52 protein-coding genes (1 of these 52 running past the window's edge) are annotated in these 57,671 nt (G+C 59.6%); 42 read left to right on the top strand and 10 right to left on the bottom strand.

Annotated features, from left to right (window positions below):
• The 3 genes in view from ACR0DJ_RS10095 to ACR0DJ_RS10085 are tightly spaced (at most 16 nt apart) and all read right to left on the bottom strand, a layout consistent with a single transcriptional unit that may run on beyond the window.
• On the bottom strand, nt 1-801 hold the 5' portion of the coding sequence (locus ACR0DJ_RS10095) for an AAA family ATPase (RefSeq protein ID WP_480684819.1). Its footprint begins 9 nt before the window's first position; 801 of the gene's 810 nt are visible here — the first part of the coding sequence; its start codon is at nt 799-801; its stop codon lies beyond the left edge, outside the window.
• A gap of 5 nt (nt 802-806) precedes the next feature.
• Nucleotides 807-2,174 carry a cbb3-type cytochrome c oxidase subunit I gene (locus ACR0DJ_RS10090; RefSeq protein WP_152460361.1) on the bottom strand — a complete coding sequence of 456 codons (1,368 nt, stop codon included), beginning with the start codon at nt 2,172-2,174 and terminating at the stop codon, nt 807-809.
• 16 nt (nt 2,175-2,190) lie between these two features.
• Nucleotides 2,191-2,640 (bottom strand): c-type cytochrome, encoded by a 450-nt coding sequence (locus ACR0DJ_RS10085; RefSeq protein ID WP_152460362.1) that lies wholly within the window; start codon nt 2,638-2,640, stop codon nt 2,191-2,193.
• A 325-nt stretch (nt 2,641-2,965) separates the two neighbouring features.
• On the opposite strand from ACR0DJ_RS10085, the gene ACR0DJ_RS10080 reads away from it, so the two are divergent.
• Nucleotides 2,966-4,078, top strand: coding sequence for a Hint domain-containing protein (locus tag ACR0DJ_RS10080; protein WP_480684818.1), 1,113 nt, complete (start codon nt 2,966-2,968; stop codon nt 4,076-4,078).
• A gap of 18 nt (nt 4,079-4,096) precedes the next feature.
• Here the strand turns inward: ACR0DJ_RS10080 and ACR0DJ_RS10075 are convergent, their stop codons facing one another.
• Nucleotides 4,097-5,293 (bottom strand): NnrS family protein, encoded by a 1,197-nt coding sequence (locus ACR0DJ_RS10075; protein ID WP_480684817.1) that lies wholly within the window; start codon nt 5,291-5,293, stop codon nt 4,097-4,099.
• Between the two features lie 245 nt (nt 5,294-5,538).
• Here ACR0DJ_RS10075 and ACR0DJ_RS10070 point away from each other — a divergent pair, with 245 nt between their 5' ends.
• From ACR0DJ_RS10070 to ACR0DJ_RS09935, 28 genes are all read left to right on the top strand, one after another.
• Nucleotides 5,539-7,215 carry a nitrite reductase gene (locus tag ACR0DJ_RS10070; protein ID WP_257601365.1) on the top strand — a complete coding sequence of 559 codons (1,677 nt, stop codon included), beginning with the start codon at nt 5,539-5,541 and terminating at the stop codon, nt 7,213-7,215.
• 124 nt (nt 7,216-7,339) lie between these two features.
• Nucleotides 7,340-9,124: a NapC/NirT family cytochrome c gene (locus ACR0DJ_RS10065; protein ID WP_425079540.1), complete on the top strand. Its 1,785-nt coding sequence runs from the start codon at nt 7,340-7,342 to the stop codon at nt 9,122-9,124.
• 55 nt (nt 9,125-9,179) lie between these two features.
• Entirely contained in the window at nt 9,180-9,581 is a 402-nt protein-coding gene (locus tag ACR0DJ_RS10060; protein ID WP_170345477.1) for a cupredoxin domain-containing protein, read from the top strand.
• Between the two features lie 198 nt (nt 9,582-9,779).
• A complete protein-coding gene (gene cobA / locus ACR0DJ_RS10055; RefSeq protein ID WP_170345478.1) occupies nt 9,780-10,541 on the top strand; it encodes a uroporphyrinogen-III C-methyltransferase in 762 nt (253 codons plus the stop codon).
• The gene (locus tag ACR0DJ_RS10050) at nt 10,534-10,917 is read left to right on the top strand and encodes a c-type cytochrome (RefSeq protein WP_306980750.1); all 384 of its coding nucleotides are present in this window, start codon (nt 10,534-10,536) and stop codon (nt 10,915-10,917) included. The genes cobA and ACR0DJ_RS10050 overlap by 8 nt, the downstream gene beginning before the upstream one ends.
• Nucleotides 10,914-12,059 (top strand): cytochrome D1 domain-containing protein, encoded by a 1,146-nt coding sequence (locus tag ACR0DJ_RS10045; protein WP_170345480.1) that lies wholly within the window; start codon nt 10,914-10,916, stop codon nt 12,057-12,059. The genes ACR0DJ_RS10050 and ACR0DJ_RS10045 overlap by 4 nt, the downstream gene beginning before the upstream one ends.
• 3 nt (nt 12,060-12,062) lie before the next feature.
• Nucleotides 12,063-13,052 (top strand): siroheme decarboxylase subunit beta, encoded by a 990-nt coding sequence (gene ahbB / locus ACR0DJ_RS10040; RefSeq protein WP_480684814.1) that lies wholly within the window; start codon nt 12,063-12,065, stop codon nt 13,050-13,052.
• The gene (locus ACR0DJ_RS10035) at nt 13,049-13,498 is read left to right on the top strand and encodes an Lrp/AsnC family transcriptional regulator (RefSeq protein ID WP_170345482.1); all 450 of its coding nucleotides are present in this window, start codon (nt 13,049-13,051) and stop codon (nt 13,496-13,498) included. Before ahbB (ACR0DJ_RS10040) ends, ACR0DJ_RS10035 begins: the two co-directional genes overlap by 4 nt.
• Nucleotides 13,495-13,977, top strand: coding sequence for a siroheme decarboxylase subunit beta (ahbB, locus tag ACR0DJ_RS10030; protein ID WP_425079536.1), 483 nt, complete (start codon nt 13,495-13,497; stop codon nt 13,975-13,977). Before ACR0DJ_RS10035 ends, ahbB (ACR0DJ_RS10030) begins: the two co-directional genes overlap by 4 nt.
• A gap of 3 nt (nt 13,978-13,980) precedes the next feature.
• Nucleotides 13,981-15,195, top strand: a complete 1,215-nt coding sequence (gene nirJ, locus ACR0DJ_RS10025; protein WP_170345484.1) for a heme d1 biosynthesis radical SAM protein NirJ — start codon at nt 13,981-13,983, stop codon at nt 15,193-15,195.
• Nucleotides 15,196-15,271: 76 nt separating this feature from the next.
• The gene (locus ACR0DJ_RS10020; RefSeq protein WP_480684811.1) at nt 15,272-16,795 is read left to right on the top strand and encodes a cytochrome D1 domain-containing protein; all 1,524 of its coding nucleotides are present in this window, start codon (nt 15,272-15,274) and stop codon (nt 16,793-16,795) included.
• The gene (locus ACR0DJ_RS10015) at nt 16,752-17,015 is read left to right on the top strand and encodes a hypothetical protein (protein ID WP_170345486.1); all 264 of its coding nucleotides are present in this window, start codon (nt 16,752-16,754) and stop codon (nt 17,013-17,015) included. Before ACR0DJ_RS10020 ends, ACR0DJ_RS10015 begins: the two co-directional genes overlap by 44 nt.
• An 89-nt stretch (nt 17,016-17,104) precedes the next feature.
• Nucleotides 17,105-17,569 (top strand): DUF2946 family protein, encoded by a 465-nt coding sequence (locus ACR0DJ_RS10010; protein WP_480684810.1) that lies wholly within the window; start codon nt 17,105-17,107, stop codon nt 17,567-17,569.
• A gap of 44 nt (nt 17,570-17,613) precedes the next feature.
• On the top strand, nt 17,614-19,737 hold the full coding sequence (locus tag ACR0DJ_RS10005; protein ID WP_480685232.1) for a 4Fe-4S binding protein: 2,124 nt from the start codon (nt 17,614-17,616) through the stop codon (nt 19,735-19,737).
• Between the two features lie 14 nt (nt 19,738-19,751).
• Nucleotides 19,752-21,659: a TAT-dependent nitrous-oxide reductase gene (gene nosZ, locus ACR0DJ_RS10000; protein WP_480684809.1), complete on the top strand. Its 1,908-nt coding sequence runs from the start codon at nt 19,752-19,754 to the stop codon at nt 21,657-21,659.
• Between the two features lie 3 nt (nt 21,660-21,662).
• Nucleotides 21,663-22,919, top strand: coding sequence for a nitrous oxide reductase family maturation protein NosD (locus ACR0DJ_RS09995; protein ID WP_480684808.1), 1,257 nt, complete (start codon nt 21,663-21,665; stop codon nt 22,917-22,919).
• On the top strand, nt 22,909-23,802 hold the full coding sequence (locus ACR0DJ_RS09990) for an ABC transporter ATP-binding protein (RefSeq protein ID WP_170345490.1): 894 nt from the start codon (nt 22,909-22,911) through the stop codon (nt 23,800-23,802). Before ACR0DJ_RS09995 ends, ACR0DJ_RS09990 begins: the two co-directional genes overlap by 11 nt.
• Nucleotides 23,799-24,620 (top strand): ABC transporter permease, encoded by an 822-nt coding sequence (locus ACR0DJ_RS09985; protein WP_170345491.1) that lies wholly within the window; start codon nt 23,799-23,801, stop codon nt 24,618-24,620. The genes ACR0DJ_RS09990 and ACR0DJ_RS09985 overlap by 4 nt, the downstream gene beginning before the upstream one ends.
• The gene (locus ACR0DJ_RS09980; protein WP_170345492.1) at nt 24,617-25,132 is read left to right on the top strand and encodes a nitrous oxide reductase accessory protein NosL; all 516 of its coding nucleotides are present in this window, start codon (nt 24,617-24,619) and stop codon (nt 25,130-25,132) included. The genes ACR0DJ_RS09985 and ACR0DJ_RS09980 overlap by 4 nt, the downstream gene beginning before the upstream one ends.
• Entirely contained in the window at nt 25,129-26,025 is an 897-nt protein-coding gene (locus ACR0DJ_RS09975; RefSeq protein ID WP_480684807.1) for an FAD:protein FMN transferase, read from the top strand. Before ACR0DJ_RS09980 ends, ACR0DJ_RS09975 begins: the two co-directional genes overlap by 4 nt.
• A gap of 131 nt (nt 26,026-26,156) precedes the next feature.
• Nucleotides 26,157-26,672 carry a ferredoxin-type protein NapF gene (gene napF, locus ACR0DJ_RS09970; RefSeq protein WP_480684806.1) on the top strand — a complete coding sequence of 172 codons (516 nt, stop codon included), beginning with the start codon at nt 26,157-26,159 and terminating at the stop codon, nt 26,670-26,672.
• Nucleotides 26,669-26,962 carry a chaperone NapD gene (locus ACR0DJ_RS09965; protein WP_170345495.1) on the top strand — a complete coding sequence of 98 codons (294 nt, stop codon included), beginning with the start codon at nt 26,669-26,671 and terminating at the stop codon, nt 26,960-26,962. Before napF ends, ACR0DJ_RS09965 begins: the two co-directional genes overlap by 4 nt.
• Nucleotides 26,959-29,451 carry a nitrate reductase catalytic subunit NapA gene (gene napA / locus ACR0DJ_RS09960; protein ID WP_425079529.1) on the top strand — a complete coding sequence of 831 codons (2,493 nt, stop codon included), beginning with the start codon at nt 26,959-26,961 and terminating at the stop codon, nt 29,449-29,451. The genes ACR0DJ_RS09965 and napA overlap by 4 nt, the downstream gene beginning before the upstream one ends.
• Nucleotides 29,452-29,478: 27 nt before the next feature.
• Nucleotides 29,479-30,297: a ferredoxin-type protein NapG gene (gene napG, locus ACR0DJ_RS09955; RefSeq protein ID WP_257601354.1), complete on the top strand. Its 819-nt coding sequence runs from the start codon at nt 29,479-29,481 to the stop codon at nt 30,295-30,297.
• A complete protein-coding gene (napH, locus tag ACR0DJ_RS09950) occupies nt 30,294-31,211 on the top strand; it encodes a quinol dehydrogenase ferredoxin subunit NapH (protein ID WP_480684804.1) in 918 nt (305 codons plus the stop codon). Before napG ends, napH begins: the two co-directional genes overlap by 4 nt.
• Before the next feature lie 12 nt (nt 31,212-31,223).
• A complete protein-coding gene (locus ACR0DJ_RS09945; protein WP_480684803.1) occupies nt 31,224-31,661 on the top strand; it encodes a nitrate reductase cytochrome c-type subunit in 438 nt (145 codons plus the stop codon).
• Nucleotides 31,662-31,690: 29 nt separating this feature from the next.
• Entirely contained in the window at nt 31,691-32,383 is a 693-nt protein-coding gene (locus tag ACR0DJ_RS09940; protein ID WP_170345500.1) for a NapC/NirT family cytochrome c, read from the top strand.
• A 13-nt stretch (nt 32,384-32,396) separates the two neighbouring features.
• Entirely contained in the window at nt 32,397-32,654 is a 258-nt protein-coding gene (locus tag ACR0DJ_RS09935) for a hypothetical protein (protein WP_425079527.1), read from the top strand.
• 69 nt (nt 32,655-32,723) lie between these two features.
• Here the strand turns inward: ACR0DJ_RS09935 and ACR0DJ_RS09930 are convergent, their stop codons facing one another.
• A complete protein-coding gene (locus ACR0DJ_RS09930; protein WP_425079526.1) occupies nt 32,724-33,506 on the bottom strand; it encodes a DeoR/GlpR family DNA-binding transcription regulator in 783 nt (260 codons plus the stop codon).
• A 150-nt stretch (nt 33,507-33,656) separates the two neighbouring features.
• Between ACR0DJ_RS09930 and ACR0DJ_RS09925 the strand changes: the two genes are divergently transcribed.
• From ACR0DJ_RS09925 to ACR0DJ_RS09895, 7 genes are all read left to right on the top strand, one after another.
• Nucleotides 33,657-36,080: a GcvT family protein gene (locus tag ACR0DJ_RS09925; protein WP_480684801.1), complete on the top strand. Its 2,424-nt coding sequence runs from the start codon at nt 33,657-33,659 to the stop codon at nt 36,078-36,080.
• An 11-nt stretch (nt 36,081-36,091) separates the two neighbouring features.
• Nucleotides 36,092-37,024 (top strand): phosphotransferase, encoded by a 933-nt coding sequence (locus ACR0DJ_RS09920; RefSeq protein WP_480684800.1) that lies wholly within the window; start codon nt 36,092-36,094, stop codon nt 37,022-37,024.
• Between the two features lie 538 nt (nt 37,025-37,562).
• Nucleotides 37,563-40,763, top strand: coding sequence for an adenylate/guanylate cyclase domain-containing protein (locus tag ACR0DJ_RS09915; protein ID WP_480684798.1), 3,201 nt, complete (start codon nt 37,563-37,565; stop codon nt 40,761-40,763).
• Between the two features lie 52 nt (nt 40,764-40,815).
• Complete coding sequence (locus ACR0DJ_RS09910; RefSeq protein ID WP_170345506.1) at nt 40,816-41,697, top strand: encapsulin; 882 nt, start codon at nt 40,816-40,818, stop codon at nt 41,695-41,697.
• 14 nt (nt 41,698-41,711) lie between these two features.
• A complete protein-coding gene (locus tag ACR0DJ_RS09905) occupies nt 41,712-42,536 on the top strand; it encodes a DUF3237 domain-containing protein (RefSeq protein WP_257601347.1) in 825 nt (274 codons plus the stop codon).
• Nucleotides 42,529-44,652, top strand: coding sequence for a hydroxysqualene dehydroxylase (locus ACR0DJ_RS09900; protein WP_480684797.1), 2,124 nt, complete (start codon nt 42,529-42,531; stop codon nt 44,650-44,652). Before ACR0DJ_RS09905 ends, ACR0DJ_RS09900 begins: the two co-directional genes overlap by 8 nt.
• Before the next feature lie 4 nt (nt 44,653-44,656).
• Complete coding sequence (locus ACR0DJ_RS09895) at nt 44,657-45,727, top strand: polyprenyl synthetase family protein (RefSeq protein WP_425079521.1); 1,071 nt, start codon at nt 44,657-44,659, stop codon at nt 45,725-45,727.
• On the opposite strand, the gene ACR0DJ_RS09890 is transcribed toward ACR0DJ_RS09895, so the two are convergent.
• The 4 genes from ACR0DJ_RS09890 to ACR0DJ_RS09875 form a co-directional block, all read right to left on the bottom strand.
• Nucleotides 45,718-46,188: a hypothetical protein gene (locus ACR0DJ_RS09890; RefSeq protein ID WP_480684796.1), complete on the bottom strand. Its 471-nt coding sequence runs from the start codon at nt 46,186-46,188 to the stop codon at nt 45,718-45,720. The two genes, ACR0DJ_RS09895 and ACR0DJ_RS09890, sit on opposite strands and share 10 nt — an antisense overlap.
• Nucleotides 46,189-46,250: 62 nt before the next feature.
• Nucleotides 46,251-47,030 carry a carnitinyl-CoA dehydratase gene (locus ACR0DJ_RS09885; RefSeq protein WP_170345511.1) on the bottom strand — a complete coding sequence of 260 codons (780 nt, stop codon included), beginning with the start codon at nt 47,028-47,030 and terminating at the stop codon, nt 46,251-46,253.
• Nucleotides 47,031-47,033: 3 nt separating this feature from the next.
• Entirely contained in the window at nt 47,034-49,049 is a 2,016-nt protein-coding gene (locus ACR0DJ_RS09880) for an acetate--CoA ligase family protein (protein WP_480684795.1), read from the bottom strand.
• A 2-nt stretch (nt 49,050-49,051) separates the two neighbouring features.
• Nucleotides 49,052-50,212 carry an acyl-CoA dehydrogenase family protein gene (locus tag ACR0DJ_RS09875; RefSeq protein ID WP_480684794.1) on the bottom strand — a complete coding sequence of 387 codons (1,161 nt, stop codon included), beginning with the start codon at nt 50,210-50,212 and terminating at the stop codon, nt 49,052-49,054.
• A gap of 158 nt (nt 50,213-50,370) precedes the next feature.
• Between ACR0DJ_RS09875 and ACR0DJ_RS09870 the strand changes: the two genes are divergently transcribed.
• Entirely contained in the window at nt 50,371-51,231 is an 861-nt protein-coding gene (locus ACR0DJ_RS09870; RefSeq protein ID WP_480686251.1) for a GlxA family transcriptional regulator, read from the top strand.
• Between the two features lie 65 nt (nt 51,232-51,296).
• On the opposite strand, the gene ACR0DJ_RS09865 is transcribed toward ACR0DJ_RS09870, so the two are convergent.
• Nucleotides 51,297-51,899, bottom strand: a complete 603-nt coding sequence (locus ACR0DJ_RS09865) for a helix-turn-helix domain-containing protein (protein WP_257601341.1) — start codon at nt 51,897-51,899, stop codon at nt 51,297-51,299.
• Between the two features lie 146 nt (nt 51,900-52,045).
• Here ACR0DJ_RS09865 and glyA point away from each other — a divergent pair, with 146 nt between their 5' ends.
• The 5 genes from glyA (at nt 52,046) to ACR0DJ_RS09840 (ending at nt 57,552) form a co-directional block, all read left to right on the top strand.
• Nucleotides 52,046-53,299: a serine hydroxymethyltransferase gene (gene glyA / locus ACR0DJ_RS09860; protein ID WP_480684793.1), complete on the top strand. Its 1,254-nt coding sequence runs from the start codon at nt 52,046-52,048 to the stop codon at nt 53,297-53,299.
• Nucleotides 53,300-53,310: 11 nt separating this feature from the next.
• Nucleotides 53,311-54,693, top strand: coding sequence for a dihydrolipoyl dehydrogenase (gene lpdA, locus ACR0DJ_RS09855; RefSeq protein ID WP_480684791.1), 1,383 nt, complete (start codon nt 53,311-53,313; stop codon nt 54,691-54,693).
• A gap of 14 nt (nt 54,694-54,707) precedes the next feature.
• A complete protein-coding gene (lipA, locus tag ACR0DJ_RS09850; protein ID WP_480684790.1) occupies nt 54,708-55,652 on the top strand; it encodes a lipoyl synthase in 945 nt (314 codons plus the stop codon).
• Between the two features lie 25 nt (nt 55,653-55,677).
• Nucleotides 55,678-57,051 (top strand): alanine/glycine:cation symporter family protein, encoded by a 1,374-nt coding sequence (locus tag ACR0DJ_RS09845; RefSeq protein ID WP_170345519.1) that lies wholly within the window; start codon nt 55,678-55,680, stop codon nt 57,049-57,051.
• A gap of 78 nt (nt 57,052-57,129) precedes the next feature.
• On the top strand, nt 57,130-57,552 hold the full coding sequence (locus tag ACR0DJ_RS09840; RefSeq protein WP_171635830.1) for a universal stress protein: 423 nt from the start codon (nt 57,130-57,132) through the stop codon (nt 57,550-57,552).
• The last annotated feature ends 119 nt before the right edge of the window (nt 57,553-57,671 follow it).

Here is a 57,671-nt window from a genome sequence, read left to right as displayed (position 1 = left end):
GACGGCGGTGACAAGATCGAGGAGCCCGCGTTTGATATCCTCGTCATCGGTCAGAGGTTCGATCATGGCGGCAAGGATGGCGCGGTCGGTGGACATGCCCTGCGCGATCAGCGTCGCAGCATAGACGACCAGCCGGGTGGACACGCCTTCCTCGAGGTCCTGACCCTTGAGCCCGCGCAGCTTGCCCGCCAGCCGCACCAGCGGCTTGCAGCGTTCCAGCGGCAGGCCGCTTTCCTGCGCGACCACCTCGGCTTCCATCTCGGGCGAGGGAAAGTCGAACTCCAGCGAGATGAACCGCTGCCGGGTCGAGGGTTTGAGGGTTTTCAGGATATTCTGATAGCCGGGGTTGTACGAGGCCACCAGCATGAAGCCGGGCGCGGCCTCAAGCTCTTCGCCGGTGCGATCGATCGGCAGGATGCGCCGGTCGTCGGTCAGCGGGTGCAGCACCACGGTCACGTCCTTGCGCGCCTCGACCACCTCGTCGAGATAGCAGATCGCGCCTTCGCGCACCGCGCGGGTCAGGGGGCCATCGACCCAGACGGTTTCGCCGCCCTTCAGCAGATAGCGTCCGATCAGGTCGGCGGCGGCGAGATCGTCGTGGCACGCTACGGTATAGAGCGGGCGGCCAAGTTTCGAGGCCATGTGGGCCACAAACCGGGTCTTGCCGCAACCCGTCGGACCTTTCAGCAGAACCGGCAGATCGTTGTTGTAAGCGGCGGTGAAGACATCGCATTCATCGCCCTGGGCCAGGTAGAAGGGGGCGTTTGCCGCCCCCTCTTTCAGGTTCATGGAGCCATCCATATCCATCACTCCGCTGGGGTTTCGGCTGCGCCGGGTTCAATGACCTCTTTGCGAGGAACCCAGATCGAGTAGATGAACAGCAGCGCCCCAAGGACAACGACCAGACCAGAGCCAAGACGCATCCAGTAGAAGATCGCGATCTGGTCCTGCACGTCCATGAAGTAGTCTCCGACGACACGTTGCATGTGAGTCTGCACGGTTCCCCCGAAGGTCAGCACGAAAGTCATGAAGACCATGCCGCTGGTCATCAGCCAGAACGAACCCATATTCAGAACCTGATTATAGGGATCACGGTTCTTCAGGATCGGCATAGCGTAGCTGAAGATCGCAAGGTTGAGGCAGACATAGGCGCCGTAGAAGGCCAGGTGACCGTGGGCTGCGGTGATCTGCGTACCGTGGGTGTAGTAGTTCACCCCGTGCAGCGTGTGCAGGAAGCCCCAGACACCGGCACCGAAGAAGGCCAGCGTGGCACAGCCCAGCGACCACAGCAGCGCGGCCTTGTTGGGGTGGTCCCGGCGGCCCTTCCAGACCATGACGAAGGCAAAGGCCATCATCGCGAAGAAGGGGATCACCTCGAGGCTCGAGAAGATCGAACCGATCCACTGCCAGTATGCCGGCGTGCCGATCCAGTAATAGTGGTGGCCGGTGCCGAGGATGCCCGAGAACAGCGCGGCGGCGACGATGACATAGAGCCATTTTTCGACCACTTCGCGGTCAACACCGGTCAGCTTGAGCATCAGATAGGCCAGGATCGAGGCCATGATCAGCTCCCACACGCCTTCGACCCACAGGTGGACGACATACCACCAGTATTGCTTGTCCAGCGACAGGTTGCCCGGGTTGTAGAAGGCGAACAGGAACAGCAGCGCCAGACCCCAAAGGCCCAGAAGCAGGATGTTGGTAATGGCTGTCTTTTTGCCTTTCAGAACGGTCATCGACACGTTGTAAAGGAAGATCAATGCAGCCACGACGATGCCGGCCTTGACCCATTTGGGTTGCTCAAGGAACTCGCGCCCCTCTTTGCCCAGCAGCCAGTTGCCTTCGAACAGGTTGAAGACATAGGTGACGACCACGCCCAACGTACCGACAACGAGGATGATCAGTTGCAGATAGGCCAGCTTGGGCGAGTGGATCTCGCGCTCGGCTTCTTCCGGGATCAGGAAGTAGGCCGCACCGAAAAAGCCTAGGATCAGCCAGACGATCAGAGAGTTGGTGTGCAGCATCCGCACGATGTTGAACGGCAGAAGCTCACTCAGGAAATTGGGGAATACATAGATGAAACCGGCCAGAAGGCCGCCAATCACCTGTATCGCGAACAACGCCATAGCTACCGCAAAGTAGGCATAGGCGATTTTTTGGGATTCGTATTTCATTGTTTCGTTCCCTTTCTCAGCCTGCCTCGTTGGGCGGCCAGCCCTGCGCGTCGATATTGTCCGTCCAGATCAGGAAGTTGGTCAGGTCACGGAGTTCTTCGTCGCTGAGGTTGAAATTGGGCATCTGCCGACGACCGGGAATGCCGGTCGGTTGTGCTTCCATCCAGCCCTTGAGGGATTCAAAGGCTGATTCCGGGTCGTCCAGCACGCCCCAGCGGGTCATCACGTTGCCGACTTCGGGGGCAAAGTAGGCCCCTTCACCCAGAATCGAATGACAGTTCACACAGGCGTGTTTTTCCCAGACATGTTTACCCCGAACCACACTGTCATCGAGTTTCGCGGCATTTTCAGAATTGACGATATACCAGTGGGAATGGGCCGAAAGGGCCAGAAAGATGAGAATGAAGAACAGTGACCCGCCATAAAAAATATTGCGGGCCATGCTCTTTGTCATGACGTCTCGCATTGCGCTCTCCTTTGCGCAGATTAGCTAGTGTCAGCAACATGACGGGCGGGACGCGGTAGTGCCTTAACGAAAGTCAAGACCTGTCACGAGATCAACCGGACAGTTCAGAATTGAGCGATTTGGACCGGCTGATCGTCAGGGGAAGAAGAGCTGCCAGTCAATTTGCGAACAGCATTTCCGTATTGAGTGTTCTCTCCATTGAATGGCCATTGAATTGACGCAAGTATTTGCCAAGCAGTATGGAAGGAAGGAAAGTCAGCGCACTTTCCTTGCTGTGTCAAGATTTCCGGTGCCTCGGTAGCGCCAATGGTTAAAAGGTAAGAATATGGCAAACTATTCCTATATTGGTTACGCCCCCGGGGTCATTACGGTCGATTTCAACTTCGGCCCCGATTTCATTACGCTTGACCCCAATTTCGACCCCGCAACAGACCGTCGTGTATTTGATGTAACCGATGCAGCTGGCGGAACGATCCTGAACGGGGCGAACCCTCTGCTCGATACCGGCACTGTGTTCAATGGTGACCGATTCAACAACGAAAACGGTGACGACGCCACGCAAACAGGTGTGGTGACCAATCTGGACGGATCGACCACTTTTGCCAACGGAGACATCTACCTTGAAGAATCCTATTCCCTGACCAATCCATCGGGCGGAACGATCGATGTGTTTCGGGTCGAAGTCGAGGGCACATTGGTTGGCTACATCACGTCCGAGCCCCTGGTTCCGGGCCTGACCTATACGTTCCAGGTTTCGAACGTTACCCCGACCAACGCCCCTGACACGACGGACCCCACCACGATTGTCGATGTACCCTGCTTTGTTGCCGGAACACGGATCATGACCCCGACCGGTCCAACTCCGATCGAGGATCTGAAAGTTGGCGATGTCGTTTTGACCGCGGACAATGGGCCGCAACACATACGCTGGATTGGCACGCGACATCTGGACCAAGCGGCGCTTCGCGCCGGTCCCAGGCTGAAGCCCATCCGGATCGAGGCCGGTTCACTGGGCGATCAGTTGCCCGAGCGTGATCTGTTCGTGTCACCGCAACACCGCATGCTGGTCCGGTCGCCGATTGCGGTCAGAATGTTCGACGCCGAAGAAGTTCTTGTTCCTGCTCACATTCTTGTCGGCGTGCCTGGCATTTCAATCGCTGATGACACCCGTGCGGTGACCTATGTCCATCTTTTGTTTGACCGTCATGAAATCATCTATGCGGAAAGTGCACCTTCCGAAAGCCTGCTCACCGGCGCACAGGCCCTGTCCAGTGTTCACCCGGACGCAAGGGCGGAGATTCTTGCACTGTTCCCTGAATTGGATCAGCGCAACTACGTTCCGCTGGCCGCAAGACGGATCCCGGAAAAAGGGAAACGCGCTCGGGCTTTGGTCCATCGTCATATCAAGAACGCGCGGCCTCTGATCGCTGGACGATAGACGCCGCCCGAACAGGCGTCAGGTCTGTTGCACGGCGCGAGGGCCGGTCAGGGCAGGCCACATGGCGAACAGATACAGCCCCATTGCCGCGATCCAAAATCCATCCGCAGTCAGCATCGCCGCCATGTAACCTGCTGCCATGTCGGATCCCAACCAACGCACCAGCGCAGCAACCGCCATCAAGCCATAGGCAATCGCCATGGGCCTTGGCGCGACAAGGGGTCGACCGCTATGGCCCAAGGCGGCGCGGCTCATTACGGCCAGGGTCATGCCTCCAACGCAACCAATGCCCAGAACGTGAAGCGCGCCGATCTCATTTCCCATTCCAATGGCAGCCATCCCCCAGAGAACCAGACCCAGGGCCAGCATCCCGAGGCCCAGATGCAGGGCGATCAGGATCGGTTGACGCAAAGCCCAGCCTGTTCTCCAACGCGCCATGCGTAGCAGTTGAACAAAGCCCATCACCAAAGCTACGGCTCCCGCAACAGGCCCGACATCAAGTGCAAGCACAAACAGGGGCAGCAGCAGCGCCAGAATCATCGTCGCCCTGTCCAGCCAGGCCACGGTTACCGGCCACGATGCTTCGGGTTGACCCGCTCTTTTCATGGCATTGCGAGTAAAAGCGGGCGTAATCCGGCCGCCCAGGATCGCGATCATCGAACACAATGTCAAAAGCCCGGCCCGGATGCCGGTGTTCAACGTATCCACCGTGACCCCCATCCATTCCAAATGGACCATTACATTCGAGGCCAGCATCAGAACCAGAAGATACAGAAACACCATATTCTGGGGCTTGGGTCGACGAACCAGTTGACTGGCAATTTTCAGCGCCAGAATGGGAACAAAGATCAGGTCCACGACTGCGACGAACAAGGGAGGCAACACTCCGGAAAACCAGACCGCCAGACGCCCGGCCATCCAGATCAATGCGACAAGCGTGATAAAGCGGGCCCGCGCCTCGGGCGCACCGGTCCAGTTCGGCACGGCGGTCAGAAAAAACCCCCCCAAGGCGGCCGTTGCATACCCAAAAATCATCTCATGCGCGTGCCACATGACCGGGGGCATCGCATAGCTTTGGTCCATGTAAGGCATCAGCCCGTCGAGCGACGCCAACCACACACCCCACGCGACCCCTGCAAACACGCCGTAAAGACCCGCCGAAAGGAAAAAGACCCGGAACCCCTCACTGAAAACACGTGCGATTACAGCTGTCATGCCTGCTCTCCATAGCTTTTCCCGCCGTTGAGCAATGTGTAGTTCCTTCACGACCCGGCGCCCTTAACCAAAATCAAGACCGGGCTTAAACATGTGTGAAAAACACAAGTTTTATTGGGGGTTTTGATCCGTGTTTTCTGTCCAAAGTGCCTGGTCTGCGCCCTTCCCGTTGACTTTGGTCAAGGATGACATCCACGTGATGTTTCACTCTCGGCAGCGCCTCACCACGCATATGGAGAGTGATCATGTCACTTGGAATCAGCTACAACAAACCCGGCCGCGCCTTTGGGGTCGGATTGGCAATGTTGTTGGGCAGCGTCGCTGCTCCGACCTTCGCCGAAGAGCCAACTTTGAGCGAAGAAGCCTTTGAATCGTCTAAACAGCTCTATTTCGAACAATGCGCAGGCTGCCACGGCGTTTTGCGCAAAGGGGCCACGGGTAAAAACCTGGAACCGCATTGGAAGAAGACCGCAGCCGACGGCACGGTCACCGAAGGCGGCACCCTTAAACTGGGGCAGGAACGCCTTGAAAAGATTATCGCCTGGGGAACCGAAGGCGGCATGAACAACTTCTCGGACATCATGACCGAGCAGGAAATCAAGGACATGGCGACCTACATCATGATGGAGCCGCCGAAACCGCCTGAAATGTCGCTGGAACAGATGAAGGCGACCCGCAAGGTTTACGTCGAAGAAGAGGACTATCCGACCGAGCCGCTGCACGGCCGCAACTGGGAAAACTTCTTTGTCGTCATCGAACGTGACGTAGGCAAGGTGGCCGTGATCGACGGTGACACCAAAGAGGTCCTGACCCACATTCCGACCGGTTATGCGGTGCACGTTCTGAAAGCATCCGAGCACCACTCGCTGGAAGAGCCGGAACAACCCGGGCGCTTCTGGTACACCATGGGCCGCGACGGCAAGATGACCAAAATCGACCTCTGGCAGACGCCGGACAAGATGTTGGTATCCGAAGTCAAGATCGCCTACGACGCGCGTGACGTGGCCGTGTCCGGCGACGGCAAATACGTCATCGGTGGTGGCTACTGGCCGCCGCACTTTGCAATCGTTGATGCGCAAACCATGGAACCGCTCAAGGTCGTATCGACCCGCGGCGTGAACGTGGACGGCGAGTATGTCGAAGAAAGCCGCGTGGCCGCCATCTACACCACGCCGAACGAACCGACCTGGATCGTCGCCGTGAAAGAGCTGGGACAGCTATGGCAGGTCGATTACACCGATCTGGACAACCTTCGGATCGACAAGATCGACAGCGCCAAGTTCCTGCATGACGGGTTCTTTGACCCGACGGGCCGCTATTTCCAGATCGCCGCGAACGCGTCGAACAAGATGGTGGTTGTCGATACCGAAACCCACAAGCTTGAGGCGATGATCGACACCGCCGCCCTGCCGCACCCGGGTCCGGGCGCCAACTGGGTCGACCCGAACTGTGGCCCTGTGGCCGGCACGACCCACCTTGGTGTCGGTACCGTGACCGTTTGGGGCAACGATCCTGAAAACCGTCCGGATGACGCCTGGAAAGTCTGCTACGAAGTGGAAACCGACGGCCCCGGCCTGTTCGTCCGCACCCACCCGAACTCGGATTACATCTGGGCTGACCAGACCAAGCATCCGGAACCGGAAGTGCAGCAATCCGTACAGGTCATTTCGAAAGAAACCGGCGAGATCGTGAAAACGATCCAGATCACCGAAGACGAAGGCAGCGCTGCTGTTCACTTCGAATTCAACGCCGACGGCACCGAGGTCTGGGTCTCCAAGTGGAACCTGTCGGACTCGAAAGAACCCAACGGTCAGATCGTGATCTTCGACGCCAAGACGCTGGAAGAGATCGGCCGCATCGACGGGCTTTATGCCCCGACCGGCAAGTTCAACGTCTACAACCGGTCGAACCACGTCACCTGACGAGGGTGAGACCATCACAGGAAAGGGCGGGCCCCTCGCCCGCCCTTTCCTTGTTCGAGGCATCAGCCAAACTCACCGGCCTGCCACCAAGGGCCAGACAATACAGCCAAAACGGAGCCCGGATATGACCTCCGAACCGGATAAGAAAAAACCGATCTGGCGCCGGTATTTCCTATGGGGAATGCCTGTGGCCGGTATCGCCGCGGCCTTTGCCGCCGGCATCATCTTCTGGGGCGGGTTCAACACCGCAATGGAAGCCACGAATACCAAGGAATTCTGTATCTCGTGTCACGAGATGCGTGATTTTGTCTACGAAGAATATACCGGCACGATTCACGACGTGAACCGGTCGGGCGTGGGGGCTGTCTGTTCCGACTGCCACGTACCCAAAGACTGGACCCATAAGATGATCCGCAAGATCAAGGCGTCCAAAGAGCTTTATGGCAAATTGGTCGGCACCATCAACACCCGCGAAAAGTTCGAAGCCAAACGTGTGCATCTGGCCATGAACGAGTGGGAGCGGATGAAGGCCACCGATTCGCGCGAATGCCGCAACTGTCACGATTTCGAATCGATGATGCCCGAATTCCAGAAACCACGCGCCCGTCAGCAGCACCTCAATGCGATGACCGTCGGACAGACCTGTATCGACTGCCACAAGGGGATTGCACACTCGGATGCACGCGACAGGGCGGACGAAGAGTATCTGGAAAAGCTTGAAGCACCGAACCCGGACTTCATCCGGCCGATACCCCCGGAATACCTGGCCAGCCTTGAAAAGATCGAAGCCAAAGAGGCCGCTGAAGCAGAAGCGGAAAAAGCCGCCAAGAAGGCTCAGCAAGAGGCCGTTCAGGCCCAGATCGCAGCGGCTGTTGACGCTGCTTTGGAAGAAGAACGCGCAAAAGCCTCCGGTGAAGAGGCCGCCGCGCCCTCTGGCGGAGCAAGCGACGTTGCGTCCAACATCGACTGGAACGCAGTGGCCGCGGCGGATCTGAAGCTGTTCTACCCCGGTCAGGCCTCGTTCGAATGGGTCCAGAACGGCAAGTTCCATGGTGGCGCACGCCCCCTGACCAAAGGCGGGGATCAGTGCACCACCTGCCACGCCAAGGAACTGGACACCATCGGCAACAAGATCGTTGCAGGTGGCGATCTTGAACCGACTCCCATTCCGGGCAAACGCGGTGTCATCGACGCAACCGTTCAGGCGGCACATGACGACGAAAACCTCTACATTCGTCTGCAATGGCCGGACGCGGGTCACAACCCTGCCCCGTTCGTCGATGGCGGCAAGATGGACCCGGACAACCAGATCAAGGTTGCCATGATGATTACCGGCACTGGCATCGAGCTGGGCGATCAGGTGGGCTGCTGGGCCTCGTGCCACGCCGACAACACCTATATGCCTTTTGCGCCCGAAGCGGATGCGATCGCGGCAAATGCGGATGTTGCCGGTCGCCTCAATGCCACCGACACCATTACCAAATACATCAGCGAAAGCCGCACCGATGTTGAGGTCAAAGGTCGCCGCGGCAAGGCCCTGGGTGGCTGGGACAAGCTGAAGGCCGAGGAACAGATCGAGCAGTATCTGGCCGACGGCACCTATCTTGACCTGATGCGTGTCTACGCCGACGGAAGCGCCACCAATGGCTATCTGTTGGAGCAGCGCGTGGTCAATGATGGTGAAATCGCCGCATCGGCCGAACTGTCCGGTGGTATGTGGACCGTGGTCTTTACGCGCCCCCTGAATTCGGGTGCGCCCGGTGATGTGCCTTTGGAGGCAGGCAAGACCTATACCGTTGGCTTTGCCATCCACGACGATTTTGCTGCCGCAAGGTTCCACCACGTGACGCTGAATACAAGCCTGGCGCTGGATGATGACAGCGCGCTCATCAACGTGGTCAAACAATAACGGATCGGGGCCGGGTCAACCGGCCCCGGCCACTTTTGGAAAGGAGACATGGACCATGAAACCCCAACGCCTTCTTCCCGCGCTGCTGCTTCTGGCCGCGCCCGCCTGGGCGGACGAAACCGCCGAAATCTGCGCCGAGGCCGAAGAGCGCTATGTCGAGTTGTTCGGTCAGCCTTCGTCGGCCGTCGAAGACGCTGAAGTGGTGCTGATGTACAAATACAATTTCTGCCCAGCCGAATTGACCGTCAAGGCAGGCACAACTGTCCGGTGGGTGAATGTCGACAAACGCACCAGCCATTCCGTTCTGTTGAAGGATGGCAGCCAACCTGAAAGTGATCGCCTGTTCCCCGAGGAATCCGTTGAACTGACCTTCCTTACGCCCGGTCCACAGGACTATCTGTGCGGCCCGCATTGGGAGACACAGAACATGATCGGAATGATCACCGTCGAACCCTGAAACAAGGCACAATACAGGCAAGATGAAGGAGCGCGGGCGCAAATCCCGCGCTCCTTAACTTATGTCAAGGAGGTTGGTTTTCGATTGGGCCAATCTTCCCCCATGACACGCCCGGCTCACCCAGCAACGTCTTGCAAACGCAACGGATCTGCATGGGATACCGGATCTCGAAGACTTTCAGACCAAGCGAGTTTGCACATGAGCGGTAAGGTTTTTCTGATTGGCGCAGGCCCCGGCGACCCCGAGCTGATGACCCTTCGCGCACTGCGGATGCTGCAAGAAGCGGATGTCGTGGTTTATGACCGGCTGGTGTCCGCCGACATTCTGAACTTGCACGCGGAAGGCGCCCGGCTGATCCCTGTCGGCAAAGCGCCCAAATGCCACACCGTTCCGCAGGACCGCATCAACGAAATACTGCTGGAAGAAGCCCGCGCTGGTCACACGGTTGCCCGGCTGAAGGGTGGCGACCCCATGATCTTTGGTCGCGGCTCGGAAGAGGCTGCCTATCTGATGGCCCGCGGTGTTGCTGTTGAATACGCACCGGGCATTACGGCAGCCCAGGGGGCGTCTTGTTCGACGGGTGTGCCGCTGACCCATCGCGGGCTGGCAACCTCGGTTCAATATGTCACCGGGCATCGGCAGGCCGACAAAGTGCTGGATCTGGACTGGAAACGCCTTGCCGATCCGGACTCGACGCTGGTGGTCTATATGGGCGTTGCCAATATCGGTCAGATCGCCATGGGGTTGATGACCGAAAACCTGCCGGGCTCGACGCCGGTTCTGGCGGTGGGCAAGGCCACGACACCTGATGAGCGTCGTCTTGTGTCACGGCTTGACCAGCTGGCCACGGATGTGCGCGCAGCCGACCTGAAGGCGCCGACGCTGTTTATCATTGGCAAGGTGGTTTCGCTTTATGCCGAACGGCCTGTGGCCGAGCTTCTGGAACAGGCCCATGGCTAAGCTGGGAAGACGAGACCGAGGGATTGACCCAACACACACCGACAGGTCGCCGGGGCGTTCGGGATGGGTGGCGCGAACCTGTCTGACCATTGCGGTTCTGGCCGCGACCTCAGCTTTCGCGGCGGATGTCATCGATCCCGACACCCTGAAAAGACTTGTGCATCAGGATTGCGGTTCCTGTCACGGCCTGTCCCTGAAGGGCGGCCTTGGTCCCGATCTGCGCAGTGAGACGCTTGAACACTACGACGCGGATGTTTTGACCAGCGTCATCCTTGACGGCATCCCTGACACCGCGATGCCCCCGTGGCGGCCTCTGATCAGTGAAGAAGAAGCCGAGTGGATCGCCCGTTACCTGCTGGAACAGGAGTCACAATGAAACACTTCATCCTTGGCCTTGCCGCCACATTGATGATGTCCACCGCCCAGGCTGAACCAACCGCGACAGGCGACCTTGGTCTGGTCATCGAACGCGCCAAGGGCTCGGTTCTGCTGGTGGATCAATCCGACCGTGCAGCTCTGGCCCGGATCGAGGGGTTGGGTGATCTGTCGCACGCGTCCTTGGTCTATTCACCCGATGAACGGTTTGCCTATGTGTTTGGCCGCGACGGCGGGCTGACCAAGATCGACATCGTGACCCGCCAGATCGTGAACCGCGTCGTGCAGGCCGGCAACGCCATTGGCGGGGCGATTTCGGACGATGGCAAGCTTGTGGCGGTGTCGAACTATGAACCCGGTGGCGTGCGCGTATTCGATGCGGACACGCTTGAGATGGTCGCTGACATCCCGACCGGCAGCAAAACCATCGGTCTGGTCGATGCGCCGGGTCGGCGGTTCGTTTTCACGATGTGGGACACTGGGGAAACCTGGATTGCCGATTTCGCAAAGGGCGCACCAGAGATCACCAAGATCCCGGACATGGGCAAGAACCCCTATGACGCGCTGATCACTGCCAATGGCCGCACCTATATCACCGGCCTGTTTGGCGAGGACGGCCTGACCGCACTGGATCTGTGGGCCGAAACACCCGAACCGATCCGGGTTCTGCCCGATTACGGGCGCGGGCAGGAAGAAATGCCGGTCTACAAGATGCCTCATCTGGAAGGCTGGGCGCTGACGGGCCGCGAATTCGTTTTGCCGGCTGTCGGCCATCACGAGGTTCTGTGGATCGACGCCGATACCCTGTCCGAAACGGGCCGGACCAAAACCCACGGGCAACCGGTCTTTGCAATGGCGCGTCCGGATGGGCGGCAGGTCTGGGTCAATTTCGCCCACCCGCTGAATGACACCATTCAGGTGATCGACAGCGTCAGCAAAGAGATCATCCACGAATTCAAACCCGGCCCGGCCGTGTTGCACATGGAGTTCACGCCGCGCGGACATGAGGTCTGGATCAGCGTGCGCGATGCCAACAAGGTCATGGTCTACGACACGCATAGTTTTGAAAAACTGCGCGAGATCGACGCGGACAGCCCGTCCGGCATTTTCTTCACTGCTCGCGCCCACAGAACAGGGCTGTAACCGATGCGACATATCACGGACCCGATCGACCGCCGTCTGCTGGACGAGTTTCAGCGCGACTTCCCGATCACCGAAAGACCGTTTCAGATACTGGGTAACGCTCTCGGGCTGGACGAAGCCGAAGTCATTCATCGCCTGTCCCGGATGCGCGCCACAGGCCGCATTACACGGGTTGGCGCAACCATCACACCCGGCGCGGTGACGGCCAGCACTTTGGCTGCCGTGGCGGCTCCGGAAGATCGGTTGGAGGAGGTTGCCGCCCTGATCGATGCCGAACCCGGCGTGAATCACAATTATCAACGCGAAGACGCCTGGAACCTCTGGTTTGTCGCGACCGGGCCGGATCGCGCGCATGTCAACGATACCCTTGCGCGGATCAGTCGATCCACCGGATTGCAGGTGCTGGACCTGCGGCTGGTGCGTCCCTTCAACGTGGATCTTGGCTTTCGCATGACTGGAGGCATCAAGAACGTGCCCACAGCGCGAAAGGTCGATGCATCCGTCATGCGCGAGGGCGATCGTTGCCTGCTACAGTCTCTGAGTTCCGGGCTATCTTTGGTCTCAGAACCCTACGCCGCTCTGGCTCGTTCGCTGAAACGGGATGTCACCGACGTGATGGAGCGGGTCGAGGCTTTGCATGCCGCCGGAATAATCTCGCGGCTCGGCGTCATCGTGCGTCACCGGGCGCTTGGCTGGTCGGCCAATGCGATGGTGGTCTGGGATCTGCCGGCAGAACAGATTGAAACCGCTGGTCCCGCTTTGGCGGCCTTCCCGGGGGTGACTTTGTGCTACGAGCGCAATCCGGTTCCCGATGTCTGGCCATATCGCCTGTATTCCATGATCCACGCCCGCACACGCAATGAGGCTTTGGATGTTCTGGCCGGCGCGATTGCATTGCCCGAACTGGCCGGAGCGCGACACAAGGTTCTCTTCTCAACCCGCTGTTTCAAGCAGACCGGCGCGCTGATTCAGGCCAAGGAGGCTGCCGCATGACGCTGGACCAAACGGATCGCGCGATCCTGAATCGTATGCAAGAGGATCTGCCGCTTACTTCGCACCCTTACGCAACCGTCGCCGCAGAGCTTGGCCTGTCCGAGGCCGAATTGCTGACGCGTCTGAGCCGCATGAAAGATGACCGCACCATTACGCGCTTCGGTCCATTTTTCGACGCCGCGGCCATGGGTGGGGCTTTCTGCCTTTGCGCAATGGCCGTTCCAGCCGAAGATTTCGAAACCGTCCTGACCAAAGTCAATGCACATCCCGAGGTGGCCCATAATTATGAACGCACGCACCGGCTGAACATGTGGTTCGTGCTGGCCACCGAAACACCCGAGGGGATCGAGGCCGCCGCCGATGCCATCGAACGGGAAACGGGGATCAGTGTTCTCCGTTTCCCCAAACTTCAGGAATTTTTCATCGGCTTCCGGGTGGCGGCATGATCGACGCAACAGACAGACAGATTATCGAGTCGCTCCAGGGGGGATTGCCCCTGGTGTCCGCGCCCTATGCGCAGGTCGCTGCCGATCTGGGCCTGACCGAAGCCACCCTGCTGGACCGGCTGGCCGTGCTGAAAGCGCGCGGGGTGATCCGACGGATCGCCGCAGCCCCCAATCATTACAAGCTGGGCATGACGTCGAACGGCATGACCGTCTGGGATGTTCAGGATGACCTGATCACCGAACTGGGCGCTCATATCGGGGCACTGCCCTTCGTCACCCATTGTTATGAACGGCCCCGTGCCCTGCCCGACTGGCCCTACAACCTGTTCGCCATGGTTCATGGCAACTCGCGCGACGAGGTCGAAGAGAAACGCGGCCAGATCGCCGCTATTCTGGGATCGGCCTGCCGGGGCAGCGACATCCTCTATTCCACGCGCATCCTGAAAAAGACCGGGCTGCGCCTGAGACAGAAAGCCTGAGACATGTTCCGCCTGACCGAATACATGCATCAACTGGTCAAACCGACTCCGGTGCGCAAGCGTCGCCCCGGCCCGGTAAAGCCGGTTGTGATCTGGAATTTGACGCGACGCTGTAACCTGAAGTGCCGCCATTGCTACACCGTCTCGGCGGATGTCGCGTTCCCGGGTGAGCTCAGCCATGAGCAAGCCATGGTAACCCTTGAGGATCTGGGCCAATTTCGCGTCCCGGCCCTGATCCTCTCGGGTGGGGAACCGCTGGACCGGTTCGATTTCTTCGACATCGCAAAACGGGCCCGTGATCTGGTGCCAATGCTGGCCTTGTCGACCAACGGCACCCGGATTTACGACGAAACCGCTGATATGATTGCGGATGTGGGCTTCAACTACGTCGGCATCTCGCTGGACGGGATCGGAGCGACGAATGACTGGTTCCGTGGCGTCGAAGGGGCTTTTGCAGACGCCTTGCGCGGCGTGCGAGAATGCAAAAAGCGCGGCATCAAGGTTGGCCTGCGGTTCTGCCTGACCGAAGGCACGCAACATCACTTGCCTGACTTGCTGAGCCTTTGTGATGATGAAGGTGTCGACAAGTTCTACCTGTCGCATCTTGTCTATGCGGGGCGCGGCGACAAGAACCGGGGCGAAGATGCCGCGCATCAGCGCACGCGCAAAGGCCTGGATCTGTTGCTGGAACGCGCCTGGGAAGCCGCATCGGGCGGTCGTCCGCTGGATATCGTGACGGGGAACAATGACGCTGATGCCGGGTATTTCCTGAACTGGATTCGCACGCATTTCGACGCCGAAAAAGCGGCACATGTGCGCGCGCACCTGGCCGCGTGGGGCGGGAACTCAAGTGGTTTGGGCGTCGCTAATATCGACAACCTTGGCCGGGTCCATCCAGACACTTACTGGTCCGATTACACGGTGGGCAACGTAAAGACCAAATCGTTTTCCGAACTCTGGACCAGCGATGATCCGATGCTTGCCATGCTCCGCACCCGCCCACGCCCGCTGAAGGGGCGCTGCGGAGCCTGCGAACTCAAGGACGTGTGCGGCGGCAATACCCGCATCCGCGCCTTGCAATTGACCGGTGATCCATGGGCCGAGGATCCGGCCTGTTACCTGTCCAACCAGGAAATCGGTGTGGATGAAGCAGGGGAACGCCTTCAGGTCACACCGTTTCGGGGGAAAAGCCATGATCCGGCGCATCAGTTCTTTTGACACCGTAAGTGCGAGGCTTTCAACCGCTGCGCCTGTGGCGCGTGCGGGAACCTCCGGCGGGAGTATTTTTGAAAAGATGAAGATTGGGGCATTATGCTCGATCCTTGGCGCGGGTGTCGCCTGGGCGGATGCGCAATCGGATTACGCTGAGCATTGCGCCTCATGCCACGGCGAAAACCGTCTGGGCGGGGTTGGCCCCGCGCTGATCCCTGAAACGCTCAAACGCATGCGGGGTCCCCGGGTTGCTGCGGTAATCGCGGAAGGGCGCGCGGCGACACAAATGCCGGCCTTCTCGCACGAGCTGGATGCTCTGCAAATCGAAGAGCTGGCAGGTTGGTTGAAATCGCCTTTGGAATCCGACCCCGAATGGGGCGAGGCCGAGATATTGGCCAGCCGGACGCTGGACGAGGAATATGTGCCGGTGGATGCGCCCGTCTGGGACAGCGACCCGATGAACATCACGCTGGTGGTGGAAACCGGAGATCACCATGTCAGCGTTCTGGATGGCGACACGTTCGAGGTTCTGGACCGGTTCGAAACCCCCTTCGCCGTGCATGGCGGTCCAAAATTCAGCCCGGATGGGCGGTATGTCTTCATCATGTCCCGCGACGGATGGGTCCAGAAGTACGACATTTGGGCCCTGAAGCAGGTGGGCCGTGTGCGTGCCGGCCTGAACAGCCGTAACATCGCCATGTCCGGCGATGGCAAATGGGTGGCTGTAGCCAACTATCTGCCCAACAGCCTGACGGTGTTGTCCACCGAAGACCTTTCAGTCGCAAAGGTCATCGAGGTCAAAAGCAAGAAGGGCGTGCCCAGCCGCGTTTCGGCTGTCTATCAGGCCCCTCCGCGGGAAAGCTTTGTTCTGGCGCTGAAGGATGTGCCCGAGATTTGGGAAGTGTTCTACGGCGCAAATCCCCCGCAATCCGGGCTTGGTCATGATTTCCGCATCGAAGGTCAGTTCAAGAACCCCGACCCCTTCCCGGTGCGCAAGATCACCACGCCTGACTATCTGGACGATTTCTTTTTCGACCAGAGTTATGAATATGTCATGGGAGCGTCCCGCGATGGCAAGGGCGGACAAGTGATTGATCTGGTGATCGGGCACAAGGTGGCCGATCTGGATTTGCCCGGAATGCCGCATCTGGGCTCGGGCATCACATGGAAACACGGCGATACGACCGTGATGGCCACGCCGCACCTGACAGACGGCGCCGTGTCGGTGATCGACATGGAAAGCTGGGAAACCGTCAAACGGATCAAGACCGAGGGCCCCGGGTTCTTCATGCGCAGCCATGAGAACTCGCCTTATGTCTGGGCCGATGTTTTCTTTGGCCCAAACAAGGACGCAATGCATGTCATCGACAAGCAAAGCCTTGAAATCGTAAAGACCCTGCGCCCCGCTCCCGGAAAAACCGTGGCCCATGTCGAGTTCACCAGGGATGGCAGCCACGCGCTGGTTTCGATCTGGGAAGATGACGGCGCGGTGATCGTTTATGACGCGCAGACGCTGGAAGAAATCCGCCGCCTGCCGATGCGCAAACCTTCGGGGAAATACAATGTCTGGAACAAGATCACCTTCTCGGAAGGAACCAGCCACTGAGGGAAAATGGCCGGTTTGGAAACTGGCCATTCTGCTGTATCCGGCCACGGCGCTGACCGTGGCCATCAACCTGTTTTTGCTCGGGCTTATCCTGCACAGCGTCGGGTTCGGTGCAATCGAACCGGTGCCGGCTCTCCTCTGGTCGATTCCGCTGGGCATTCCTGCGGCATGGCTGGCCGGTCGGTGGCTGCGCGGATTGATGGACGAGGCCGACGGGTAGATTCAAATTTTCAGGCACCTGACCTAAGTCAAGTCTTCGCCTGGAAGAATCCCCTACGGTTCAGAAAAGAACGCCGAGCTGGATTCTCAATGCCCACCGTCCGCCCCCCGCATAGCCTGTTTGATCGCGTGTCCCGCGCGGTGTGCGGTTTGGTGGGTATTTTCCTGTTGCTTTTGCAGATGCTTGGCCCGGTGCTGGCGAGTCCCGGGGACAGCATGTGGATCGAGATCTGCTCGGAGGCAGGGGCGGTCTGGGTTGAAGTGGACCTTGAGGAAGGCACTGATGACCCGACCGCACCTTGCCCGAAATGCGCCGATTGCGCGCTGTGCGCGGTGACAGTGGCAGCCCCGCTGCCAGACCTGCCGCTGCTGACGCAATCCGGAAATGTACAGATTGTACCCGCTGCAATCGGGGATCTGTGCATTTTGTACAACTCAAGGCGACTGTGGCCCGAAACCCGAGGGCCCCCGGTTGCGACCCAAGAAAAATCTGAACGCGCCCTGCGCGCGTCCGTGGCGTTCACTCAAGTAAACGGAGGTGCGCCGTGGTCGTAAGTCGCGCAATCCATTTCCTGCTGGCTTTTTCCCTGTCCTGCCTGATGGCGATCAGCGCCCATGCCGACAGCCTGGCCAGCTTCCTGCCCGACATCGAACCTGCCGATCTGGCCCCCGGTGCCGATGCCTTTGGCCCGGTACGCGATGACGTCAAGGTCGCCCCCGTCCTGAAGGGCGGCGAGACCGTTGCCTGGGCATTCCTGACCTCGGACTTTGTTGGCACGACCGGTTATTCCGGCAAGCCGATCCATGTCGTTGCCGCCATCGATAACGATGCCGTGTTGACCGGAGTGCAACTGGTCAAGCACTCGGAACCCATCGTGCTGATCGGCATCCCCAATTCCCGCATGGTTGAATTGACCGAAGGCTATGCCGGCCTTGACCTGAAGGTTGAAGCTGAAACCGGGGGTGAGGGGCACGACCTCGACATCATCTCGGGCGCGACCGTCACGATCATGGTGATCGACGACAGCCTTGTGCGTGGCGGCATCAAAGTGGCGCGTGCATTGGGTCTGGGCGGCTTGTCGCCGTTGCAGGCCGACGGGCCAAAGCGCGAAGTCGATATGGCGCAGAATGCGGTCTATGACTGGTCGACCCTGTCGGGTGACGGCTCGATCCGGCGGTTGACGCTGGATGTCGGGCAGGTCAACGCCGCCTTTGAGGCCACCGGCGACCAGCGCGCGATCAAGCGCCCCGAACCGGGCGAACCGGATGACACCTTCATCGACATGCATATGGCGCTTGTCTCGGTTCCGTCGATCGGCAAGTCTCTGCTGGGCGACGCCGAATACCGGAACCTTGTGAACTGGTTGGACGAGGGCGAACAGGCCATTCTGGTGCTGGGTCGCGGATCCTACAGCTTCAAGGGATCAGGCTATGTGCGCGGCGGGATTTTCGATCGGATCCAATTGATCCAGGGCGACAACTCGGTCCGGTTCTTCGACAAACAGCAAGTACGCCTTGGCAAGGTTGCAGCCCCGGATGCGCCCAGTTTCACCGAGTTGGACATCTTCAAGATTCCCGCCGATGCCGAGTTTGACCCGACCGAGCCGTTCCGCCTGCAACTGCTGGTACAGCGTGCCGTGGGTGCCGTTGAGAAAACCTTTCTGACATTCGATCTGGGCTACAAACTGCCCGACCACTACCTGCTGCCCGTTGCAGCCCCAACGGTTGTCGAGGATGCAACCGGCGAAGCCGCCGCCAAGGCCGCCCTGTGGCAACGCATCTGGAAGGATCGCACCGTCGAAATCGCCATTCTCGGCGTCATGCTGCTGGTCCTGACCGCGACGTTCTTCTTTCAATTCCACGCGACGATGAATGCGCGGGTCTTCTACTGGTTCCGCATCGGCTATCTGACCATGACCCTGTTCTTCATCGGCTGGTACGCCAACGCGCAGCTGAGCGTGGTGAATCTGATGGCGCTGGCGGGCAGCTTGCGCACAGGATTCTCGTGGGATGCGTTCCTGCTGGACCCGCTGGTCTTTATCCAGTGGTTCGCTGTCGCTGCCGCGCTGCTGTTCTGGGGGCGAGGCGCCTATTGCGGCTGGTTGTGCCCGTTTGGCGCGTTGCAGGAGCTGACCAACAAGATCGCCCGCGCGCTGAAAGTACCGCAATGGACGCTGCCCTGGGGACTGAACGAGCGCCTGTGGCCTGCAAAATACATGATCTTCCTCGGTCTCTTCGGTCTCAGCTTTGTCTCGATCCCGTTGGCCGAGAAATACGCCGAGGTCGAGCCGTTCAAAACGGCGATCATTCTGAAATTCATGCGCGACTGGCCCTTTGTGGTCTTTGCGCTGGCCCTGCTGGGAATCGGGCTGTTCATCGAACGGTTCTACTGCCGCTATCTCTGCCCGCTGGGTGGAGCACTGGCGATCCCTGCCCGTATCCGCATGTTCGACTGGCTGCGCCGCTACAAGGATTGCGGCTCCCCCTGTCAGACCTGCGCCAACGAATGCCCCGTTCAGGCGATCCACCCCACCGGTGAGATCAATCCGAACGAGTGCGTCACCTGCCTGCATTGTCAGGTGCTCTACCAGTCCGAGGACAAATGTCCCGTCGTTATCCGCCAACTGAAACGGCGGGCCAATACAGGGTCGGTCCAGATGAAGACCCCACTCGGACAACCACCGGCGAACCATCCGAACGCCAAACCGCAATCCGTTTCCTAAAAGGAGGAACGAACATGTCGGAACATGACAACAAGCTAACCGTCACACGCCGCGGGATGCTGGGTGCAACTGCAACCGGCGCCGTGCTGGCCGGGACCGGTCTGGGCTCGACCCTGATGACCGCGAAACAGGCGAGCGCCGCGGCCAATGCCAATCTCGAGCCCGGCGAGCTGGACGAGTATTACGGTTTCTGGTCTTCGGGTCAGACCGGCGAGCTGCGCATCCTGGGCTTCCCGTCCATGCGCGAACTGATGCGGGTGCCGGTGTTCAACCGCTGCTCGGCTACGGGCTGGGGTCAGACCAACGAGTCACTGAAGATCATGACCGAAGGGTTGCTGCCTGAAACCAAGGAGTTTCTCGCCAAGCGCGGAATGAAGACCTATGACAACGGCGACCTTCACCACCCGCATATGTCCTTCACCGACGGCACCTATGACGGTCGCTATCTGTTCATGAACGACAAGGCCAATACCCGCGTCGCCCGTGTGCGCTGTGACGTGATGAAATGCGACAAGATCACCGAGATCCCGAACGCCAAGGCGATCCACGGTCTGCGTCCGCAGAAATTCCCGCGCACCGGCTATGTCTTTGCCAATGGTGAAGATGAAACACCGCTGGTCAACGATGGCAGCGTGCTGGATGATCCGTCGCAATACGTGAACATCTTCACCGCGCTGGACGGCGACACCATGGAAGTGGCGTGGCAGGTGATCGTGTCGGGCAACCTCGACAACACCGACTGCGACTATCAGGGCAAATACGCCTTCTCGACCTCGTACAACTCGGAAATGGGCATGAACCTGGCCGAGATGACCGAGAACGAGCTGGACCACGTCGTTGTCTTCAACCTTGCCGAGATCGAAAAAGGCATCGAAGCCGGCGATTATCAGGAGCTGAAAGGCGTCAAGGTTCTGGACGGGCGCAAGGGTCAGAACAAGAAATACACCCGTTACATCCCGATCCCGAACTCTCCGCACGGCATCAACACCGCGCCCGACGGCAAGCACGTCTGCATCAACGGCAAGCTGTCGCCGACCGTGTCGGTGATGGACGTCACCAAGCTGGACGCGCTGTTCGAAAGCGATGCCGACCCGCGGTCCTGCATCGTGGGTGAGCCGCAGCTGGGTCTTGGCCCGCTTCACACCGCCTATGACGGTCAGGGCAACGCGTTCACCACGCTGTTCCTGGACAGCCAGATCGTGAAGTGGAACATCGACAAGGCCATCCGCGCCTACAATGGCGAGGACGTGGACCCGATCATCTCGAAGGTCGACGTGCATTATCAGCCGGGTCACAACTCCACCTCCATGGGTGAAACCAAGGAAGCCGATGGCAAGTGGCTGATTTCGATGAACAAGTTCTCGAAAGACCGCTTCCTGAACGTTGGTCCTCTGAAACCCGAGAACGAACAGCTGATCGACATTTCGACGGATGAGATGAAAGTGGTGCATGATGGCCCCACCTTTGCCGAACCGCACGATTCGATCATCGTTCGCAGCGACATCGTAAACCCGGTCAACGTCTGGGATCGCAACGATGTTACCTGGGAAGACGCCCGCAAACAGGCCGAGGCCGATGGCATCGATCTGGAAGAAGGTGCGGAAGAACCGATCCGGGACGGCAACAAGGTGCGGGTCTACATGACCTCGCAGGCGCCGACCTTCAGCCTTGAGAAGTTCACCGTCAAACAGGGCGACGAGGTCACGATCTACGTCACCAACCTGGATGACGTGGACGACGTGACCCACGGCTTCTGCCTGGGCAACTACGGCATCGCGATGGAAGTGGCGCCACAGGCCACCGCCTCGGTCACTTTCACCGCCGACCGTCCGGGCGTGCACTGGTTCTATTGCCAGTGGTTCTGCCATGCGCTGCACATGGAAATGCGCGGCCGGATGCTGGTCGAACCGCAAGGAGCCTGACCCATGCGCTGGTCCCTGCTCATACCGCTCCTGCTCGGCTCGCCCCTTTGGGCGGCGGATTGGGATGTGCCCAACCGGGCGGGGGCCATCAATGAAACACTGGCGCAGGCGGCGGATGGAGACACCCTCCGCCTGAGCCCCGGCGTCTATGCCGAGCATCTGGTGCTGGACCGGCCCGTCACCATCGACGGGCAGGGCCAGGCCACCATTGACGGGCAAGGCACCGGCAGCGTCATCACCGTGACCGGGCCGGGCGTGACCGTGCGCGGTCTGACTGTTATCGGCTCGGGCTCAAGTCATGACGGGATCGACAGCGGAATCCAACTGACCAAGACGGCCCGCGCGCCGGTGGTCGAAGACAATGTGCTGCTGGGCAATCTTTACGGCATCGACATTCACGGTGCCAAGGACAGCATCGTGCGCGGCAACCGGATCGAAGGGCGTCAGGACCAGCGGATGAATGACCGCGGCAATGGCGTCTATGTCTGGAATGCACCGGGCGCGGTGGTCGAGGGCAATGACATCCGCTATGGGCGCGACGGGATCTTCGTGAACTCGTCCAAGAAGAACACCTTTACAGGCAACCTGTTCCGCGACCTTCGGTTTGCGGTGCACTACATGTATGCCGACAATTCAGTGGTCAGCGACAATGTCTCGATCGGCAACGATCTGGGCTATGCGGTCATGTTCACGACCAATGTGAAAGTCGCAGACAACGTCTCGATCGGTGACCGTGAACATGGCGTGATGCTGAACTACGCCAACAAGAGTGAGATCACCGGAAACGTGGTGATCGGCGCCAAGGAAAAGTGCACCTTCCTTTATAACTCCAACAAGAACGAATTCACCGACAACTGGTTCCAGGGATGCGGCATCGGAATCCATTTCACCGCCGGCAGCGAACGCAACCGCATCGTTGGCAATTCCTTCATCGGGAACCGGACACAGGTGAAATACGTCTCGACCAAATGGGTCGAGTGGTCGGAAGACGGGCGCGGCAATTACTGGTCCGATTTTGCCGCCTATGATGTGGATGGCAACGGCATCGCCGATGCCCCCTATCGCCCGAATGACAGTATGGACCATGTGCTGTGGACCCAACCAGCAGCCAAACTGCTGCTCGGCTCTCCTGCCGTGCAGCTGGTGCGCTGGTCGCAATCCGCCTTTCCGGCACTGTTGCCCGGTGGCGTGATGGACAGCAATCCATTGATGCAACCCCCTGAACCCCCAGCTATGAAAAAGGTGCCTCATGACGGATAAGGCCCTGACTATTGACCATGTCAGCAAGGACCGGGGCAAAACCCGCGTTCTTGACGATATCACCCTGTCTCTTGCCCCCGGTCAGCGCGTTGCGCTGCTGGGCCATAACGGCGCAGGCAAGTCGACCCTGATCAAATCCATCCTTGGCCTGACGCCGATCCAAGGCGGAGCAATTCGGATCGGAGACGCCACCCCCGGCAGCGCCCAGGCGCGGCGGGAAACGGCGTATCTGCCCGAGGCGGTCTCGTTCCACCCGGCCCTGACCGGGCGCGAGCAATTGACCCTGTTTGCGAAATTGTCCGGCGCCAGGGCGGATGTGGCTGGCCTGCTGGAGCGCGTAGGTCTGAGCGATGCGCTGGATCGCCGGATCGGCACCTATTCCAAAGGGATGCGACAACGTCTGGGTCTGGCACAGGTGCTGCTGGGTCAACCGAAAGTGGCTTTGCTGGACGAACCTACCAGTGGATTGGACCCGATCTCGCGCCAGGACCTCTATGCCATCATCGACGAGTTGGCCGCGCAGGGCATCGCCGTGCTGATCGCCAGCCACGCACTGACCGAGGTCGAGGCCCGTACCGACCGGATCGCAATCATGCGCAAGGGCCGGATGGTGGCTGATGACACGCTGAACAATCTGTCGGCCCTTGCAGGCCTGCCGATCCGTCTGAAAGTGCGCGCTAGCGCCAACGCCGATGCCTTGGCTGCTGAATTGGGTGGCAACCGGATCAACGGTGCGTTGGTGGAACTGCTTTGCACCCCCGCTGACAAGATGGAGGCTCTGCGCCGCATCGCCGGAATGGGCGACGCGGTCGCGGATGTGGAAATGACCCCGCCCAAGCTTGAAGATCTTTATCGTCACTACGCGCAGGAGGGATTGCAATGACCCGCTTTCTCGCCATCACCCGTACCGAAATGCTGATCCTGCGCCGCAACCGCTGGTTGCTGGTCGCCACGGTTATCATGGTGCTGTTCGCATTGGCGCTGACCTTTGCGGGCAGCGCGCCTACCGGCACGCTGGGCGTTGACATGCTGACCGTTTCGGTTGCGTCGATGACCACGCTTTCGGTCTACCTCGCGCCCCTTCTGGCGCTGATGATCTCGTTCGACGCCATCGCCGGTGACGTGGACCGGGGCAGCCTGTCACTGCTGTTGTCCTACCCTGCAGGGCGCGGAGAAATCCTGTTGGGCAAATTCACCGCACACCTTGCAGCGCTGGCCTTCGCCATGACGGTCGGTTTCGGTACCGCCGGCGCGGTGGCGGCCTTCTTTGGTGGTGCCGGGCCGGAAAGCCTGATGGCGTTGGTCCGTCTCATCCTCACATCCATCCTTCTGGGCGCCGTGTTTCTGGCGCTGGGATACCTGCTGTCTGCCCTGGCTAAGGGGGCTACGGCGGCGGCAGGTCTGTCGGCCGGGCTCTGGCTGGTTTTTGTTGTCCTCTATGATCTGGGCCTGTTGGGGGCTGTCGTCATGGACAAGGGCGGCACCTTTACCCAATCCGTCTTTCCATGGGTGATGGTGGCCAACCCGGCCGACGCATTCCGTCTGTGGAACATCGCCGCGACCGAAGGAGTCGCAATGGCTTCGGGCATGACCGGGGCCGCGCAGGCCCTGCCTGTGTGGGCCGCGCCGGCATCTTTGTTGATCTGGCCCGTGATCGGTTTTGCCCTCGCGCGGCTGGCATTCCGGAGGGTCGAGCCATGAAACCTCTCGTTCTGGTTGCCCTGATCGCGTTGGCGGCCTGCAAGGAAGACCTGGCCGAAGCCCCCGATCCGGTGGATCTGACCCCGGACGCGCTGAGCTATTTCTGCCAGATGAACATCGCCGAGCACGGCGGCCCCAAGGGCCAGATCCATCTGAAGGGATATCCCGCACCGCTGTTCTTCGCGCAGGTGCGCGACATGGTGGCATATCTCAAAAGCCCTGAGCGTGATGCCGACATCACAGCCGTCTATGTCAGCGACATGGGCATTGCGCCAAGCTGGCGGCAGCCGGGTATCTCGAACTGGATCGCCGCGGATGACGCGACCTTTGTTGTCGGCGCCAATGTGGCGGGCGGCATGGGCGCGCGCGAAGTGGTGCCATTTGCCGATCCTGCCGATGCGCAGGCATTCATTGAGATTTACGGCGGGACGGCACTGGGCCTTCCGGACATCCCGGATACCGAAGTGCTTGGCCCTGTCGATCTTGAACTGTCATTGGAGACCCCCGTATGACCGCCCTGTCCCGCCGCCGATTTCTGATCATCTCAGCCGCCTGCGCTGCGGCCACACCGGCCGCAGCCTCTGACGCGCGTTGGCACGGCACCGCGCTGGGTGCCGCTGCAAGCCTGCGTTTGGTCGGGCTGACGGATGTCGAAGCTGCACCCATCATAGCCGCCGTTGAGACCGAGGTTGCCCGGCTGGAAGACATTTTCAGCCTGTATCGCCCGCAATCGCAGCTCAGCCGGTTGAATCGCGACGGTGTTCTGACGGCGCCTGCTCCTGAATTGTTGAACGTGCTGAGTCTCTGCACCGCGCTGCATCAGGCATCGGATGGCGCCTTTGATCCGAGCATTCAGCCCCTTTGGTATGCATTGGCTACGGGCGCGCGCGCTGACGATCTGGTTGAAGTTCAACAGGTAATAGGCTGGGAAAGGGTATCTTTCGACGTCTCGGCCATTCGTCTGCCTGCGCCCGGAAAATCCGCGCTGACGCTGAACGGTATTGCGCAGGGCGCGATCACCGACCGGATCGCCGACCTGCTGCGTGGCCATGGTCTGCGTGATGTTATGGTTGATATGGGGGAAATTGCTGCTTTGGGCGCGCGTGGCGACGGTGCGCCCTGGAAAGTTGGGCTGGCGGCGCCGGATCAGACGGTTCTGAAGCGGATCGCGCTGCGCGACCGTGCCGTGGCGACATCGTCTTCCCTAGCCACTCAACTGAGTCCCGGTCTTGGGCACATCATCACCCCGGACGGGCCTGCAAACAGTGAGAGAACGGTTTCGGTTTCTGCCCCGGAAGCGGCACTCGCGGATGGGCTGTCCACTGCACTTTGCGCGGCATCCGCCGACAAAGCGAGTGAGATCGTAGTACGTTTCCCCGACGCCCGTATCGAGTTGAACGTATGACGAACAGGTAGAAATCTCAGCCCGATCAAAAAAAATTCGCGAAAAGTATGATATAGGTCAATTCGTGCGCTGCTGAAGGCAGCTAGGAAGTAAAGACGCGAACCTATCTATCCAAATACGAGTCGCCAGCCATGAGCCAGTTGACAAGCAGACGCGCTTTTCTGAGCGCGCGTGTCCTGCGGGAGGACCCAGATGCGATCCGTCCGCCGGGGGCAGTCGCAACTGGTTTCGGCGATTTGTGCACGCGTTGCGAAGATTGCGCCGCGGCTTGCCCTGAAGACATCATCACATTCGACGACAGCGGTTTCCCCGTTCTGGACCTGTCCGCAGGCGGTTGCACCTTGTGTGGTGACTGCGCTGACATTTGCCCGACACCGGCGTTGCTGCCCGAACGCGTTGCCGAGTGGCCATGGCGCGCGCAGATCGACGACGCAAGCTGCCTGTCGACGAATGGCGTAAGCTGCCGTCTGTGTCAGGACAATTGCGAACAGGATGCCATCCGCTTTCGCCTGCAACTGGGCGGACGCGCGGAACCGGCGCTTGAAACAGAAACCTGCATCGGCTGCGGAAGCTGTTCCTCCGCCTGCCCCGCCGGGGCGATCGTGATGCACCGCCCCACCCTACAACACCCGGAGGTGAACCAATGAACATCTGTGGCTGCCTAGTCCACATCGCCCCCGATTACACCGATGCCGCACGCGCGGCGATGGCCGGAACCCAGGGCGTCGAGCTTCATGCCGAAGCCGAGGACGGCCGTTTTGTAGTTGTTGTCGAGGATACGGCCGACCGGCTGGCCTCGGACACCATCATGGATCTGCACCAGATCCCCGGAGTGATCTCACTGTCACTGACTTATCACCATTTCGAAGATCTCGCGGAGACGGCTCCGCGTCCTGATGCTCCAAGCCAACCGTCCAGCAGGAGGCCCATGCAATGACCATCTCTGAATCCCGTCGTACATTCCTGAAAGCGTCCGCAGCGGCAGCCACTGCCTCGGCTGCGGGCATTCCCATGGCCGCAGGTCAGGCCAGCGCTCAGGTCGGCGCACCCGATATTCGCTGGGACAAGGCTGCCTGCCGGTTCTGTGGCACAGGCTGTTCGGTTCTGGTGGGCACCAAGGACGGCCGCGTGGTCGCCACGCAAGGTGACCCGGACGCACCGGTGAACCGGGGCCTGAACTGTATCAAGGGCTATTTCCTGTCCAAGATCATGTACGGCAAAGACCGCCTGACCACTCCGCTTCTGCGCAAGACCAACGGCCAGTATGACAAGAATGGTGAGTTCGAGCCGGTCAGCTGGGATGAAGCCTTCGACGTGATGGCCGCCAAATGGAAAGAGGCCCTTGCCAAGAAAGGTCCGACCAGCGTGGGCATGTTCGGCTCGGGGCAGTGGACGGTCTGGGAAGGCTATGCCGCCGCCAAGATGATGAAGGCCGGGTTCCGGTCGAACAACATTGATCCCAATGCGCGTCACTGCATGGCCTCGGCCGTGGTTGGTTTCATGCGCACCTTCGGCATTGACGAGCCGATGGGGTGCTATGACGACCTTGAGCACGCCGACACCTTCGTGCTGTGGGGGTCGAACATGGCCGAGATGCACCCGATCCTGTGGTCGCGCCTGACCGACACCCGCCTGACGAAACCGGGTTGCGAAGTGCATGTGCTGTCGACTTTCGAACACCGCTCGTTCGAGCTGGCCGACAATGGCATGGTGTTCAAACCGCAAACCGATCTGGCGATCCTGAACTATATCGCCAATTACATCATCCAGAATGGTGCGGTGAACGAAGAGTTCGTCAAGAACCACGTCAACATCACCAAAACCGCCACCGATATCGGTTACGGCCTGCGGGAGAACAACCCCCTGCAACAAGAGGCTGAAAACCCGAACTCGGGCAAGTTGGAGCCGATCAGCTTCGAGGAATATGCCGAGGCCGTTTCGAAATACACGCTGGAATACACCTCGGAGCTGTCCGGTGTTCCGGCTGACAAGCTGGAGCGTCTGGCCAAGCAATATGCCGACCCCGACCGCAAGGTGATGAGCCTGTGGACCATGGGCTTCAACCAGCATACCCGCGGGTCCTGGGTGAACTCGCTGATGTACAACGTGCACCTGCTGGTGGGCAAGATTTCGGAACCCGGCAACTCGCCCTTCTCGCTGACTGGTCAGCCGTCGGCCTGCGGTACCGCGCGCGAGGTTGGCACCTTTGCGCACCGCCTGCCCGCCGACATGGTGGTCATGAATGACAAGCACCGCGAGATTTGCGAAACCGCCTGGAATGTGCCTGCGGGCACCATTCCGGCCAAGCCCGGCTTCCACGCCGTGCTGCAACACCGCAAGCTGAAGGATGGCGATCTGAACGCCTATTGGGTTCAGTGCACCAACAACATGCAGGCTGCGCCGAACATCAACGAGGAAGGCTATCCGGGCTATCGCAACCCGGAAAACTTCATCACTGTTTCTGACCCCTACCCGACGGTCACTGCGGTTTCCGCCGACCTGATCCTGCCCACCGCCATGTGGGTCGAGAAGGAAGGCGCCTATGGCAACGCCGAGCGCCGCACCCAGTTCTGGCGGCAGCAGGTCAAGGCCCCGGGCGAGGCCAAATCGGACCTGTGGCAGGTGATGGAGTTCTCGAAGCGCTTCACCGTCGAAGAGGTCTGGGGCGAAGAATTGCTGGCCACCATGCCCGAGCACCGCGGCAAGACCATGTATGACGTCCTGTTTGCCAATGGCAGCGTCGACAAGTTCCCGCTGTCGGAAACCGCCGAAGGCTTTGACAATGACGAATCCGAGCATTTCGGCTTTTACGTGCAGAAAGGTCTGTTCGAGGAATACGCCAACTTCGGGCGCGGCCATGCGCACGATCTGGCACCCTTCGAAACCTATCACCAGGCCCGCGGTCTGCGCTGGCCGGTCGTGGACGGCAAGGAAACGCTCTATCGTTTCCGCGAGGGTTACGACCCCTACGTGTCCGAGGGTGCCGGCGTGGAATTCTATGGCCACAAGGATGGCAAGGCCAAGATCATCTTCGCGCCCTATGAACCTGCGGCAGAAGAGCCGGACGAAGAATTCGATCTGTGGCTGTGCACCGGTCGCGTGCTGGAACACTGGCATTCAGGGTCGATGACACGCCGGGTACCGGAACTGCACCGCGCCTACCCCGCCGCCGTGGTCTACATGCATCCGCAGGACGCCAAGGATCGCGGCTTGCGCCGGGGCCAGGAGATTGTTCTGTCAACCCGTCGCGGCGAGGTCACCAGCCGTGTCGAAACCCGGGGCCGGAACAAGGTGCCGCGCGGTCTGGTCTTCATGCCCTGGTTCGACGAAAGCCAGCTGACCAACAAGTTGACGTTGGATGCGACCTGCCCGCTGTCGAAAGAGACCGATTTCAAGAAGTGCGCATGTAAAGTCGAGCGCGCGTAACCCGAAAGGATCGTAGGGGTCGTTCCCATGTCTCTTGTCGATAAACCCCTTTCGCCGCAGCGGCGCCGGTTCCTTCAGGACTCGGCGCGGGCGGCGGGCGGCTGCGTGGTCGCAGGATCGTTGCTGGCCTATCTGGCCCGCGACGCCCGCGCCCTGCCGGCCGATGCCTTGCGCCCGCCCGGCGCATTGCCGGAGAAAGAGTTCCTGTCAGCCTGCATCCGTTGCGGTCTATGCGTGCGGGACTGCCCGTACGATACCCTGAAGCTGGCCGAGCTCGGCTCGGATGCGGTGGCGACGGGAACACCATTCTTCACCGCCCGGGATGTTCCCTGCGAAATGTGCGACGACATTCCGTGTGTCGCTGCATGTCCGACCGGGGCACTTGACCCCGGGCTGGAGAATATAGACGACGCCGAAATGGGGACTGCCGTACTGGTCGATCAGGAAAACTGCCTGAATTTCCTCGGTCTGCGTTGCGACGTCTGTTACCGCGTCTGCCCCGTCATTGACGAGGCAATCACTTTGGAGACGGCGCATAATACCCGGTCGGGTCATCACGCCTTGTTCATCCCCACCGTCCATGCCGACCACTGTACGGGTTGCGGCATGTGCGAAAAAAGCTGTGTTCTGCCCGAGGCCGCCATCAAGGTTCTGCCTGCCCGGCTGGCGCGCGGCAGCTCGGCAGAGCATTACCGTAAGGGGTGGGAGGAAAAGGCCGCCAAAGGTGCGCCGGTCGTCGAGGGGATCATCGATCTGCCCGACCGTTTGCCGGGGCCGGGAACCGACAATCTTGCCGCACCCGGCGGGTTTGCGCCGGAATATGATCTGCCGGGGGTGGGACAATGAGTGCCCGCACACATATACCCGTAGGTCGGGAGGCCGTTGAAGGCAAAGGGTGGATCGGGGCGCATCGTTTTTTGCTGATGCGTCGTGCAAGTCAGCTGTTCTTTCTGGTTCTGTTTCTGCTGGGCCCATGGTTCGGCATCTGGATCGTAGAGGGCACTTTGGCGGGGTCACTGACGCTTGGCGTGTTGCCGTTGACCGATCCGTTCATCTTGTTGCAAAGCTTCGTCGCGGGCCATTGGCCCGAGGTGACCGCGCTGATCGGTGGGCTGATCGTTCTGGTGGTCTATGCCCTGATTGGCGGGCGTGTCTATTGTTCCTGGGTTTGCCCGATAAATCCGGTAACGGACGCGGCCAATTGGGTGCATCGCAAATTGGACCTGCCGAAAGGCTGGCAACCTAAGCGCGGCACCCGGCTGTGGATTCTGGCAACCGTACTGCTGGTCTCGGGCCTGAGTGGCGTCATCGCGTGGGAGCTGGTCAACCCGATCACCATGCTGCATCGCGGGCTGGTATTCGGCATGGGCTTTGTCTGGGCCATGATCACGGCCATCTTCGTGTTTGACGTATTCGTCTCACGCCATGGCTGGTGCGGCCATCTGTGCCCCGTGGGCGCGTTCTACGGGCTGATCGGGTCGAAAAGCCTGCTGCGGGTCAGTGCAGCCAATCGCACGGCCTGTGATGACTGTATGGATTGCTATGCGGTCTGTCCTGAAAACCAGGTGATCTCACCCGCGCTGAAAGGCAAGCCGGGAAGCTCGCCCCTGATCCTGTCACCTGACTGCACAAACTGCGGACGCTGCATCGATGTCTGCGCAGTCGACGTCTTCAACTTTACTCACCGGTTCGACGACCATGTCGTTCAACCTTCCGATCCAGTTGCCGCGCCTGAGCCGCGCGCTGCCAGACCTATCTAGGGGAGTGCCAAGATGAAAAGAACAATCGTTACAGGCGGAATTGCCCTTCTACCCGTAGTGTTGCTGAGCGGATGGGCCCTTGCGCAATCCGCACAGGTCGAATCCCTGCGCGGGGCCGGCGTTGACGAGCCGGTGCCACTGGATCAGATCCACCGCAACGTCGAAGGGCGGCAGCAGCGCAATTATCGCCAGCAGCCACCGTTGATCCCCCATTCGGTCGAACAATACCAGATCGACATTCGGACCAACCAATGCCTGTCCTGTCATGACTGGACCAAGGCCGGCGAGCGCAACGCACCGACCCTGTCGATGACCCACTACCTGGATCGCGATGGCAACGAACTGGATAAGATTGCCGGAACCCGGTACTTCTGCAATCAGTGCCACGTACCGCAGGCGGACGCACCGCCGCTGGTCGACAACGTGTTCCAGCCCTCCGCCGGCAACTGATCCAACGCAAGACTGAAAGGAGCACCGACATGGCAGACTCCCCTGAAAAACGCGGCTTGCTTGGTCGCCTCTGGAACGCGATCTGGACACCGGCAGTGATGTTCAGCTCGGGCTTTCTGATCCTCGCCGGTTTTCTGGCCGGTATCCTGTTCTGGGGTGGGTTTCACTGGACGCTGGAACTGACCAACACCGAAGAGTTCTGTGTGTCCTGTCACACGATGGAAACGAACCTGGGCGAGTATCGCGAGACGGTCCACTACAACAACCACTCGGGCGTGCGTGCGATCTGTTCCGATTGCCACGTTCCGGATGAGTGGAACCACAAGATCAAAGCCAAGATCATGGCCGTGAAGGACGTCTATCATGAACTGGCGGGCACGATCAGCACACCCGAGAAGTACGAGGAACATCGCCTGGCGATGGCCTCGGCCGTGTGGAAGAAGATGAAAGCGTCTGACAGCCGCGAGTGCCGCAACTGTCACAACTTTGACTACATGGACTTCACCATTCAGGAAACACGCGCCGCGTCGGAACACCAACGCGCCATTGACAGCGGCATGACCTGTATCGATTGCCACCAGGGCATCGCCCACAGCCTGCCACCCAACTACCTGGAAACATACGAAAAGGTGACTGCTGCGCTGGAAGAGGAAGATGCGCAGGAGCACGCTGCTGCCACGGGTGACGACATCCGCGATTTCCTGAACAACAGCTCGAATTGATGTGGGGGCAGAGATGTTAGAGTTACTTGGAACCATCGGTGGAAACGTCCTGAGCTTGCCCGGCATACTCGGTCTGGCGCTGGGCATGATGACCCGCAAGCTGTGGCTGGGCGCGGCATTGGGCGGCGCAGTCGGCGTACTTGAAACGCTGGTTTTTGCAGGCTTCCAGTTTGCGCATGTAGAGCCACTGGAACTGATCATCGCTATTGTGGTCGGCATCTGTGCAGGAAGCCTGGGCACTGCCATTCGCATCAAGGGCGCGACGGCCTGAAACACAGCCGGTTTCACCGTTTCGGTGGAACCGGCTTGTTACGTCGGGCCGGGCAGTGTCGTCACCAAGTCAATTGCTGTCTGCTTGTGTTTTCACGCCCGCTATCACCAATTCCGCGTCTCTGGGCAAGGACCGGAAGGCTGCGGGCAATGTGCGATCGGTGAAAAGCACGTCCTTTTCCGTCATCCCGGGCAGGCGCAATGCCGGGCTGGTCTGGGCCTCGTTGAATTTTGTTGAATCAACCGCCATGAAGGTCTGGTCAGCGATATCGGACATCGCGCGGGCCATGTCAGCTTCGCATTGATCATAGACCATGAAGCCCTTGCTGGGATGCACCAGTGATGCCGACAATATGGCCGTTCGGGCCGAGAACCCTGCGATGACGTCATAAGCGGCCCGGTCGAAAGCGGCGCCGTCGTGGTTGCGCAACTGTGTTCCCGCCATGAAGACCCTGTTGCCCTCTTCCATCGATAACGTGGCGGCGATGAAGGCCGAATTTGTCACCACCGTGAGGTTTTTGCGCGCGCGAAGTGCCTGAGCAATGAAGCCCGAGGTCGAACCCGTGTCGATGGCGATGGCCGAACCGTCCGGTATCCGCCCCGCAACGGCATCGGCTATCGCGACTTTGGCGGCGCGGTTCTTTGTCATGCGGGCCAGAAACGGTGGATCCAGCACGTTTTGAGTGCTGACCAATGCACCATGCACCTTGGACAGGCTGCCTTTGGCGACCATCGGCTTCACGATTCGCCTTACTGTCTGGTCCGACACCCGGAGAATGCGCGCCAGTTCCATGACCGAAATTCGCCCATGCAGGTTTACCGTGCTGAGAATTTCTTGCTCGTATTTCGACATATAGCGCCGCGTTATTTGTTGATTTCATCAGGTTACTTGCAAGAATGACGCTGTTCAAGCGACTTACTTCAACACTTTTCAAACATTTATGTTGCTTTTTGTTGTTTTGAGATTTTTGATGACAGCATATCACCTGAAGTGAGTGAACGCATGACAACGCAGTCGGTCAGACATCTCATCATTGGCGGCGGCATCATCGGATGCTCCATCGCGTATCACCTCGCACGGTCCGGTGAGACGGATGTTGTTCTTCTGGAAAGGGCGTCCCTGACCGAGGGGGCCACCTGGCATGCGGCGGGGCTTGTCGGGCAGTTGCGGTCATCACGCAACACGACGCGGATGCTGAAACGGTCCGTGGCACTGTATGATCGTCTGGCCGAAGAAACCGGGATGGCGTTCGACTGGAAGAAAGTCGGAAGCCTGCGCCTGGCGGCAACCAAAGAGCGGCTTCTGGAAGCCAAGCGCCTGGCGACAATGGCCCGCAGCTTTGATCTGGAGATGGAGATAATCTCGGCGGCAGAAGCCAAAACGCTGTTTCCCTATATCGACGCGAAGGGATTGGAAGGCGCGGCCTTTATCCCCTCGGACGGTCATGTCGATCCCGCAGGCCTGTGTCAGGCAATCGCGACCGGCGCCCGGATGCACGGTGCCAGGATCCGCCAATCCGTAGAGGTCACCGATTTTGAAATCCACAACGATCGCATCACCAAAGTGATGACATCGGAAGGGGATTATGAAGCGGACACCGTCGTTCTGGCCGCCGGAATGTGGAGCCGCGAACTGGCCGCCAAACTCGGGGTCGTTGTCCCGGCCTGCGCCGTCGAGCATCAATACATCGTAACAGAACCCCTGCCCGACCCCGATCTTGTAAAACGCCTGCCAACCCTGCGGGATCCCGAGCGGCTGGTGTATTACAAACCGGATGCAGGCGGGAGGCTTGTGATCGGCGGGTATGAGGACAACACGCTGCCGTTCGGCGACAGGGGCATTCCGGGCGCGTTTGTCCGGCAGCTTTTGCCCGACAACCTAGAGCGGTTTGCCCCCCTTGCCGAACTGGCAGGTCAGGTAACGCCGGTCGTCAACACGGTTGGACTCCGGCAGGTCATCAACGGCCCCATCCCTTACTCCGCGGATGGCGATTTTGTCATGGGATGGGCGCCTGAACTGCGAAACCTGATGCTGGCGACCGGATTTCTGTACGGCATCGCGGCAGGTGGTGGCGCAGGAGAGATGATCGCCGAGTGGATTGTCGATGGCCGCCCGAGCCTTGATCTGTGGCCTCTGGACGTACGCCGGTTCAGTCCGCATCACGCCACGCGCGCCTTCATGTATCCCCGCGCGGTGGAGCATTACGCGCATCATTACAAGATGCGATATCCGGGGCAGGAGGCGGAAACGGCCAGAAACCTGCGTCTGTCGCCCCTGCATGAGCGGCTGAAACAACATGGTGCCGTATTCGGGTCCAAGAATGGCTGGGAACGGCCGCTCTGGTTTGCTCCGGCCGGTGTAGAGTCGGTGGATCAGTTGGATTTCCTGTCTCCGGGTTGGAAAGCCTATGCCGAGCAGGAACACAAGGCCGCGCGCGACGGGGTCGTTCTGATCGATCAAACCAGTTTTTCAAAGTTCGAACTGATCGGCCCCGGCGCGCTGGAGGCCCTTCAAAACCTCGCCGTTTCAAACATGGACAAGCCGGATGGCGCGGTGATCTACACCCAATTGTGCAATGATCGCGGCGGCGTTGAAGCCGATATCACCGTCACCCGATTGGGGCGGGAACACTTTTATATCGTGACCGGGTCCGGATTCGGCGTGCATGACGCGGACTGGATCCGACGCCACCTGCCCCGCGACGGGTGCGCGCAGCTGATCGAAATGACGTCGGCACGCGCCGTCATCAACATCTGCGGCCCCAAAGCGCGAGATGTGATGCAGGCCGTTGCGGAAGAAGACGTCTCGAACGTTGCGTTTCCCTTTGCAACGGCCCGAGAGATCACTCTGGGAACGGCAAAGGTCCGCGCGATCCGCATAGGCTATGTCGGAGAGCTGGGATGGGAGCTGCATATTCCGACCGAGTTCGCCCTGCATGTCTATGACCTGCTTTGGCAAACCGGTCAGAGCCATGGCATCCGCGACATCGGCTACCGCACGATCGAGTCCTTGCGGCTGGAAAAAGGCTATCTTTACTGGAGCGCCGACATCACTCCCGACTATTCGCCAATCGAAGCGGGCCTTGGCGCGCGGGTACATCTGAAATCCAAACAGGACTTCATCGGGCGACCGGAGCTGGAGGCGCAGAAAGCGAAGGGTCCCGACCGGCGGCTCTGTACATTCATCACCGACGTGCGGCTGCCGATCACCGGAGGGGAGACCATACTGCATTGCGGCAAAACAGTCTCGCTGGCGTGCAGCGGTGGCTATGGGTTTACCGTCGGCAAGAGCATCCTCTACGGTTATCTGCCTGCGGGACTGGCTGGTGGGTCAGATTTCGAAGTGGAGGTGTTCGGCGAACGCCACGCCATCCGCCGCGTGGACGGGCCGCTTTACGACCCGGCAAACAGCCGGTTGAAAGCCTGAGGGAGAGAGCGATGCAGAATGAACCAACAAATGAGATTATTCAGGCCCTTCGCAACGTGGCGGGGTTCGAAACCCTTGCCGAGGCGGACATTCACACCCAGCGGCTGGGCGGGTTGACCAATCTGGTCTATCGCGTCGAAGGCGGGCCAAAGACGGTGATCGTGCGCATCCCCGGTGAAGGCACCGAAGCCTATATCGACCGCGCAGTTGAAATCCACAACGCACGGGTGGCGGCGAAAACCGGGGTCGGCCCCGAAGTTCTGTGGGCAGACGCGGCATCCGGCGTGATGATTAGTGATTGCGTACCCGACATCGTCACGATGACACCCGAGATGTTTGCGACGCGTCCCGGGTCTGCCGCCCGAGCGGGTAAGGCGCTGAGGGAGCTTCATGATGCCCCCGAGCCGTTCAAGTTTCGGTTCGAGCTGTTTTCGATGATCAACGACTACATGAAGGTGCTTGCGGACAAAAACGCGACCCTGCCAGAGGGTTACGCGGACGTCGTGGCCGAGGCGGCCCCGATCCGCGAGGTGCTGCGGGACAAACCCGGAGCATTGGTCCCGAGCCATTGCGACCCGCTGTGCGAGAATTTTCTGGATGACGGCCAGCGCATGTGGATCGTGGATTACGAGTATTCAGGCATGAACGATGCCCTTTGGGATCTGGGTGATCTGTCGGTCGAAGCCGGGCTGAACGACGAACAGGAACTGGAATTGTTGACGGCCTATTTCGACGGCCCGCCGAGCGAGGCTCAGATCGGGCGCATGGTGATCTACAAAGCCATGTGCGACCTGCTGTGGACGCTGTGGGGATTGATCCAGCATGCGGATGAAAACCCCGCCGAAGATTTCTGGGCCTATGCCACCAACCGGTTCGAGCGGTGCAAAGCCCTGATGCTGGCCCCGTCCTTTGCGGCCCATGTGAAAGCCGTGGCCGAGGAATAGGGTTCATCCACGGCCGGATCCGCCCTGGATACCGGATGTTTCCTGCCTCGTCTCAGATCTTTGAGCCGCTTTCCCTGGTGCCGGGATGCCCGGGAAGAACGGGCCGGGCAAAATACGGGATGCGCCTGGAACTTAGATGTTTCCATTCGAAGCACGTTTGGGGCGTCGGCTTCTTGCTGGTGCTCGGGTTGAGTCTGCCTTTCTGCCCGGTATCTCATGTCGGCCACGGCACTTTTGCACCTCTGTCAGCCTTGACGTGGCGTCAGGCGCAGACCTGCCTATCCGGTCGTTCAGCCGCCCTGAAACCTTGCCAACTAAGTCAACTTGAGACTTGAACCTTATGATTTCCAAGGAAAAGCGCGTGACGACGTGGTAGTTTTGAAGTAAATCGGTCAATCAATGTAACAAGTTAACAGTGCCGCCTGTTCCTGCTATGGATTCAGCATGAATACCTCTCTACTTTTGGATTATACATATACATTATGTATATGTATTAAGGGGAAAACAGGGGGACAGTTATGGAAGGAGTCGCAAGACAATGACGCGAGTCCTTGAGGCATCACCACGCATTTCAAAAGTCCTTCATCTGGCAGATCTGAATGACTATGCCACTCTGTTTCAGAGAGAGGGCGTAGACGACGAGATTCTGGACGAATTGACGGATCCGGAACTGCGTGATCTCGGGTTGACGGTTGGTGAAAGGAAGCGCTTTCGAAAGGCGCAGGCCAGGCTGAAATCGCAGGAAGCGTCGAAGCGGCCCGAAGTCCAGTCCAAGGCCGAGCGGCGGCAGCTGACTTTGGTTTTCTGCGATCTTGTGGGGTCGACCCGGCTGGCTCAGCGATATGATCCGGAAGACCTGATGCAGATCATGAACCTGTATCTGGATACGGCGATCGGCACCCTGAAACAGCACGGCTGCCATCTGGCCTATCGGCAGGGCGACGGCATCATGGTGTATTTCGGATACCCCAAGGCCATGGAAGATGATGCCGAACGGGCCGTACGAGCCGTATTGGAGACCATCGAGGCCGTTCAGAACCTTGAAAACGAGTTTGGAGAAAAGCTCGACCTGCGGGCAGGCATTGCGACCGGCATGGTTGTCGTGGGCGTCGTTTCCTCGAAAAGCCTGGGGTCTCAGGACTTTCTGGTGGGTGAAACGGCGAATCTTGCATCCCGCCTTCAGGGGCTGGCCGAACCGGGTGAAGTGATCATTTCTTCAGAAACCTGGAGGCTGACCCAGGGTGCCTTTGAATTCGAACCACGTGGCAGCCACGAGCTGAAAGGCTTTGACAATCAGCGCAAAGTCTATCGCGTGGTGTCGGAAATCATGTCCTCCAGCCGGTTCGACGCACGGGTGGGTCAATCTGCGGTCGATCTTGTCGCCCGGCATGACGATCTTTCAACCCTGACCCGGCTTTGGAACGAAGCGCAGAAAGGCTCGGGCCGGCTGGCGCTTGTCAGGGGGGCTGCGGGAATCGGCAAGTCGAGGCTGATCAAGTCACTGTCTGAATCAATAGGGGTCAAACCCTTTACATTGCAGTGCATCCCGCACCTGACCAGTCTTCCCCTGCACCCGATCGTAGGGGAACTGAGGCGCGTTTCTGGCGATAAATCAAATGACAGCATCCGGGCTGCGATTTCGGACTTCGTGCAATCGGCCTCACGGCTGAGTGACGCGGACTTGCCCGTTCTTCTGGATCTGGCAGGTGTCGAGACCGGCGCCCCGACAGAATCCGACCCGTTGAAGAAGGCGCGCAAATCCCTTGACGTGATGCTGCGCAGTCTGGGCAGCCTGTGTGACAGGCGCGGCACGTTGTTGCTGGTGGTCGAAGACGTTCATTGGGCCGATGCAACCACGTTGGATGTACTGGACGCGCTTGCATCCGCCTTGAGCAACTTTCCGGTACTGGTGGTTCTGTCACACCGACCTGAATACGAACCTCCGGAACATTTCGAGAGCCGAGCCGCGCGCATTGATCTGTCTCCGCTTGGCAACACCGAGGCATCCGAACTGGTCCGGCGCGTGGCCGAGCCGTACAGCTTGCCTGTCATCCTGATCAGGCAGATCATCGAAAAGGCGGATGGCGTGCCGCTGTATATCGAAGAAATGACAAAGGCGGTTCTGGACCAGCTGCCTCAGGATGCCCCGATCAATGCCGAGGTTCTGGATACACTGAGCGTCCCGGCCACCCTTCAGGACTCGCTGATGTCGCGTCTTGACCGAATGGAACATGCCAAGCCAGTCGCTCAGCTCGGATCGGTTATCGGGCGCAGTTTCACCGCTCAGATGATCCACGCTGTGGCGCATGAAGACATGGATGTGGAAAGCGCCCTCATGCAGCTTATGGCGGCTGGCGTCGTGCTGATCACCAGCGATTCAGGGTCGGCCACATACACGTTCAACCACGCGCTGGTTCAGGATACGGCCTATAATTCGTTGCTGCGGGAAGACCGGCAGAAGGTGCATCTGAAAATCGCCCGGGCCTTGCTGGACGGTCACAATGCATTCGGCAGTCCGGCCCCCGATACCGTCGCGCATCATTGCGATCTTGGCGGATTGAAGGATGAGGCCGTTGCGAATTGGGTCACGGCAGGTGAACTGGCGTTGTCCCGGCTGGCGAACCTGCCTGCGATTTCCGCTTTCCGGGCTGCCCTGCGCAACATCGGAACCATGAAGGCCAACGCAGATCGCGATGGCTTCGAGCTTCGGGTTCAGATGAATATTCTGCCCGCGTATATGGCGATCTACGGGTGGTCGTCCGATCAGGTCGGCGAAACTGCCGCCCGGGCGATGGAACTGGCCCAGACTTTGGGCGACGGCGAGACGCTTTTCGCCGCAACCTTCTGCCGTTGGACCCATTTCTTTGTTGCCGGTCAGATGAACCGCGCGATGGAAATGGGACAGGCGCTGGATATGATGGCCGGCATGACCGAAGACCCCGTCGCCAATGTGCTTGCGGCACGGGCCCTGAGCTTTACGCATTACTTCCGCGGGGAATTTGCGGAATGCGAACAACAGCTGGAGCGCGCATTCGCCCTGATCACGCCCGAGCTGGATATGGCCATGATGCCCATGACCCAGTCTTCTACGGCCGCGTCATTGCTGGCCATTCAGGGATGCCTGCTGTGGCAGCAGGGAAAGCTCGAAAAAGCCGAGGCCGCGCGCCTGGAAGCCATCGAGGTCAGCAGGCCGCTGAACCACGCACCCAACCTTGTCTACGTCATGGGCGCTTGCAGCATGTTCCTGCCCTATGCGGGGGAATGGGACCGGCTTGATGTGACGATGAAAGAAGCCAGAAAAGTCGCGGATGAGGAAGGGTTTCTTTACCTTCACGCGATGCAGGACATCTATATGGGTCTCGCGCAGGCCGGGAAAGGCGATATCGCAGGCGTTCCGGAACGCATCGAGGCATGCATGAACCTGATCTCCAAATCTGGTGGAAACTTTACTTTTCCACAGAATCAGATTGTTCTGTCTGAGTTGATGATTGATCACGGAGATGTTGATCAGGCTTTGGACCGGCTCGAAGCCGTCTGCATTCCCGGCTGGGAACGCGGCGAGACGTTGAACAAACCTGAATACCACCGTGTGCGAGCAAAGGCTTTTGCCGCAAAAGGGGACTTGGACGCTGCAATCAGCGAGGCGGAACAAGCGCTTTCGCTTGCCCGGGATTGCCGTGGAGTTGTTCAGGAGCAGCGGGCCCGCGATCTGCTGGACAGATTGAAAGAAGCAAAATGAACAAGATTGACTGCCCCGCCGAATTGGGCAGCAGCACCGAGAGGGATTTACAATGACCGATGCATTGGATTGGAACGAAGATCAGTGGAGCGCCGTGAACAAGGCCGTTCATGACGAGGCACTGCGCGCCCGGGTGGCCGCCAGTTTCCTGCCCCTGTACGGACCGCTGCCCGCTGACACGCAGTCCGTTCCGCTGAACAAGCTGGATCTGGTCGACAACTCATCTGGTGCATCCAAGCAGCGGCTTGACGTGAACGATTATGACACGCTGCGCCTTACCACCGTATCGGTGAACGTGTACCTGAAAGGCGCACAGGTGGCTGATCCGGAACTGACGGCTGCTCAGATCATGTTCCGCCGAGCGGCCGCCGTTGTGGCACGGGTAGAGGATGACATCATTTTCAACGGTCAACCCGGCACCGGACAGGCCCCCAAACACGCTGGCGGCGCGCCCGACTCATTGCCGCAGATCTATACGATCAGCGGCGGTGGCAAATATCCGGGATTGCTTGAAGCAGGCGAAGGCAAAACCAATTCCGCGACCAAAAAGAACTATACCGGAACCGAGGTTTTCGAGGCCGTCGTCGAGGGCATCAGCAAGCTGGAAACGCATGGCTATCTGGGCCCTTATGCCTGTGTGATGGGCAATGGTCTGTTCCGTGCGGTCACGACTCCGCTGCCGAATTCGATGGTGCTGCCGCGTGACAGCATTCTTCCGTTCCTGGACGGGCCGTTGCTGCGTTCCAGCACCCTGCCCGCGAACAAGGCAGTGCTTGTGTCCCTGCTGGGTGCACCGGTTGAAATCGTCGTGCCTTCGGATATCGCCGTGAAGTACCTGCAAACCTCTGCCGAGGGCGAGCACGTCTTCCGCGTGCAGCAGAAATTCCATCTCAGGATCAAAGAAGCTGAGGCCGTCCGCACGATAACCTGTTGACCGGAGATCGGGTCGTGCGCGAGTTTACAGATCGGGGCGTTACCCTGCGTTGGTCCGAGGCGATCAACGCAGACGGTCTCAGTCGGGTACTGGTGGAAGCAGGTCCATCCGTGTCGTCGCATGACTCGCTACGTCTGATCTGTTCGGAAGAAGGCGGCCCCGAGCGTGCCATTCGCGGGTGGCCCGTGTTGCGAGACCCGCAAACCGGGTTTCAACAATTCGCAGCCATTTTGCCGTCCGTGACACAGGAAAAAACCCTGTCCTGGCGTCCGGTGCTGACGTCGGGAGGGCGCGAATATGATCCCGGGCCGGAAAAAGCAGTTCAACCTGCCGCACCGGAACCGACAAAAACCGCAGTGACGTCGCCGGTACTGGAACATGTTGCCAAATTTGTGGTGCCGTTCGAAAGCAGCTTTCACCCCTCGGGCGAGACGCCGGATGGGATCTGGCTGCATTTCGCCATCAAAGAAGGTGGCACCGTCGAAGGCCCGCATCTGAAAGGGGTGATCGAACCGATCGGAGGAGACTGGATGCGCGTTCGGCCCGATGGCGTGGGGCTGCTTCATGCAAAGGCGCTTATCAGACCGTCCACCGGGAAAGCTCCGATCCTGTTCGAAGATACGGGTGTGTGTGACTTCGGCCCGGACGGATATGCGGCCTTGGCCAAGGGCAATCTGCCCGCTTCGGCTCCGGTACGGCTTGCGCCGCGTTACCTGACCTCGAATCCGCATTTCAGCTGGATGAATCGGGTGCAGGGTTTTGGCATTGGCGAAGCCAGCCTGTCAGACATCACCCTGCGCTTTGACGTCTATTCCGCGAAAGGAATTTCCGATGCCTGACAAGGTTGTCATTCTTGGAGGCGGCGTGGCCGGAATGAGCGCCGCGCACGAACTGATTGAACGCGGGTTCGAGGTCGAAGTCCACGAACGCCAGCTGATCCCCGGCGGCAAGGCCCGCAGCATCCCCGTAATGAAGGGTGAAGGGGATCATGGCTCAAAAGCAAAACACATCAAGGCACTGGAGAAATGGGCCGAGATGGATGGGGCCAGTTATCCGCCCGGCGTGAAACGCCCCTGGCTGCCCGGCGAACATGGGTTCAGGTTCTTTCCGAACTTTTATCGGCATATCACCGACACGATGGCCCGCACGCCGTATTACGACAAGGGCACATGCTTTGACAATCTGGTCCCGACCACTCAGGTTCTGGTCAGCCAGTTCGACAAGCCCGGCATCATTGTCCCGGAACGGTTTCCCCGCACGCTCAAGGATGTCGCGGATGCCTTCAAGACCATTGCCTTCGCGCTGTCGCCGAGGGACCAGATCGCGTATGAGGATGTCGAACATTTTGTCGCCTGCATGTGGCGGATCGCGAGTTCCTGCAAGGAACGCCGGTTCGACGAATATGAACGGATCGGTTGGTGGGATTTCATCGGCGCGCAGGACCGTTCGGAAGCCTATCAGAAGTTCCTTGCCATCGGCCTGACCCGTTCGCTGGTGGCCGCCAAGGCCACGACGGCAAGCACGAAGACAGTGGGGGACATTGCTATTCAGCTTCAGCTGGGCATCGCCACACCCGAACCCCACTGCAACAGGCTGCTGAACGGGCCCACCAATCTTGTCTGGATTCAACCGTGGCTGGATTATCTGACAAGCAAAGGGGTCGTGTACAATTTTGACTCCAAAGTCACCGGAATCGAGTGCCGGAACGGGCGGATTATCGGCGCGACAGTCGAACAGGATGGTAAAGAAAAGCAGGTCACGGGGGACTGGTTCATCAGCGCCATGCCGATTGAACGCATGGCACCGCTTGTGACCCCGGAAATGATGGCGGTTGACCCCGCACTTGCCAAGTTGCCCTTGCTGGCCAATGACGTGCAATGGATGAACGGCATTCAGTTCTATCTGACCAAGGACGTTGAACTGACCCATGGCCACGTCATTTTCATCGACAGCCCATGGGCTTTGACGGCTGTGTCGCAAAAACAGTTCTGGCACCAGATTGATTTCGACAACTGGGCTGAAGGAAAGACAAAAGGCCTGCTGTCGATCGACATTTCCGAATGGGACAAACCCGGTCTGAACGGGAAGACAGCGCGTAATTGCAGCCGGGAAGAGATTGCAAGCGAGGTTTGGGAACAGGTCAAGCGCGGCATCAACGTGGATGGCCAAACCGTTTTGCGGGACGAGGATATGCATTACTGGTTCCTCGATCCCGATATCGTTCAAGACCCGAACGACCCCAAGCGTCAAAGCAATGTCGAACCCTTGCTGGTCAACCGTATCAACAGCTGGCGCTTGCGCCCGGATGCGGCCACATTGATCCCGAATTTCTTTCTGGCATCGGATTACGTGCGCACTTTCACCGACCTTGCCACGATGGAAGGGGCGAACGAGGCCGCGCGCCGTGCCGTCAACGCCATCCTTCAGCGCAGTGGATCGGATGCAGAGCCCTGCCAGATTTGGGATCTGCACGAGCCCGACATCCTCAAACCGCTGCGTGCCTATGATTACGCCCGCTATCAGGCTGGCCTTCCGTGGGACAACCGGTTCGCGGTCGCGGTCGAAGCCGCGCTGAAAATGGGTCAGGACACGGCAGGAGTTGAGCGCGGCGGTGATGGCCCCCTTGCCGCCATAGGAGAACCGGCAACGGAATATTCAAAACCTGGCGGTATCACCGAGGAGCCAGCCATTGCCGAAGCGCTTCGAATGATCTGCCCCCCGAAAGAGCTGTTCGACCTCATCGCGAATTACGAGCCCACTGCCGATCTGCCGATCCCGGGGGATGAGTTGGCAGAAGATGTCGCGTATGATCTGGGTCGGGACAGCGGTCAATCAGGTGCCCTGTCCAGGGCCTTGCCCGTTTCGGATGCACCGCTTTCTGCTTTTGGCGCCGGTTCGGAACGATCCGGTGCGCGGGAAAACAAAAGTCGCGTGATCATCACCCAGAAGGGCTGAGCCTGTGAAACCCGGAACCGCGCATTTGGATCCTGCGGCGAAACAGGATTTTCTGAAAACCCTGACCTCCTACGGGGATCAGGCGCGCGAAACGCTGTTGGGCCTGTTGCCGACGGGTGAGCCTCAGGCCTATCTGTATGGCCCGATGCGCGATTACATCGAAACCTCGGGTAAGGGTCTGAGGCCTGCGCTGTTACTGGCGACATGCGAAGCCTTCGGCGGAAACAGCGAGAATGCGAAGGTCTCGGCAGCAGTTCTTGAGCTGTTGCACAATGCCTTTCTGATCCATGACGACATCGAAGATCAAAGCGATTTCCGGCGCGGGCGCGAATGTATGCACAAGCGGCTTGGGGTTCCCCTGGCGATCAATACCGGCGACGGGATGCAATCGCTTGCCCTGCGCCTGCTGCGTCAAAACCTGGGACCGTTGGGCCCGGAAACCGGTATGCGCGTGGTGGATGAGTTCGACCATCTGTTGCAGCAATCCATCGAAGGTCAGGCGTTGGAACTTGGCTGGATTCGCGACAATCGTTTGAACGTCGATGCATCAGATTATCTGAGGATGTGTCTGAAAAAGACCTGTTGGTACAGTTTCATTCACCCGATGCGCATCGGGGCCCTGATTGCACGGCCACATGATGTCGAGTCCGGTGCGCTTAATCTGGATGATTTCAATGCCTTTGGCTTTTTCCTGGGTGCAGCGTTTCAGATTCAGGACGACGTCTTGAATCTCGTCGGCTCTCAGGACAGTTACGGCAAGGAAATCGGCGGGGACATCTATGAAGGCAAACGCACGCTGATGCTGGGCCAGCTTGGCCTGAAGGCGGAAGAGCCCGAACAGGCACGGTTGGCCGAGATGCTGTCAAACCCACGCGATGCCCGGTCGACGCAAGATGTCGCCTGGGTGCTGGAGCGCATGAACCATTACGGCAGCATCCGCTATGCACAAGACGCGGCAAATGATCTGCTGGCCTCGGCCCGGAGTGAGTTCGCGCGGGTGTTCGCGGGTACAGAAGACGCGCCGCGCGCGTTTCTGGGACAGTTCATGGACTATCTCGTGACCCGTCAGGTCTGAGCGCCCGCCACCTCGAACACCACCACGACCGAGGTCTGGTCCGTTCCGGTACAGGCGATCCGGCCATGATATTCACCGGGTTCGGTGAGATCGGGTATAGTGACGGCAACAGCAACATCCGTTGCTTCCCCCGGTTCAAGCTGGATTTGTGGCGGGATCACATTGATGCGGTTAGCCGGCAGAATGTCCCCGTTCGGGTTGGTCAGATCCCCCGGTTCGAACTGCATCTGAACAGGGGCCGCGCCTTCCGGTGCTTCAAAGGACAGCAGAATGGTGGCGGTGCCGCCGGGATGACAGGTTTTGCGGCACCTGAACGGACCGTCCAGATGCTGCTGCGGGCCCCGTTCCCTGTCGAGCACGCGGCGCGCTATATCGGAAATCGGTTGATTGTCAGGCTGCGGAGCAATCGGGCTGACCGCCCGAGATGCACTAACATATGGTTTTCGTTCGAAATACGGCATGCCTAACTGTGCACGTGCTGCACGGATCAGTAAATGGCAAATTCACGTTCTGCGATCAGAGTTCACTTCCCTTTCCAGACCGGGTCTCTTTTCTCGGCGAAAGCGCGCGCGCCTTCCAGTTGATCTTCGCTGGCATAGAGAACGTCCACGGTTCTGAGCTGACGCTTGGTGATGCGATTCATGGCATCCTGAAACTTGGCATCTTCGGCATCGCGTACGATTTCCTTGATCGCGGCATAAACCAGGGGCGGTCCCGAGGCCAACAACCGGGCCAGTTCCCAGGCGCGGTCCATCAGTTGATCCGCGGCGACGATCTCGTTCACCAGACCCCAGCGATTGGCTTCTTCGGCGTCGAACCAACGGCCGGTAAGCAGCAACTCCATCGCGATGTGGTAAGGGATGCGCTTGGGCAGTTTGACGCTGGCCGCGTCCGCGACAGTCCCCGAGCGGATTTCCGGCAGGGCGAACGTGGCGTGATCGGCGGCAAGGATCATATCGGCTGACAGGGCCAGCTCCAGCCCGCCGCCACAGGCGATGCCGTTGACGGCCGCGATCACGGGTTTGTTCAGGTCGCGCAGCTCTTGCAGGCCGCCGAACCCTCCGACGCCATAGTCCCCGTCTACCGCATCCCCGTCGGCCGCTGCTTTCAGGTCCCAGCCCGGACAAAAAAACTTCTCTCCGCCGCCCGTCAGAATGGCCACGCGCAGCTCTGGATCGTCGCGAAACGCGGCGAACACCTCACCCATCCTGCGGCTGGTGACAAGATCGATGGCGTTGGCCTTGGGCCGGTCCAGCGTCACCTCAAGGATCGCTCCGTCGCGGCGGGTTTTGATCGGGTCCATATCTCAGGCCTTTCTTATCAGTGCATCCACGGCAACGGCCTTGTCCGGCGTGCACAGGAGCGGGTTAATCTCGACCTCGCCAAGCGTGTCGGCATTTTGCATGACATAGGCCTGAACGGCGTCGACTGCGGCGATGATTGCATCCATATCAGCCGCCCGTTGGCCGCGATAGCCTGCCAAAAGCGGGGCGATTTTCAGTTTGCCAAGCGCGGCACGGATGTCCTCGAGCGCGCTTGGCACCAGCACCGACGCCGTATCGCGCAGGATTTCAGTCAGCACGCCCCCCGCCCCCAATGTCAGGACAAACCCATGCGCCGGGTCACGGACGACACCGACCAGCAATTCAACAACGGTTCCGGTGATCATCTCTTCGACCAGGATATCTTCGGTGCCGATGTCAGCGGCCACACTGGCCACGTCTTTGGTTTGAATGCCCAGCCGAACAGCGGCGTGTTCGGATTTATGCGCAAGCCCAACACCTTTCACGGCAAAGGGGGCTTCCATATCCTGCGCTGCTGCGAGGGCTGCCGCTGGCCCAGAAACCGTGCAGGTTCGGGGGATATGCAGGCCGCATTCAGCAAGCGCCTGCTTCGACTCGCCTTCGGTCAGGGTTTGGGTCGCCTCAGCCGTTCCCGGCAACCAGACAGGATGCGCGGACGGGGCCGAGATCTGACCAGCCGCGCAGGTGGCCGCCAGTGCCTCGCGCAGACCCATGAACGGAATTACACCACCGGCCATCAGGTCCTGCGCGACGTCTTCAGGCAGAAGTTCAGGCAGCGTCGCAACAATCGCAAACCGAGCACCGGTTTCGGCACGCACTCTCAACGCAGCGCGGGTCGCGCAACTCCAGTCAGTCGGATCCGTCGTCGGATAGTCGACGATCGAGAACGTCAGGTCGATGTCTTCACCCGTCATGCCCGACCATGCCTGTGCCATCGCTTCTTCGTCGCGCCATATATAAGTGTGATAATCCAGCGGGTTGTTCAGCGCGACCATGGGGCCGAGCGCGTCGCGCAGACGCGCCCTTTTGTCATCGCTCAACTGCGGGAAACGCAGTCCCGTACCAACGGCCATATCCGCGATCAGGCTGGCCTCACCCCCTGAACAACTGATCGAAGCGATGCTGCCACCCGGCAGCGGTCCATAGCAGTGCAACAGTTTCAGCGTTTCAAGAAAGTCGGGCAACGCGGACAGACGCGGAATGCCCAGCCGGTCCAAAAGGGCCTGTGCGCCCGCATCACTGCCCGCAAGAGACGCGGTATGCGAAATGGTGGCCGCCTGCGCCTGTTCCGATGCGCCCACTTTGAGGGCGACCAGCGGGATGCCTTTGGAATAGGCCTTGGCGGCCAGCGCCTCCCATTGCCGGATGTCCTTGAACCCTTCGATATGCAGACCCACCGCGGTTACGCGCGGATCGTCGATCAAGGCCGAGGCGATTTCGGCCTGGCTGGTCTGGGCCATGTTTCCGCAGGCCATCATATAGGCGATCGGCAACCCACGTTTCTGCATGGTCAGGTTGATCGAGATGTTCGAACTTTGCGTCAGGATCGCCACGCCCTTGTCAATCGGGGTCGCCCCGTGCTGGTCCGGCCACAACAGCGCCCCGTCCAGCGCGTTGATGAAGCCATAGCAGTTCGGGCCAAGAATGGGCATGTCGCCGGCTGCGGCAATCAGTTGATCCTGCAAGTCCCCACCGGTGTCATCTTCGGCAACGGCCTCGGAAAAGCCCGAGGCAAAACACACCGCCCCGCCTGCGCCCATACTGGACAGGACACGAACGGCCTCGATGGTGGCGTGGCGGTTGATACCGATGAAAACCGCATCCGGGGCTTCGGGCAGGTCTTCGATGTGGCCAAAAACCCTGTGGCCCGCAATTTCCGACGCTTTGGGATGCACCGGCCAGATTTGGCCGGCATAGCCCATGCGTTCGGATTGCAGAATAACCTGCTGGCACCACGCGCCGCCGCCGATGACGGCGATGGTTTTCGGGCGCAGCAGCCGGGTCAGGTCTTTGTTCATGGTCAGGCGCCCAGGGGACGAAGAAGATCGCGGCTAATGATGTGGCGCTGGATTTCGCTGGTGCCGTCCCAGATGCGTTCAACCCGGGCATCGCGCCAGAACCGTTCGATCGGGAAATCGTCCATCAAGCCCATCCCGCCGAAGATTTGCAGTGTGGCATCCGTAACCCGCGCCAGCGTTTCCGAGGCATAGACCTTGGCCGAGGCAATCTCGCGGTTCGATGGAAGGTTTTGATCCAGACGCCATGCGGCGGCGAGTGTCAGCCAATCGGCGGCATCAATTTCCGTGATCATGTCGGCGATCTGGAAGCCGACGCCCTGAAACTTGCCGATGGGCTGGCCGAACTGCTTGCGCTCGGCCGCATAGTTCAGCGCATAGTCAAAGCAGCGCCGTGCGCGCCCGACCGAGAATGCCGCAACCGTCAGGCGGGTTGCATAAAGCCATTCATTCATCACGGCAAAGCCGCCATCGACCTCGCCCAAGACCTGTGCGTCGGGCAGACGGCAATTGTCGAAATACAGGATGTAGTTCTTGTAGCCCTTGTGGCTGACCGAGTTGTAGCCCTCGCGCACTTCAAACCCCGGCGTACCGCGATCCACCAGGAAAGTGGTGATGCGTTTCTTCGGGCCTTTGGGGGTTTCGTCCACGCCGGTCGCGATGAAAACGATGAAGAAATCCGCATGTTCCGCGCCCGAGATGAAATGCTTCGATCCGTTGACAACCCAGTCGCCGCCATCGCGCACCGCCTGGCATTTCATACCACGCACATCCGACCCCGCATCCGGTTCGGTCATCGCCAGGGCGTCCATCTTGTCGCCACGTACGGCAGGCAGAAGATAACGTTCGCGCTGTTCGTCGTTGCAGGCCATCAGGATGTTCTGCGGGCGCCCAAAGAAATGCGTCAGTGCCATTGATCCACGGCCAAGCTCGCGCTCGACCAAGGTGAAATCCAGATGAGACAGGCCCGCACCACCGACTTCCTCGGGGAAGTTGCAGGCATAAAAGCCCAGATCGATACATTTCTGCTTGATCTGCTCGCCCAGCTCAGGAGGCACGGTTCCCGAGCGCTCGACCGCGTCTTCATGCGGGTAGATTTCGTTTTCAACAAAGCTGCGGACCGTCGAGACGATCATTTCCTGTTCTTCTGTCAGACCAAACTGCATGGCGCGTGTTCCCTGGATCGGTGGTTGACCAACCAAACGCCATCACTCATGGTCACGACATGCAGAGTTGATACCTGATCATGCCAAATTCGAATTTTTTGACGCGACAATACAACATTCTGCTCTTCAACGGGTTTTCGAACCATTGCCTTGCAAACATGGTCGAACCGCTCAGGGCTGCGAACAACCTGTCGAGGCAGGTTTTGTATTCGTGGTGTTTCTGTTCCATTGACGGAGACCCCGTTCAAAGTTCCAGCGGCCTTGTCGTTACACCGAATGGTTCAATCTCTGACCAGCAAGGCGATGTTCTGGTGGTCATGCCGTCTTATGGGTATCGCAAGCTGGACACGCGATCGACCACCCGTACCGTGCTGGATGCTGCCAAAAAACACCGGCAAGTGGCCGGATTGGATACCGGCAGCTGGCTGCTGGCCCGCGCCGGTTTGCTGGATGAGCACCGGGCAACCATTCACTGGGACGAACTTTCCCGGTTCGAAGAAAGCTTTCCGGCCGTGGATGCGGTGCAGGAACGTTTTGTCATCGATGGCAACAGACTGACCTGTTCCGGAGCGATGGCCGCGTTCGATCTGGCCTCGGCCCTGATCCGCCGGGATCACGGGCCTCTTTTGTCCATGGAAGTCGGGTATCTTCTGATGAGCCGAAATGGGCAGGATCATTACCCTTTGCCTCTGAAATCCGAAGACACTTTGGTCAATCGCGCACTGGCTGTCATGCAGGCGAACCTTGAAACACCTCTTTCGATCAGGGAATTGGCCCGCAAGATCGGGTGTTCGCAAAAGCGGATCGAAATGCGCGTTCAGGCGGAGCTCAAAACCACGCCGCAGGCGCTGTATCGCCGGCTGCGGCTGAACCTGGCACGCAATCTGGCAGAAGATACCGAACAATCCATCGCCGAAATCGCCGGTCGTTGCGGATATGAAAACGCCAGCGCCATGACGCGGGCTTTCAAGGCAGAATTCGGCCAGACGCCGACTGCGTTTCGCCACCGAAGCCTGTAGGACGGCTGAAGGGGGTGCGCAAGGCGATGCCCGCTTACCTCAAGAACCAAGGAAAACCATGGAGGTTATTCCAGCGAGACCCACAGCACCTTGGCGTCTTCTTCGCTGGTCGAAATACACCCATGCCCCATTCCGCTGTCATAATAGAGCGAGTCACCGGCCTTCATTGGCAAAGGGCGGTAATGTTCAGACACGAAGATGAGTTCACCGCTGAGCACATACATGAATTCTTCTCCGGAGTGTCGGATCCACGTCTCGAACTCCGACAGGTCGCGCGCCTTGATTGTCGCGATATAGGGCAGCATCCGCTTGCTGGTCAGTTCGGGGCAAAGCAGTTCATGCAGGTAAGTGGGCGTATCCTTGATTTCCCCCTCGCCTTTCGGAGTGAAATCACGGCGGCCTGAAATGCCGGATTGACCCGACTGAAGAAACAACTGCGGGGTGCTCATATCCAGGGCCTGCGTCAGACGCCGCACAATGTCAAAGCTTGGCTTTGTCTGGTTGTTTTCGATCTTGGACAGCGTCGACCGCCCGATACCCGCAGCGCGACCGGCTTCTTCCAGAGTCCACCCTTTCGCGCGCCGCGCATCGCGGATGGAGCGGCCCAGGGCCTCACCTTCATCCGGAACTTCCTGTCCGGAAACATCATTTCGGCCTTCGTCGCCCATTGAATTCCCCTGTTTTATCAAAGGTTACATGCCTCCCAGTATATACGCAACTTCTTGAATAAGAGATTTTTGTTGCCGAAAGCGCATTATTTCCCCTATAGGAAACAAAGTTTCGTACTGAGGATTCGGGGCAAATGGAGGAGACCATGTTCAAGACGTCGCTAATTGAGGCAGATCCCGTCATTGCCGCGTCCATCTCACGCGAGGGTGAACGTCAGGCGGAGCAGATCGAGTTGATCGCCTCGGAGAACATTGTCTCGAAGGCCGTGATCGAAGCGCAGGGCTCGGTCTTGACCAACAAATATGCCGAAGGCTATCCGGGCCGCCGCTATTATGGCGGCTGCGAATATGTTGACGAAGTCGAAGTCGAGGCCATCGAACGCCTCAAGAAACTGTTTGGCTGTGAATATGCCAACGTACAGCCCCATTCAGGCGCACAGGCCAACGGAGCCGTCAAGCTGGCGTTGCTGAGCCCGGGCGATACCATTCTTGGCATGTCGCTGGACGCCGGTGGCCATCTGACCCACGGCGCAAAACCGGCACAGTCCGGCAAATGGTTCCGGCCCGTACAGTACGGTCTGACCGATGCAGGGCTGATCGACTATGATCAGGTCACCGAATTGGCGCGGGCGGAAAAGCCCAGGCTGATCATCGCAGGTGCGTCGGCCTACTCGCAGAAAATCGACTTTGCCAGATTCCGTGAAATCGCGGACGAGGTTGGCGCATGGCTGCTGGCCGACATGGCTCATATCGCCGGGTTGGTGGCGACCGGCCTGCACCCCTCGCCTGTAGGACACGCACATGTCGTGACCTCGACCACGCACAAGACCCTGCGCGGGCCTCGTGGCGGCATCATCCTGACCAATGACGAAGCGCTGGCGAAAAAGATCAACTCGGCCGTATTCCCCGGCTTGCAGGGCGGCCCGCTGATGCATGTGATCGCAGGCAAGGCGGTGGCCTTTGGCGAGGCACTCAAGCCTGAGTTCAAGGAATATATGCAGCGTGTCGTTGACAGCGCATCGGCCTTGGCAAACGTCATGATGGCGCGCGGATGTGACATCGTTTCCGGCGGCACCCAGAACCACCTGATGCTGGTCGACCTGCGCCCGATCGGCGTGACCGGCAAAGACGCCGAAGCCGCGCTCGAGCGGGCCGGCTTTACCTGCAACAAGAACAGCGTTCCCGGAGATCCGGAAAAACCCACCATCACCAGCGGCATCCGTCTGGGCACCGCCGCCGGGTGCAGCCGTGGCTTTGGCCCGGAAGAGTTCAAGCAGATCGGCCATCTGATCGGGGATGTTCTGGAGGCGCTCGCGCAGTCTCCTGACGGGAACGAAACCGTCGAAAAGGAAACACGCGAACAGGTTCGCGCGCTCTGTGCAAACTACCCGATCTACTGAAAGAACGTGAAATGAATACCTACGACCTCATCGTTATCGGGGGTGGACCGGGCGGCTATGTTGCCGCGATCCGCGCGGCTCAGCTGGGGCTGAAAGTGGCCTGTGTCGAAGGGCGCGGCGCACTGGGCGGTACCTGTCTGAACGTGGGGTGCATCCCCTCCAAAGCGTTGCTGACCTCCTCGGCCAAATTTGCCGAGCTTGCACATCTCTCCTCCCATGGCATTGCGGTCGAGGGGGCCAGCATTGATGTCGGCGCGATGATGGGGCGCAAGGACAAGATCGTCGGTGATCTGACCAAGGGCATCGCGTTCCTGTTCAAGAAGAACGGCGTCGATCTGATCGAAGGCTGGGCCAGCATTCCGGCCCCCGGTCAGGTCAAGGTCGGCGACAGCGTATACGAAACAAAGACCATCCTGATCGCGACCGGATCCGAGCCGACCTCTCTGCCGGGGATTGAAATTGATGAGCGGGACGTCCTGAGCTCGACCGGCGCAATTGCGTTGCAGAGCGTTCCGGATCATCTGGTGGTGATCGGTGCAGGTGTCATCGGTCTGGAACTGGGGCAGGTCTGGGCACGTCTGGGCGCCAAGGTCACTGTGGTCGAATATTTGGATCGCGTTCTGCCCGGCATCGATGGCGAGATCGCCAAGCTGGCGCAGCGGGCGCTGTCTAAACGCGGTTTGAAGTTCCACCTGGGTCGTGCCCTCAAATCGGTTGAGAAAACCGCGGCTGGCCTGACCCTGACCGTGGATCGCGTCGGCAAGGACAAGCAAGAGGTGATCGAGGCCGACAAGGTTCTGATCGCCGTCGGACGCCGCCCCGTCACCCGCGGGCTTGGGTTGGAAGAATTGGGCGTGGCCGTGAACCCGCGTGGTTTCATCGAAGTCGATGAAGCATTCCAAACGTCTGTGCCCGGCATCTATGCCATTGGCGACTGTGTGCCCGGCCCGATGCTGGCCCACAAGGCCGAAGAGGACGGCGTTGCCTGTGTCGAGATGCTGGCCGGCGAAGCCGGTCACGTCGATTACAACACCGTGCCGGGTGTGGTCTACACCGATCCCGAAGTGGCTTCGGTTGGTCAGACCGAAGAGGCACTGAAAGACGTGGGCGTCGAATACGTTGTCGGCAAGTTTGCCTTCATGGCCAACTCGCGGGCGCGTTCGACGGGTGAGACAGATGGCGCAGTCAAGGTTCTGGCCGGTTCCGACGGCGAGATCCTCGGAGCCCATATCTGTGGTGCCCATGGCGGCGATCTGATCGCCGAGTTGGTACTGGCCATGACCAAAGGCGCGACCGTCGCCGAGGTTGCAGCAACCTGTCATGCGCACCCGGCGATGAGCGAGGCGGTCAAGGAAGCCTGCCTCGATGCCATGGGCCGCGCAATCCACGCATAACGAGGGACAGCCAGATGACCATCCAGCTTCGACCACGCCACCCGGAAAAGGCCAGGAAGGCCGACAGCGTGATCCCGCGTAAGCCTGCGTGGATTCGCAAGAAAAAAGGCGACAGCGCCGCGTACTACGAAACCCGGCGTCTGATGCGCGAGCACGATCTGGCAACGGTCTGCGAAGAAGCGGCCTGCCCCAATATCGGTGAATGCTGGTCCAAACGGCACGCCACCATGATGATCATGGGCGAGATCTGCACGCGGGGCTGTTCGTTCTGCAATGTGGCCACCGGCCGCCCCGATGCGCTCGACGCGTTCGAACCCGGCCGGGTTGCGGCGGCGGTCAAGAAGCTGGGCCTGCGCCATGTGGTGATCACGTCGGTTGATCGGGATGATCTGGCCGATGGCGGGGCCGAGCATATCGCCCGGACGATCCGCGCCGTACGCCATCAGAACCCCGGCACCACGGTCGAGGTTCTGACCCCCGACTTCCTGGGCAAGGGCGACGCCGCAAACATCGTCTTTGACGTCGCGCCGGACGTGTTCAACCACAACCTGGAAACCGTCCCGCACCTGTATCCGACGGTTCGCCCCGGCGCGCGCTATTATGCCTCGCTGCGGCTGCTGGACGACGCCAAACGTTCAAACCCCGAGATTTTCACCAAGTCGGGGCTGATGGTGGGCTTGGGTGAAAGCCTGAACGACGTGCGTCAGGTGATGGATGATCTGCGCGCGGCACGTGTCGATTTTCTGACGGTCGGGCAGTATCTGCAACCGACCCCGAAACACCATCCGATTGACCGGTTCTGGTCACCCGAGGAATTCGCCCAACTGGAACAGATCGCACGTTCCAAGGGCTTTTTGCACGTGTCAGCCACGCCGCTGACCCGTTCGTCGTTCCACGCCGACGAAGATTTCACTGCCCTCAAGCAAGCCCGCCAGCGGGCGATCGCGACCGGGGCATAAGCCAAACGCAAATGGGAGGGAAACCATGGAAGCGTTGAATTCAATCGTAGGGGCCATCAATGGCGTCGTGTGGGGGCCGATGATGCTGGTCCTCATTCTTGGCGTCGGCTTCTTTCTACAGGTCGGGCTGAAATTCATGCCGATCCTGCGCATCGGCACGGGCTTCAGCCTGTTGTTCAAAGGCCGTGAAGGTCAGGGCGAAGGGCAGATCAGCCCGTTCAACGCGCTGATGACCTCGCTGTCGGCAACCATCGGTACAGGCAACATCGCCGGTGTGGCCACTGCTGTCTTCCTGGGCGGTCCAGGCGCCTTGTTCTGGATGTGGATGACCGCCCTGGTGGGCATGGCCACCAAATATGCCGAGGCCGTTCTGGCGGTGAAATACCGTGAGAAAGACGAATTGGGCAACTATGTCGGGGGCCCGATGTACTACATCAAGAACGGTCTGGGCGCGAAATGGGCCTGGCTGGGTGTTGCATTTGCCCTGTTCGGCGCGGTTGCTGCCTTCGGCATCGGCAACGGTGTGCAGGCCAACGGTGTGGCGCAGGTCCTGGAATCCAATTTCGGTCTCAACACCTCGGTCACGGGCGTTGTTCTGATGGTTCTGACCGCAGCTGTCATCCTGGGCGGCATCACCCGCATCGGTGCCGTTGCCGGTAAGCTGGTTCCCTTCATGGCCGTTGCTTATATCATCGCAGGCCTGCTGGTTTTGCTCATCAACATCGGCAACATCGGACATGCGCTGTCACTGGTCTTTACCCATGCGTTCACCCCGTCCGCCGCAGAAGGTGGTTTCGCGGGTGCAGCCGTCTGGGCCGCCATCCGCTTCGGCGTGGCACGTGGTGTCTTCTCGAACGAAGCCGGTCTGGGTTCTGCGCCAATCGCACACGCAGCGGCTGAGACCAAGGGTCCGGTCAACCAGGGCCTGATCGCGATGCTGGGGACGTTCATCGATACCATCATCGTCTGCTCGATCACCGGTCTGGCAATCATCGCGTCGGGGGCATGGACATCGGGTGAATCCGGTGCGGCTCTGACCAGCCACGCGTTCGAATTGTCGCTGCCGGGTATCGGTGGGTATCTGATCGCCATCGCTCTGTCGATATTTGCCTTCACCACCATCCTCGGCTGGTCGTTCTACGGCGAGAAATGTGTCGAGTTCCTGTTGGGTGTGAAATCCCTGATGCCCTACCGCGTTCTGTGGATCGTCATGATCTACTTCGGGGCAACTGCAGATCTGGGCTTCATCTGGCTGCTGGCAGACACGCTGAACGCCATGATGGCCATCCCGAACCTGATCGCCCTGGCGCTGCTGAGCCCGATCGTCTTCAAACTGACGAAAGAGTTCTTCGCCTCGGGCGGCAAGTCCGAAGAGCCGGGCGGCACACCTGCCGAATAAGCTCGGCCCCACCAAAACGGGGGGCCAACCCGGCCCCCCGCCTTTGACATAGAATTCCATATCTCGAGGAGAGACGTGATGGCCACGAAAATCCTGCTGCCCATTGATCACACCGACGACCGCTCGTGGAAACTGGCCCTGCCGGTCGCGCTGGAGCAGGCCAAATTCTACGGCGCCGAACTGCATGCGGTTGCCGTCATCCCCGAGATCATCCAGCTGCCGAACCTGCCCGCCAACTATGGTGCCGGCGCCAAAGACCACGTGCGGGGTGCGGTTCAGGCGATTCTGGATCATGCCAAGGCTTCCGACGTGCCGGTTCATGTGGAAGAAGGCAGTGTTTACCGCGAAATCCTGAAGCTTGCCTACAAGGAAGGCTTTGATCTGATCGTCATGGCATCGACCAAGGGCGATTTCCCGAACTACGAGATTGGCCCGAACCTGGCCCGTGTCGTGCGCAATGCGCATTGCACTGTCATGGTCGTTCGCGACCAGTCCCGCTGATTGAAAGGTTGAAGAAATGACCACACCGAAGCGCACGCCCTTGTATGACCTTCACGTCGCACTTGGCGGCAAGATGGTTGATTTTGCTGGGTGGGAGATGCCTGTTCAGTATCCTTTGG

The organism is Ruegeria sp. BF10 (assembly GCF_056538725.1).
The sequence above is the reverse complement of the archived record's forward strand: the minus strand, read 5'-3'. Positions and strand labels throughout refer to the sequence as shown.

Bases quoted from the DNA above. Each gene is read 5' to 3' on its own strand.
- ACR0DJ_RS10085 (WP_152460362.1), bottom strand. From the start codon at position 2,640: ATGCGAGACGTCATGACAAAGAGCATGGCCCGCAATATTTTTTATGGC.
- ACR0DJ_RS10020 (WP_480684811.1), top strand. From the start codon at position 15,272: ATGAAGATTGGGGCATTATGCTCGATCCTTGGCGCGGGTGTCGCCTGG.
- glyA (WP_480684793.1), top strand. From the start codon at position 52,046: ATGTTCAAGACGTCGCTAATTGAGGCAGATCCCGTCATTGCCGCGTCC.
- nosZ (WP_480684809.1), top strand. From the start codon at position 19,752: ATGTCGGAACATGACAACAAGCTAACCGTCACACGCCGCGGGATGCTG.
- ACR0DJ_RS09840 (WP_171635830.1), top strand. From the start codon at position 57,130: ATGGCCACGAAAATCCTGCTGCCCATTGATCACACCGACGACCGCTCG.
- ACR0DJ_RS09990 (WP_170345490.1), top strand. From the start codon at position 22,909: ATGACGGATAAGGCCCTGACTATTGACCATGTCAGCAAGGACCGGGGC.
- ACR0DJ_RS10075 (WP_480684817.1), bottom strand. From the start codon at position 5,293: ATGACAGCTGTAATCGCACGTGTTTTCAGTGAGGGGTTCCGGGTCTTT.
- ACR0DJ_RS09885 (WP_170345511.1), bottom strand. From the start codon at position 47,030: ATGGACCCGATCAAAACCCGCCGCGACGGAGCGATCCTTGAGGTGACG.
- ACR0DJ_RS09980 (WP_170345492.1), top strand. From the start codon at position 24,617: ATGAAACCTCTCGTTCTGGTTGCCCTGATCGCGTTGGCGGCCTGCAAG.
- ACR0DJ_RS10010 (WP_480684810.1), top strand. From the start codon at position 17,105: ATGCCCACCGTCCGCCCCCCGCATAGCCTGTTTGATCGCGTGTCCCGC.
- ACR0DJ_RS09925 (WP_480684801.1), top strand. From the start codon at position 33,657: ATGACAACGCAGTCGGTCAGACATCTCATCATTGGCGGCGGCATCATC.
- ACR0DJ_RS10070 (WP_257601365.1), top strand. From the start codon at position 5,539: ATGTCACTTGGAATCAGCTACAACAAACCCGGCCGCGCCTTTGGGGTC.
- cobA (WP_170345478.1), top strand. From the start codon at position 9,780: ATGAGCGGTAAGGTTTTTCTGATTGGCGCAGGCCCCGGCGACCCCGAG.
- napA (WP_425079529.1), top strand. From the start codon at position 26,959: ATGACCATCTCTGAATCCCGTCGTACATTCCTGAAAGCGTCCGCAGCG.
- ACR0DJ_RS10060 (WP_170345477.1), top strand. From the start codon at position 9,180: ATGAAACCCCAACGCCTTCTTCCCGCGCTGCTGCTTCTGGCCGCGCCC.
- ACR0DJ_RS09930 (WP_425079526.1), bottom strand. From the start codon at position 33,506: ATGTCGAAATACGAGCAAGAAATTCTCAGCACGGTAAACCTGCATGGG.
- ACR0DJ_RS10005 (WP_480685232.1), top strand. From the start codon at position 17,614: ATGGCGATCAGCGCCCATGCCGACAGCCTGGCCAGCTTCCTGCCCGAC.
- ACR0DJ_RS10045 (WP_170345480.1), top strand. From the start codon at position 10,914: ATGAAACACTTCATCCTTGGCCTTGCCGCCACATTGATGATGTCCACC.
- ACR0DJ_RS10050 (WP_306980750.1), top strand. From the start codon at position 10,534: ATGGCTAAGCTGGGAAGACGAGACCGAGGGATTGACCCAACACACACC.
- ACR0DJ_RS10065 (WP_425079540.1), top strand. From the start codon at position 7,340: ATGACCTCCGAACCGGATAAGAAAAAACCGATCTGGCGCCGGTATTTC.
- lpdA (WP_480684791.1), top strand. From the start codon at position 53,311: ATGAATACCTACGACCTCATCGTTATCGGGGGTGGACCGGGCGGCTAT.
- ACR0DJ_RS10090 (WP_152460361.1), bottom strand. From the start codon at position 2,174: ATGAAATACGAATCCCAAAAAATCGCCTATGCCTACTTTGCGGTAGCT.
- ACR0DJ_RS09870 (WP_480686251.1), top strand. From the start codon at position 50,371: ATGGTCGAACCGCTCAGGGCTGCGAACAACCTGTCGAGGCAGGTTTTG.
- ACR0DJ_RS09890 (WP_480684796.1), bottom strand. From the start codon at position 46,188: ATGCCGTATTTCGAACGAAAACCATATGTTAGTGCATCTCGGGCGGTC.
- ahbB (WP_480684814.1), top strand. From the start codon at position 12,063: ATGCGACATATCACGGACCCGATCGACCGCCGTCTGCTGGACGAGTTT.
- ahbB (WP_425079536.1), top strand. From the start codon at position 13,495: ATGATCGACGCAACAGACAGACAGATTATCGAGTCGCTCCAGGGGGGA.
- nirJ (WP_170345484.1), top strand. From the start codon at position 13,981: ATGTTCCGCCTGACCGAATACATGCATCAACTGGTCAAACCGACTCCG.
- ACR0DJ_RS09985 (WP_170345491.1), top strand. From the start codon at position 23,799: ATGACCCGCTTTCTCGCCATCACCCGTACCGAAATGCTGATCCTGCGC.
- ACR0DJ_RS09920 (WP_480684800.1), top strand. From the start codon at position 36,092: ATGCAGAATGAACCAACAAATGAGATTATTCAGGCCCTTCGCAACGTG.
- ACR0DJ_RS09995 (WP_480684808.1), top strand. From the start codon at position 21,663: ATGCGCTGGTCCCTGCTCATACCGCTCCTGCTCGGCTCGCCCCTTTGG.
- ACR0DJ_RS09940 (WP_170345500.1), top strand. From the start codon at position 31,691: ATGGCAGACTCCCCTGAAAAACGCGGCTTGCTTGGTCGCCTCTGGAAC.
- ACR0DJ_RS09880 (WP_480684795.1), bottom strand. From the start codon at position 49,049: ATGAACAAAGACCTGACCCGGCTGCTGCGCCCGAAAACCATCGCCGTC.
- ACR0DJ_RS09935 (WP_425079527.1), top strand. From the start codon at position 32,397: ATGTTAGAGTTACTTGGAACCATCGGTGGAAACGTCCTGAGCTTGCCC.
- ACR0DJ_RS09945 (WP_480684803.1), top strand. From the start codon at position 31,224: ATGAAAAGAACAATCGTTACAGGCGGAATTGCCCTTCTACCCGTAGTG.
- ACR0DJ_RS09965 (WP_170345495.1), top strand. From the start codon at position 26,669: ATGAACATCTGTGGCTGCCTAGTCCACATCGCCCCCGATTACACCGAT.
- ACR0DJ_RS10015 (WP_170345486.1), top strand. From the start codon at position 16,752: ATGTCTGGAACAAGATCACCTTCTCGGAAGGAACCAGCCACTGAGGGA.
- napF (WP_480684806.1), top strand. From the start codon at position 26,157: ATGAGCCAGTTGACAAGCAGACGCGCTTTTCTGAGCGCGCGTGTCCTG.
- ACR0DJ_RS09910 (WP_170345506.1), top strand. From the start codon at position 40,816: ATGACCGATGCATTGGATTGGAACGAAGATCAGTGGAGCGCCGTGAAC.
- lipA (WP_480684790.1), top strand. From the start codon at position 54,708: ATGACCATCCAGCTTCGACCACGCCACCCGGAAAAGGCCAGGAAGGCC.
- ACR0DJ_RS09845 (WP_170345519.1), top strand. From the start codon at position 55,678: ATGGAAGCGTTGAATTCAATCGTAGGGGCCATCAATGGCGTCGTGTGG.
- ACR0DJ_RS09975 (WP_480684807.1), top strand. From the start codon at position 25,129: ATGACCGCCCTGTCCCGCCGCCGATTTCTGATCATCTCAGCCGCCTGC.
- ACR0DJ_RS09915 (WP_480684798.1), top strand. From the start codon at position 37,563: ATGACGCGAGTCCTTGAGGCATCACCACGCATTTCAAAAGTCCTTCAT.
- napH (WP_480684804.1), top strand. From the start codon at position 30,294: ATGAGTGCCCGCACACATATACCCGTAGGTCGGGAGGCCGTTGAAGGC.
- ACR0DJ_RS09865 (WP_257601341.1), bottom strand. From the start codon at position 51,899: ATGGGCGACGAAGGCCGAAATGATGTTTCCGGACAGGAAGTTCCGGAT.
- ACR0DJ_RS09875 (WP_480684794.1), bottom strand. From the start codon at position 50,212: ATGCAGTTTGGTCTGACAGAAGAACAGGAAATGATCGTCTCGACGGTC.
- napG (WP_257601354.1), top strand. From the start codon at position 29,479: ATGTCTCTTGTCGATAAACCCCTTTCGCCGCAGCGGCGCCGGTTCCTT.
- ACR0DJ_RS10035 (WP_170345482.1), top strand. From the start codon at position 13,049: ATGACGCTGGACCAAACGGATCGCGCGATCCTGAATCGTATGCAAGAG.
- ACR0DJ_RS10080 (WP_480684818.1), top strand. From the start codon at position 2,966: ATGGCAAACTATTCCTATATTGGTTACGCCCCCGGGGTCATTACGGTC.
- ACR0DJ_RS09900 (WP_480684797.1), top strand. From the start codon at position 42,529: ATGCCTGACAAGGTTGTCATTCTTGGAGGCGGCGTGGCCGGAATGAGC.